The organism is Anabaena sphaerica FACHB-251, from assembly GCF_014696825.1.
GTDB lineage: Bacteria > Cyanobacteriota > Cyanobacteriia > Cyanobacteriales > Nostocaceae > RDYJ01.
Genome location: NZ_JACJQU010000023.1, coordinates 1 through 57,671, shown reverse-complemented (window position 1 = coordinate 57,671; position 57,671 = coordinate 1). Strand labels below are relative to the sequence as shown.

General features: G+C 37.8%; 51 protein-coding genes and 1 pseudogene. 27 read left to right on the top strand and 25 right to left on the bottom strand.

Annotated elements, in window-relative coordinates; translation table 11 throughout:
* Positions 1 to 191 precede the first annotated feature (191 nt).
* Entirely contained in the window at positions 192 to 800 is a 609-nt protein-coding gene (locus H6G06_RS24005) for a hypothetical protein (protein WP_190564575.1), read from the bottom strand.
* A gap of 136 nt (positions 801 to 936) precedes the next feature.
* On the opposite strand from H6G06_RS24005, the gene H6G06_RS24000 reads away from it, so the two are divergent.
* On the top strand, positions 937 to 1,368 hold the full coding sequence (locus H6G06_RS24000) for a biotin carboxylase (RefSeq protein WP_190564574.1): 432 nt from the start codon (positions 937 to 939) through the stop codon (positions 1,366 to 1,368).
* 109 nt (positions 1,369 to 1,477) lie between these two features.
* Here the strand turns inward: H6G06_RS24000 and H6G06_RS23995 are convergent, their stop codons facing one another.
* The 3 genes from H6G06_RS23995 to upp all read right to left on the bottom strand — a co-directional run bounded on the left by H6G06_RS23995 (position 1,478) and on the right by upp (position 2,921).
* A complete protein-coding gene (locus tag H6G06_RS23995; protein WP_190564573.1) occupies positions 1,478 to 1,756 on the bottom strand; it encodes a YggT family protein in 279 nt (92 codons plus the stop codon).
* Between the two features lie 132 nt (positions 1,757 to 1,888).
* Complete coding sequence (locus H6G06_RS23990; RefSeq protein WP_190564572.1) at positions 1,889 to 2,233, bottom strand: ssl2009 family thylakoid membrane protein; 345 nt, start codon at positions 2,231 to 2,233, stop codon at positions 1,889 to 1,891.
* A 37-nt stretch (positions 2,234 to 2,270) separates the two neighbouring features.
* Complete coding sequence (upp, locus tag H6G06_RS23985) at positions 2,271 to 2,921, bottom strand: uracil phosphoribosyltransferase (RefSeq protein WP_190564585.1); 651 nt, start codon at positions 2,919 to 2,921, stop codon at positions 2,271 to 2,273.
* 135 nt (positions 2,922 to 3,056) lie between these two features.
* Between upp and thiD the strand changes: the two genes are divergently transcribed.
* Together thiD and H6G06_RS23975 are read left to right on the top strand one after the other, a co-directional pair.
* Positions 3,057 to 3,875: a bifunctional hydroxymethylpyrimidine kinase/phosphomethylpyrimidine kinase gene (thiD, locus tag H6G06_RS23980; RefSeq protein WP_190564571.1), complete on the top strand. Its 819-nt coding sequence runs from the start codon at positions 3,057 to 3,059 to the stop codon at positions 3,873 to 3,875.
* Between the two features lie 60 nt (positions 3,876 to 3,935).
* A pseudogene (locus H6G06_RS23975) lies at positions 3,936 to 4,429 on the top strand (AAA-like domain-containing protein); the annotation flags it as partial.
* Positions 4,430 to 4,549: 120 nt separating this feature from the next.
* Here the strand turns inward: H6G06_RS23975 and H6G06_RS23970 are convergent.
* From H6G06_RS23970 to H6G06_RS27650, 3 genes are all read right to left on the bottom strand, one after another.
* Positions 4,550 to 4,954 (bottom strand): PIN domain-containing protein, encoded by a 405-nt coding sequence (locus H6G06_RS23970; protein ID WP_190564570.1) that lies wholly within the window; start codon positions 4,952 to 4,954, stop codon positions 4,550 to 4,552.
* 4 nt (positions 4,955 to 4,958) lie between these two features.
* On the bottom strand, positions 4,959 to 5,165 hold the full coding sequence (locus H6G06_RS23965; protein ID WP_190564569.1) for a hypothetical protein: 207 nt from the start codon (positions 5,163 to 5,165) through the stop codon (positions 4,959 to 4,961).
* 129 nt (positions 5,166 to 5,294) lie between these two features.
* Positions 5,295 to 5,513 carry a hypothetical protein gene (locus H6G06_RS27650; RefSeq protein WP_242039838.1) on the bottom strand — a complete coding sequence of 73 codons (219 nt, stop codon included), beginning with the start codon at positions 5,511 to 5,513 and terminating at the stop codon, positions 5,295 to 5,297.
* A 35-nt stretch (positions 5,514 to 5,548) separates the two neighbouring features.
* Between H6G06_RS27650 and H6G06_RS23955 the strand changes: the two genes are divergently transcribed.
* From H6G06_RS23955 to H6G06_RS23935, 5 genes are all read left to right on the top strand, one after another.
* Entirely contained in the window at positions 5,549 to 5,779 is a 231-nt protein-coding gene (locus H6G06_RS23955) for an addiction module protein (RefSeq protein WP_190564568.1), read from the top strand.
* 89 nt (positions 5,780 to 5,868) lie between these two features.
* Positions 5,869 to 6,069, top strand: a complete 201-nt coding sequence (locus tag H6G06_RS27645; protein ID WP_338422983.1) for a type II toxin-antitoxin system RelE/ParE family toxin — start codon at positions 5,869 to 5,871, stop codon at positions 6,067 to 6,069.
* A 73-nt stretch (positions 6,070 to 6,142) separates the two neighbouring features.
* Positions 6,143 to 7,381, top strand: coding sequence for an AAA-like domain-containing protein (locus tag H6G06_RS23945; protein WP_242039837.1), 1,239 nt, complete (start codon positions 6,143 to 6,145; stop codon positions 7,379 to 7,381).
* A 73-nt stretch (positions 7,382 to 7,454) separates the two neighbouring features.
* Positions 7,455 to 7,616: an AAA-like domain-containing protein gene (locus tag H6G06_RS23940; RefSeq protein ID WP_190564567.1), complete on the top strand. Its 162-nt coding sequence runs from the start codon at positions 7,455 to 7,457 to the stop codon at positions 7,614 to 7,616.
* Between the two features lie 323 nt (positions 7,617 to 7,939).
* On the top strand, positions 7,940 to 8,638 hold the full coding sequence (locus H6G06_RS23935; RefSeq protein WP_422387062.1) for a hypothetical protein: 699 nt from the start codon (positions 7,940 to 7,942) through the stop codon (positions 8,636 to 8,638).
* A gap of 86 nt (positions 8,639 to 8,724) precedes the next feature.
* On the opposite strand, the gene H6G06_RS23930 is transcribed toward H6G06_RS23935, so the two are convergent.
* Positions 8,725 to 9,528, bottom strand: a complete 804-nt coding sequence (locus H6G06_RS23930; protein ID WP_190564566.1) for a type 1 glutamine amidotransferase — start codon at positions 9,526 to 9,528, stop codon at positions 8,725 to 8,727.
* A gap of 399 nt (positions 9,529 to 9,927) precedes the next feature.
* Here H6G06_RS23930 and H6G06_RS23925 point away from each other — a divergent pair, with 399 nt between their 5' ends.
* A complete protein-coding gene (locus tag H6G06_RS23925) occupies positions 9,928 to 10,707 on the top strand; it encodes a hypothetical protein (protein WP_190564565.1) in 780 nt (259 codons plus the stop codon).
* 60 nt (positions 10,708 to 10,767) lie between these two features.
* Here H6G06_RS23925 and H6G06_RS23920 read toward each other — a convergent pair whose 3' ends face one another.
* Complete coding sequence (locus H6G06_RS23920; RefSeq protein ID WP_190564564.1) at positions 10,768 to 12,105, bottom strand: MurT ligase domain-containing protein; 1,338 nt, start codon at positions 12,103 to 12,105, stop codon at positions 10,768 to 10,770.
* Positions 12,106 to 12,294: 189 nt separating this feature from the next.
* Between H6G06_RS23920 and H6G06_RS23915 the strand changes: the two genes are divergently transcribed.
* Together H6G06_RS23915 and H6G06_RS23910 are read left to right on the top strand one after the other, a co-directional pair.
* Complete coding sequence (locus H6G06_RS23915; protein ID WP_190564563.1) at positions 12,295 to 12,885, top strand: thylakoid membrane photosystem I accumulation factor; 591 nt, start codon at positions 12,295 to 12,297, stop codon at positions 12,883 to 12,885.
* Positions 12,886 to 13,376: 491 nt separating this feature from the next.
* Positions 13,377 to 13,985 carry a hypothetical protein gene (locus H6G06_RS23910; protein ID WP_190564562.1) on the top strand — a complete coding sequence of 203 codons (609 nt, stop codon included), beginning with the start codon at positions 13,377 to 13,379 and terminating at the stop codon, positions 13,983 to 13,985.
* A gap of 87 nt (positions 13,986 to 14,072) precedes the next feature.
* Here H6G06_RS23910 and H6G06_RS23905 read toward each other — a convergent pair whose 3' ends face one another.
* The gene (locus tag H6G06_RS23905) at positions 14,073 to 14,927 is read right to left on the bottom strand and encodes a lysophospholipid acyltransferase family protein (RefSeq protein WP_190564561.1); all 855 of its coding nucleotides are present in this window, start codon (positions 14,925 to 14,927) and stop codon (positions 14,073 to 14,075) included.
* Between the two features lie 107 nt (positions 14,928 to 15,034).
* A complete protein-coding gene (locus tag H6G06_RS23900; RefSeq protein ID WP_190564560.1) occupies positions 15,035 to 16,471 on the bottom strand; it encodes a carotenoid oxygenase family protein in 1,437 nt (478 codons plus the stop codon).
* Between the two features lie 116 nt (positions 16,472 to 16,587).
* Between H6G06_RS23900 and H6G06_RS23895 the strand changes: the two genes are divergently transcribed.
* A complete protein-coding gene (locus tag H6G06_RS23895) occupies positions 16,588 to 17,928 on the top strand; it encodes an alkaline phosphatase (RefSeq protein ID WP_190564559.1) in 1,341 nt (446 codons plus the stop codon).
* A 137-nt stretch (positions 17,929 to 18,065) separates the two neighbouring features.
* Here H6G06_RS23895 and H6G06_RS23890 read toward each other — a convergent pair whose 3' ends face one another.
* Positions 18,066 to 20,525: an NACHT domain-containing protein gene (locus H6G06_RS23890; RefSeq protein WP_190564558.1), complete on the bottom strand. Its 2,460-nt coding sequence runs from the start codon at positions 20,523 to 20,525 to the stop codon at positions 18,066 to 18,068.
* A complete protein-coding gene (locus H6G06_RS23885) occupies positions 20,515 to 21,861 on the bottom strand; it encodes a S8 family peptidase (protein WP_190564557.1) in 1,347 nt (448 codons plus the stop codon). Before H6G06_RS23885 ends, H6G06_RS23890 begins: the two co-directional genes overlap by 11 nt.
* A 70-nt stretch (positions 21,862 to 21,931) precedes the next feature.
* Between H6G06_RS23885 and H6G06_RS23880 the strand changes: the two genes are divergently transcribed.
* The 5 genes from H6G06_RS23880 (at position 21,932) to H6G06_RS23860 (ending at position 27,454) form a co-directional block, all read left to right on the top strand.
* The gene (locus H6G06_RS23880; RefSeq protein WP_190564556.1) at positions 21,932 to 22,699 is read left to right on the top strand and encodes a thioesterase II family protein; all 768 of its coding nucleotides are present in this window, start codon (positions 21,932 to 21,934) and stop codon (positions 22,697 to 22,699) included.
* A 350-nt stretch (positions 22,700 to 23,049) separates the two neighbouring features.
* Complete coding sequence (locus H6G06_RS23875) at positions 23,050 to 23,544, top strand: Hsp20/alpha crystallin family protein (protein WP_190564555.1); 495 nt, start codon at positions 23,050 to 23,052, stop codon at positions 23,542 to 23,544.
* 199 nt (positions 23,545 to 23,743) lie between these two features.
* Positions 23,744 to 25,630 carry a molecular chaperone DnaK gene (gene dnaK / locus H6G06_RS23870; protein ID WP_190564554.1) on the top strand — a complete coding sequence of 629 codons (1,887 nt, stop codon included), beginning with the start codon at positions 23,744 to 23,746 and terminating at the stop codon, positions 25,628 to 25,630.
* Between the two features lie 572 nt (positions 25,631 to 26,202).
* A complete protein-coding gene (locus tag H6G06_RS23865; protein ID WP_190564553.1) occupies positions 26,203 to 26,448 on the top strand; it encodes a hypothetical protein in 246 nt (81 codons plus the stop codon).
* A 10-nt stretch (positions 26,449 to 26,458) separates the two neighbouring features.
* Positions 26,459 to 27,454 (top strand): hypothetical protein, encoded by a 996-nt coding sequence (locus H6G06_RS23860; protein WP_190564552.1) that lies wholly within the window; start codon positions 26,459 to 26,461, stop codon positions 27,452 to 27,454.
* A gap of 190 nt (positions 27,455 to 27,644) precedes the next feature.
* Here H6G06_RS23860 and H6G06_RS23855 read toward each other — a convergent pair whose 3' ends face one another.
* The 3 genes from H6G06_RS23855 to H6G06_RS23845 all read right to left on the bottom strand — a co-directional run bounded on the left by H6G06_RS23855 (position 27,645) and on the right by H6G06_RS23845 (position 30,488).
* Positions 27,645 to 28,292: a Coq4 family protein gene (locus tag H6G06_RS23855; RefSeq protein WP_190564551.1), complete on the bottom strand. Its 648-nt coding sequence runs from the start codon at positions 28,290 to 28,292 to the stop codon at positions 27,645 to 27,647.
* Between the two features lie 237 nt (positions 28,293 to 28,529).
* Complete coding sequence (locus H6G06_RS23850) at positions 28,530 to 30,038, bottom strand: UbiD family decarboxylase (RefSeq protein WP_190564550.1); 1,509 nt, start codon at positions 30,036 to 30,038, stop codon at positions 28,530 to 28,532.
* Between the two features lie 243 nt (positions 30,039 to 30,281).
* A complete protein-coding gene (locus tag H6G06_RS23845) occupies positions 30,282 to 30,488 on the bottom strand; it encodes a hypothetical protein (protein WP_190564549.1) in 207 nt (68 codons plus the stop codon).
* Between the two features lie 251 nt (positions 30,489 to 30,739).
* Here H6G06_RS23845 and H6G06_RS23840 point away from each other — a divergent pair, with 251 nt between their 5' ends.
* The 4 genes from H6G06_RS23840 to H6G06_RS23825 all read left to right on the top strand — a co-directional run bounded on the left by H6G06_RS23840 (position 30,740) and on the right by H6G06_RS23825 (position 36,195).
* Positions 30,740 to 33,220, top strand: a complete 2,481-nt coding sequence (locus H6G06_RS23840; RefSeq protein ID WP_190564548.1) for a vWA domain-containing protein — start codon at positions 30,740 to 30,742, stop codon at positions 33,218 to 33,220.
* A 117-nt stretch (positions 33,221 to 33,337) separates the two neighbouring features.
* Positions 33,338 to 33,856: a DUF29 family protein gene (locus tag H6G06_RS23835; RefSeq protein WP_190564547.1), complete on the top strand. Its 519-nt coding sequence runs from the start codon at positions 33,338 to 33,340 to the stop codon at positions 33,854 to 33,856.
* A gap of 422 nt (positions 33,857 to 34,278) precedes the next feature.
* Positions 34,279 to 34,530 carry a DUF4212 domain-containing protein gene (locus tag H6G06_RS23830; RefSeq protein WP_190564546.1) on the top strand — a complete coding sequence of 84 codons (252 nt, stop codon included), beginning with the start codon at positions 34,279 to 34,281 and terminating at the stop codon, positions 34,528 to 34,530.
* Positions 34,531 to 34,539: 9 nt separating this feature from the next.
* On the top strand, positions 34,540 to 36,195 hold the full coding sequence (locus tag H6G06_RS23825; protein WP_190564545.1) for a VC_2705 family sodium/solute symporter: 1,656 nt from the start codon (positions 34,540 to 34,542) through the stop codon (positions 36,193 to 36,195).
* Positions 36,196 to 36,285: 90 nt separating this feature from the next.
* Here H6G06_RS23825 and H6G06_RS23820 read toward each other — a convergent pair whose 3' ends face one another.
* On the bottom strand, positions 36,286 to 37,128 hold the full coding sequence (locus H6G06_RS23820; protein ID WP_190564544.1) for a tetratricopeptide repeat protein: 843 nt from the start codon (positions 37,126 to 37,128) through the stop codon (positions 36,286 to 36,288).
* A 321-nt stretch (positions 37,129 to 37,449) separates the two neighbouring features.
* Positions 37,450 to 38,370, bottom strand: coding sequence for a ribonuclease D (locus H6G06_RS23815; protein ID WP_190564543.1), 921 nt, complete (start codon positions 38,368 to 38,370; stop codon positions 37,450 to 37,452).
* A 179-nt stretch (positions 38,371 to 38,549) separates the two neighbouring features.
* On the opposite strand from H6G06_RS23815, the gene H6G06_RS23810 reads away from it, so the two are divergent.
* Positions 38,550 to 39,578, top strand: a complete 1,029-nt coding sequence (locus tag H6G06_RS23810) for an NADP-dependent oxidoreductase (protein ID WP_190564542.1) — start codon at positions 38,550 to 38,552, stop codon at positions 39,576 to 39,578.
* Positions 39,579 to 39,696: 118 nt separating this feature from the next.
* Here H6G06_RS23810 and H6G06_RS23805 read toward each other — a convergent pair whose 3' ends face one another.
* The 3 genes from H6G06_RS23805 to H6G06_RS23795 all read right to left on the bottom strand — a co-directional run bounded on the left by H6G06_RS23805 (position 39,697) and on the right by H6G06_RS23795 (position 44,809).
* Positions 39,697 to 40,005 (bottom strand): RNA recognition motif domain-containing protein, encoded by a 309-nt coding sequence (locus H6G06_RS23805; protein ID WP_190564541.1) that lies wholly within the window; start codon positions 40,003 to 40,005, stop codon positions 39,697 to 39,699.
* Positions 40,006 to 40,341: 336 nt separating this feature from the next.
* Positions 40,342 to 41,958, bottom strand: coding sequence for a hypothetical protein (locus H6G06_RS23800; RefSeq protein ID WP_190564540.1), 1,617 nt, complete (start codon positions 41,956 to 41,958; stop codon positions 40,342 to 40,344).
* 445 nt (positions 41,959 to 42,403) lie between these two features.
* Positions 42,404 to 44,809: a hypothetical protein gene (locus H6G06_RS23795; protein WP_190564539.1), complete on the bottom strand. Its 2,406-nt coding sequence runs from the start codon at positions 44,807 to 44,809 to the stop codon at positions 42,404 to 42,406.
* Between the two features lie 378 nt (positions 44,810 to 45,187).
* Here H6G06_RS23795 and argZ point away from each other — a divergent pair, with 378 nt between their 5' ends.
* From argZ to H6G06_RS23780, 3 genes are all read left to right on the top strand, one after another.
* Entirely contained in the window at positions 45,188 to 47,299 is a 2,112-nt protein-coding gene (argZ, locus tag H6G06_RS23790; protein WP_190564538.1) for a bifunctional arginine dihydrolase/ornithine cyclodeaminase, read from the top strand.
* Between the two features lie 467 nt (positions 47,300 to 47,766).
* Positions 47,767 to 48,123, top strand: a complete 357-nt coding sequence (locus tag H6G06_RS27640) for a Uma2 family endonuclease (RefSeq protein WP_422387064.1) — start codon at positions 47,767 to 47,769, stop codon at positions 48,121 to 48,123.
* 401 nt (positions 48,124 to 48,524) lie between these two features.
* Positions 48,525 to 49,016: a DUF2085 domain-containing protein gene (locus tag H6G06_RS23780; RefSeq protein ID WP_190564537.1), complete on the top strand. Its 492-nt coding sequence runs from the start codon at positions 48,525 to 48,527 to the stop codon at positions 49,014 to 49,016.
* Between the two features lie 221 nt (positions 49,017 to 49,237).
* On the opposite strand, the gene H6G06_RS23775 is transcribed toward H6G06_RS23780, so the two are convergent.
* On the bottom strand, positions 49,238 to 49,549 hold the full coding sequence (locus H6G06_RS23775) for a hypothetical protein (RefSeq protein ID WP_190564536.1): 312 nt from the start codon (positions 49,547 to 49,549) through the stop codon (positions 49,238 to 49,240).
* 254 nt (positions 49,550 to 49,803) lie between these two features.
* Positions 49,804 to 50,496 (bottom strand): response regulator transcription factor, encoded by a 693-nt coding sequence (locus H6G06_RS23770; RefSeq protein ID WP_190564535.1) that lies wholly within the window; start codon positions 50,494 to 50,496, stop codon positions 49,804 to 49,806.
* A 164-nt stretch (positions 50,497 to 50,660) separates the two neighbouring features.
* Between H6G06_RS23770 and H6G06_RS23765 the strand changes: the two genes are divergently transcribed.
* On the top strand, positions 50,661 to 52,028 hold the full coding sequence (locus H6G06_RS23765) for a sensor histidine kinase (protein WP_190564534.1): 1,368 nt from the start codon (positions 50,661 to 50,663) through the stop codon (positions 52,026 to 52,028).
* Positions 52,029 to 52,104: 76 nt separating this feature from the next.
* Here H6G06_RS23765 and H6G06_RS23760 read toward each other — a convergent pair whose 3' ends face one another.
* Both H6G06_RS23760 and H6G06_RS23755 read right to left on the bottom strand, forming a co-directional pair.
* A complete protein-coding gene (locus H6G06_RS23760) occupies positions 52,105 to 53,862 on the bottom strand; it encodes an N-acetylmuramoyl-L-alanine amidase (protein WP_190564533.1) in 1,758 nt (585 codons plus the stop codon).
* A gap of 53 nt (positions 53,863 to 53,915) precedes the next feature.
* Complete coding sequence (locus tag H6G06_RS23755) at positions 53,916 to 55,667, bottom strand: N-acetylmuramoyl-L-alanine amidase (RefSeq protein WP_190564532.1); 1,752 nt, start codon at positions 55,665 to 55,667, stop codon at positions 53,916 to 53,918.
* Between the two features lie 301 nt (positions 55,668 to 55,968).
* On the opposite strand from H6G06_RS23755, the gene H6G06_RS23750 reads away from it, so the two are divergent.
* A complete protein-coding gene (locus H6G06_RS23750) occupies positions 55,969 to 57,606 on the top strand; it encodes a CTP synthase (protein ID WP_190564531.1) in 1,638 nt (545 codons plus the stop codon).
* The last annotated feature ends 65 nt before the right edge of the window (positions 57,607 to 57,671 follow it).

The window sequence follows — 57,671 nt, the reverse complement described above, 5'->3', positions numbered from 1 at the left end:
TCGGTTTTAACCGACTATTTAAGCTTGATTTATTCTATTTTACAGATAAATTGTAATTTGATTCTGATTTAATCAGAGTGCGTTTTAACGCACTTGAGCTATTAGCCCGGAAATTGATTTCCGGGAGGGTGTGGTGGAAGCTAACAGAACTACTGGCTTGAATTATTCTTTTTTCACACCTACCGCCTTATCTACGTCTGCGGCCAACGCCAATTATAACGATTCCATTCATAAACGCCTTGAATCTCATACTCAGTACCATTAAAAAAGCGAATCTGGCAATTGGTAAAAACATCATTACCATCACGAAATTCATCAACTTTAATCACCATACAAGGAAACCATTCCCGCTCATAGGAGTCATCCTCTGGTATCCATTCCCACAGCGCATTAGAAACTTCAATGCGATCGCCTATTCTTAACTTTAGTGCTTCTTCCAAATAAGAATACTTATCAAAATGGTATGTTTCCACCCGATTTAACCACTGCAAACCATAACGTTGGCGGATAAACTGCACCTTTCCCGAATCTTGGCACAAAAGCCAATCATTAAGCAACTGCACCTTCCACGTGCGGTTTTGTTCTTCCTCGGCTTTGACGAACTCTAAAAACGCTTCCAACTCCTCTGGGGTGAGTTCATCCAAAGGATTAGCAGTATCTAATATACTAGTTGAGTTTCTCTGAATTTGCTCGACTATTTGCAGTAATATTTGTTTCTGCATATCAGTGAGAGGACAGCGGGCTGCATCACAACGACTAAAGGCTGTTTGCAAGGCTGCTTCAATCTCATCTGGATTCATAGGCTAATAGCAAGTGAGAGTCTATTTTTACAATTATTGCAAAATTAAATCCAACTCTCTAATCAATTCACAGGGAAATTTCGGTAAGCTGAAGTTAAAAGTTGCTTATACTTTTAATAAAGTTACGGTGTGTTTTATGCGATTGCGCTCACTGAGGCTGATCTTGATTTCTTTTTTTATCGGCTTTCTCTGGTCGGTTTTTACTCCGTCGGCTTTAGCACTAACAAAGATTAAACTCTCTGACCTATCGTACAAAGATTGTCCAGCAGAACTAGCAAAAGGTGCTGTTGTTAGCAATGGTTCAGGATCAGCAAACTGCTATATCGTCACAGGTAAAGCAGAAAATGGCACTTATAAAACAGTCTATGACGCAGATATCTTTGGACGCATCTATGATGCTAACAATAACCCTATCCTACAAAACCGCACCCGTCTAGGTTCTATTGCTGAAGTTCCACCAGGTGTTAGTGATTTTGAGTTAAGAATTTCTGTACCTGCAAATCAGCCAACTCCATTGCAACTGAAGCAATTTAAAGCATCTGGGTTTAGCTCTCAAGTGAGAAGATAGGAGTCAGGAGTCAGGTGTCGGGAGTCAGGATAAAAATCATTAAATTCTGACCTTTGCGTTTTTCCATACATCCCCGGCTTGTAGAAGACCGGGGAATTACAGAAATTAATTAAAATCCCTGTCCTAATGGTAGACGACTCAGACCTGCTAGAAAACTTCCAGCCAAATTGAGTACCAGGAAGGCCAAGATGGGCGAAAAATCCATACCACCCAATGGGGGGATAATAGAACGAAATAGATTGAGATAAGGGTCACTAATCTGGCTCAAGGCTGCAAATGGTTGATTAGACCAGTTGACTTGGGGGAACCAGGTTAATAAAACCCGAAAAAGTAGCAAATAGCTATAAAATTCGACAAATTTTGCCAGTGTTGTAATCAGTAAATACATGGATGGGTTCGTTTTCTACTAAAAGTTAAAAGCAGTCTTATTTATTGATTTTAATGGAGCTAATGACAAAGAATCTGGAAATAGCAGCTATATCGACGAAAATAGGTTTTTCGCCCCCTCAACATCTGCTGTTTAAGAGTCTTGGGACAGAGAACGTTCGGCTGTCTTAGACGAACTACCATTGACATTGCCCAACTGATTTCGCACATCATCAATTGTGGCATTGAGTTGGGCAATTTTATCTTCAAGCGATCGCCGTGCTGTTTCCATTTCCAAACCCTCACTAGCGGCGGATCTCATCTGCCTTCTTTTGGATGCTGCTCTATTTCCTTCAATAGAGCCATTATTGAGTTCTGTCTCTTCCTCTGCAACAGCATCCCGTCGAGATGCCAGGACAGCGCCCAAAACCCCACCAACTACACCGCCAACAATAGTCCCAAGTAAAAAACCACTGGCAAAACCATCTTTCTGACTCATATTTTCACCGCCTTGAACAAATCTGCAACTTTCTTAATTAAGTCCCAAAGATGCGATCGCCTGCATCTCCCAAGCCCGGTACAATGAAACCCTTTTCGTTAACCGTTTCATCAATCGTGGCGCTGTAAACTGTTAAGCCAGGATAGGCTGCACTCAACTTTTGTAAAGCTGGTGGCGCAGCTACCACACAGACAATTCGTGTTAACGCCGGATCAACACCCCTTTGTGTCAATTCTGCCATTGCTGCCATTATAGACCCTCCTGTTGCTAACATTGGATCGGTAATTAACACCCTTGTTTCTGGGTCGAATTTCTCTGGCAGTTTATTCAAATAACAAGAGGGTTCTAAACTTTCTTCATTTCGCACCAAACCCAGATGATAAATTTTTGCTAATGGTAACAGCGTCTGCGATCCTTCCAATAAGCCTAACCCAGCCCGGAGAATCGGCACAACTGCCACAGGTACTTGTGGATCAATGAAAGTTGCTGCACAAGGAGCTAAGGGACTCTGGACTACGGTTTCTTGCGTCGGCAACCAATCTCGCGCTGCTTCATAAGTTAGCCATCGTCCCAACTCCGTGATAGCAGAGCGAAATAATACCGAAGGCGTAGCCGCATCACGAGCTACTGCCAGCCAGTGCTTGATTAAGGGGTGGGGTGGAACATAAACAAGCAATTGTTGTGTCATAGCCAAAAAGGGGCGGACTGTCATTATAAAGGAACTGAAAATCAATCATAATCTTTTCAGGAGTCAGGAGTCAGGATATCAAGAAGTCAGTAGAAAGAATTAAAATTTTCCCCCAGTCCCCAATCTCTATTCCCTATGAAAACGAACAAGACATCGATACCTGTAGCTTTAACTATTGCTGGTTCGGATAGTGGTGGAGGTGCGGGTATTCAAACTGATTTAAGAACTTTTGCTTTTCATTGTGTTCACGGAACCAGTGCTATTACTTGCATTACAGCCCAAAATACTCTGGGTGTGTTCCGGGTTGATGCCATGCCTTCAGAGGCTGTTATAGCCCAAATTCGGGCGGTGGTTGAGGATATTGGGGTGCAAGCTGCGAAAACGGGAATGTTGCTTAATCAGGAAATTATTTTGGCTGTAGCGCAGGAGGTGAGAACTTTACAAATTAATAATTTAGTGGTTGACCCAGTGATGGTATCACGGACGGGGGCGCAATTGATTGATGATGATGCTATACAAACTCTGCGTCATGAACTGATTCCCCAAGCGGCTATTATTACACCAAATCGCTATGAAGCCCAGATTTTAAGCGGATTAGAGATTGTTTCTTTAGAGGATATGCAAAATGCAGCCCAAATTATACATAAAAATTTAGGTACGAAGGCGGTTTTAGTTAAAGGTGGGGGAATGTCTGGAGGGTTGAAAGGGGTGGATGTTTGGTTTGATGGGGAAAGATTGGAAATTTTGAGGACAAAACAGGTAGAAACGAAAAATACTCATGGTACTGGTTGTACTTTATCAGCTGCTATTACTGCTAATTTAGCTTTGGGTAAAGATTTGTGGACAGCAGTACAAGAAGCGAAGGAATATGTAACAACTGCGTTGACTTATTCTTTGGATATTGGGAAGGGACAAGGACCCGTGGGGCATTTTTTCCCGTTGTTGGAGAAATAAAAATTAAAAAATGTCAGAATCAGGATATCCAGGATTAAAGGATTAACAGGATATAAAACTATGAATTCCCATGTTCCTGAAAACTATCAATATCAATTTGGTGGGAGTCTTCCACCTAATGCACCTACATACGTTACACGCAAAGCTGATGATGATTTATATCAAGCTGTGAAAGCTGGGGAGTTTTGTTTTGTGCTGAACTCTCGACAGATGGGAAAATCAAGTTTGCGTGTCCGCACAATGCAAAGATTAAAACTTGAAGAAATTGCTTGTGTGGCTATAAATTTAACCGCAATTGGTACATCAGGATTAACTTCTGAACAATGGTATAATGGTATTATTAATAATACTCTGAAAGTTTAAAATTAGATAATCAATTTTATTTAGAGGCTTTATGGGAAGAAAATAAACGACTTTCTAATGTACAGGTTTTTGGTAAGTTTATTGATAAAGTTTTAAAATTAATTCCTACACAAATTGTTATTTTTATTGATGAGATTGATAGTATTCTCAGTTTAAATTTTCCGGTTGATGATTTCTTTGCTTTAATTCGTGCCTTTTTGACTGTAGCAGATAAATGATAATCATAATCTCAAGTCAGACGAATCTTATAAGAATGAAATATAACTTTCATCCTGCGGCATTAACAGAATATTCAGCAGAATTCCAATAAACTAACGAATAAAATTAATCTGACAAATATTAAGAGGAACAACCGGTTCAAACTCTTTCCGATCTGAAGTAACTAGAATACCACTTTCTCGATTAGCCAGAGTTAATGCAAAACAATCTGCTAGAGAAATTCTTCTAATACTTGCCTTATAACCTCCTACCTGTCGCCAAAAACTGACATTCAAATCATCTCGAATAACCAGCCCTAAAGATTGTATATCTTCAACAAGAGCATCTGCAATTGTATTTCCTCCCGTTCGCAGAAAATTATAATAAACTTCACATAAATTAATGGCATGAATCATGCAAATATATTGATTATCAGATAAATAATGTTCTACAATTTCTGCACCTTGTTCATTTCTAAAAAAAGCAATTAAAGCACAAGCATCTAAAATAATATTCATCTTGCTAATTTTCTAAAGCAATCTCTGACTGTTTCTTACCTGCAAAGTCATCGCTACTTGTCGCCAGATGAGAATACTTTCCTCGTAAGGAATGAATTATAACTTGCTTAGTTTCTTCTTCTCTTCTTTTGCAAAGTGTTTCAAATAGAAAATCTTGATCTTCTTTTGACAAACTTGCTAATGAATTGATAATTTCTTGCAATGTTATCATAAAATCTCTAACCATTTAATCATTGTCCAATTATAGCATAATCTACCAATTTCCAGCTTTCCGTTACTCCACTTTATCGCTTCATTGATTCTGTTGGTTTTCACTGCATTAAACCCAACCTACTCATCACTAATGTAAAACATACCAAAATAGTATATAATTCATCACTGGTACACTACTTGTCCCTACACTATGCTTTTTAACATTCTTAATAAACTTTGAGGTAAAACCCCAAAAAAGGAACACCTGACGGCATTCGTGACGAGTTAATTTAAATTCACGGTTATTACAGCGAGTGGTGACATGATAGCTGTATCCTAGTATTAAGTCTCGTTTTGGTCGTGGCATCAGATAACTGCTAACTTTTACTGGAAGAAATCATTATGCTATCAGTCGAGGAATTGATTCAAGAAGCCTTATCTTTACCTAATACTACCAGAGTATTGTTAGTAGAAAAACTCATTGAAAGTCTAGAATATGATATTGATGAAAACACACAAAATCTATGGAATATAGAAGCTAAAAAACGCCGTGATGAAATTCGTAATCATACAGTTGAGTCAATACCTGGAGAAGAAGCTTTATCTCAAGTTAGACGAATTTTAGAAAAATGAAATATAATTTTCATCCTGCGGCATTAACAGAATACTCAGAAGCTGTTCAATTTTATGCGGAAAAGAATATTTAACTAGCACAAAATTTTATCAATTCTGTTGAAGATGCCATTTTTAGAATTATTAAATCACCTAAACGCTATCCTGTCACTGATGAAGATATTCGTCGGTGTTTAGTTCGTAAATTTCCCTATGCAATACTCTATACCATAGAAGATGAATACATTTTAATTATTGCAGTTATGCACTGTAGCCGAAAACCTGAATATTGGCAAGAACGTATTAAATAATAGCTGGAAATAATAGCTATCAGATGTCGTGTATGATATAGTCTTGATAAACTAATTATACCTAATACTATCTATGCTCTTTAAAAAATTATTTGGTTTATTTCCTAAAACCCCAAAAACCGAACCCATCACAGCACCCACACCCACAGAAAAAACAGGTTTAATCAAAATCTCAGGATTTGACAACCCCAAACGCAAGGGAGACATAATTTTTGTTCATGGTTTAGGTGGTGATGCACGGAAAACATGGCATCCTGAAGAAAGAGATAATGATGATAACTTCTGGTTAATGTGGCTTGCAAAAGAACGACCAGATTTAGGAATTTGGTCTTTTGGTTATAATGCTGCACCCTTTGAGTGGAAAGGTGCAACAATGCCACTTTTTGATCGTGCGAGTAATTTATTAGAATATTTAACAATTAATGATATTGGTGAACGTCCAATTATATTTATCACTCATAGCATGGGTGGTTTGTTAGTAAAAGAAATGCTGCGAAATGCTCAAACTTTTAATAAAAAAGCAGTTATTGAAAAAACTAAAGGTATAGTCTTCTTATCTACTCCTCACACTGGCGCTCATTTAGCTAATTTAGTCACAAACATTGGTATTTTTACACGAAAAACTATCAGCGTTGATGAACTAAAATCCCATATTCCCCAATTGCGTCAATTGAATGAATGGTATCGTCAAAATGTTGATGCAATGGCAATTACAACAAAAGTTTATTATGAAACAAAACCAATTCTAACAATTTTAGTTGTAGACCCTGATAGTGCTAACCCAGGTATTAAAGATGTCCAACCTACTGCTACAGATGATGATCATATTTCTATCACTAAGCCAAAATCACCAGATAATTTAGTTTACAAAGGTGTGAGTCGGTTTATTAAAGAACAGTTATCAATTATTCCTAAACAAGCAGAAAATAATTTACAAAATATTTCTTCCTTTTATATTGAACGTCCAGAAATTGAATATAACTGTTTTCAATCTATTCTTCAACCAGGGGCATTAATCCGCATCAAAGCCCCCCGCAAGATGGGGAAAACTCATTTAATCAGTCGCATTTTCGACCATTATAAAAAACAAGGGTATCGGACAGTTTCTATTAATTTATGGAGTCAAGAAAATCTCACTAATCTCAATAATTTTTTACAGAGTTTCTGTACAGTTCTGAGTTTAGAATTAGGTCTAGAAAAACAAATAGATCAATATTGGAGTCCCCGTTTAAGTAGTCAAAGCAACTGCACTAATTATTTAAAAAAATATATTTTACCAGCTATTGAAACTCCTCTAGTATTAGGTTTTTAACAGTGATGTTCCTATTAAAATAGGACTTACGCAAAATTGAACTCAAAACCTGATTCTTGCGTAGGGGTAATTCATGAATTACCCCTACTTCCGTTCTGTTTTGCGTAAGTCCTGTAAAATAGATTCTGCACAAGCCTTTAAATTACGGAGTTTGGGATTAATTGAATTTCAAGGAAATGAAGTTAAATGTCTTTGTAATTTATATCGCCTTTATTTTCAAGACCGTTTATCATAGTTGGAAACCGTGTAATTAGAAAAAATCAAAGGTTGTGATTTAATCATGGGGTTCCCCACACCCTACCCCCCACACCCCGTTCATTGCTATTTTATTTTAATACTTGTCGGTTAATATCCCCCTGCCTGTGGCTACCCCTGAAAAAGGGGGTAAAATAGGGCTAAAGCGGGGATATTCGCGATTTTGAAACCTTAACCGAACAGTATTGTATTTTATTTTTATCCGATTAGGTGATTTTTATATTATTCTATAGCCTAGTCTCCGGGATCACTTTATTCTGATAGTATATTTTGTTAATCTAAAGACCTAATTTTGATACCAATATGCAGATGAGATCAACTACACAGAATGTTCACAGTAAACCACCTACTCCCAGCTATTCTCCGTCTGTACCTGTTTATGTTTACCGGGAATTAGTTGCAGAGTTACAAGCAGTACAAGCCAAGTTGGATGTAGTCACCAGCCACAATCAGAAATTGTCTCAGGAAAATCAGCACCTGCGTCAAGAAATAAACAAAGTTGTTCAGTCGTGTTTAGAACTGCAAAAGTTAGTGGACTCCTCTGCACCAAGTTCTCAACCAGCACCACCAAATAACGCTAACGTAAAAAATACAACTAGTAACCAATCCATGCCCAGGGCTAATAGTGAGGCAAAAAATACGCCTGCGTCCCCACGAACGCCCCGTACTAATGCTGAGGCTAAATCTACAAATAAACCTGCAAATAAACCTCCAGTGAAAACAGCACCTCCTCCACGTCAACCAACTCCCAAACCAGCTAAAAAAATCCGCCGTGAGGTTGTTTCTGTACCTATGATGGATATGAATTTTCCGGTATCAGAAGCAGTGTTTATAGAAGGGCAAGAAGTACGCTATTATCTATCCCCGGAGTCTGAGTCAAAGGGACTGAGTGGTTGGTGGTTATTGCTTACTATTGTGTTAATTATGATTACTGGTTTTGGTGCTGGGTATTTAGTTGTGCGTCCTTTGTTGCAAAACCAAAGTCAGAACAGCATTCAGTAGAGTCGTTCCGGTGGAACGACTCTACAACAGTCAGTCATACCGATAAATAGATAATTTTTGGATAATTTTTGAATTTTGAATTGGGATTAAACTTTAACTTTAGCAACACTTGTTAAATTTACTTTCAATCGGTTAAACATTGCTTCCCTGCCTTGCATTGCTAAGGTATCATCTAAAGGTGTAAGCTTAATTTCTTGTTGATATTTCAACTTTAACGCTGTTTGAATTAACCAATCTGCCACAAAGGGATTTTTTGGTAACAATGGACCATGTGAATATGTGGCGATCGCATTTTGATAAAATGCACCTTCTGTACCATCTTCACCATTATTACCTAAGCCGTAAACCACACGCCCCAAGGCTTCTACTTTACCTAATTTAGTGCGTCCACCATGATTTTCAAACCCGACTAAATAAGGTTTTTTCCCTATCATTGCTTCTAGTTCTTGCGCGAGACGTGAAGCTGTAACTTCTATAACTAAATTACCAATACAACGTTTTGTATTTTCCCCTGGATGGATAGAAACTAAATCTAATATTCCTAAACCTTCTATTCTTTGTCCGAATGCAGGTTCGTAATAATGTCCTAAAAGTTGGGGAGAACCACAGGTAAAAACTCCTGGTGTGCCATTTTCGATTTTATCCCGCATCGCGTCAGCTTTTGCACCTTGTAAGTCGCGCATAACTATTTCTTGCTGACGGTCTTGTGCGCCTCCACCGACAATCACATCTACTGATTTTATATGATCTGCGGTGGAATTTTGGTCTAAGGGTAATATTGTGACATTGTAACCCCTCCATTGTGCGCGACGTTGAATAGTGATAACATTACCTCTATCTCCGTAGGTACTCATTAACTGCGGATATAACCAACCAATAATAATTTCCATAGGTTCAAAATTTCCCAAAAATTCCTATTAATTTGCGTTCAATATTAACTCATTTTTTATATTTTTCCATACCTCATGGATTTTTTTTATTTTACAGCGATTTTCATGTAAATGAACCACATTTTTATATCTCACGCAATCTCCGTCAGGAGATCCCGCAGGGTAGATGCAAAAGCACAAAGTAAGAAAGGAAGAGAAAAACAAGAGTGTGGTACTCTTTATATTTGATGCGATCGCTAACATTAATTAGGATTACTATATCTTATTTTTGGGTATTCCGTATTTTATGTAACAGTTTTTTTTACAAAATTGTCACGATAATCACAAATAATCTGGATAATACTCAGATCCTCTAATTCTCAAAGAAGTAGGGAATCTATAAATAAAAGGAAATTGTTTATGCAACTAATCGAAAATCCGAATTTTACCATCATTGCTGGTGAAAATGCAGTTCCCATTTCTCAACTACCTCCTATTTGGCAAAATATCGCCGCAGGATTAGCAAATGTAGGATTTAAAAATACAGAAGTTTATGTGAAAATGGCGCAGCTATTTCAATATAAACTAGCAAAAGGTGATGTAGATTTATTTAATGAACGTCCAGAGTTAGCTAAGTTTAAAGCTGCATTTTCTCAGTTATTTGGACAATTAGCTTATGAAACTTTAGAATTTTACGGACATGATTTTTTAATTGATCAATATCCCAACTTTGAACAGATTTTAACAGATGTGAAATCTAAAGGATTAGAATATGCCAATGAGGTAAAAGTAGCATTAATTGGAATAGACCTTTTTAATGAGTTTGGATATGATTTACCTGCAAGTTTTTATCATGTACATTTAGCACCAATTTACCGAGATCATGTATTTGAAGAACGAGCTTTAAGATTTGATAAACGCGATATTGAACATAAACGTTCTTGGGATGCAATTTTACATAGTGGTAAAGTTTTCGCAGTGCAAATGAAGGTGCAAAGCATCGCTTCAAAATACGGTTTTACCTATCATCACGGTTGCGGTTGTAATTCTCATCTCTCTTCTATTGATGCTGCTGAGGGAGCATTTAATTATGAATTAAGTCCCAAAAAGTATCAACGTTGGATTAGAAGTTTTATTTGGACTGCTTGGTATGAATATGCTTTCTTTCAGATTGTTCCTAATACTAGTTATTTAGTGTAAATTTCTCAACCCAAGATCCCCGACTTCTTTAAGAAGTCGGGGATCTATTTCCTGCGAGGGTTAAAGAATTTTCCTCCCCGTTAAAACCTCTCGCACTTCTAACATAGCTGAATAAGTAGGAAGAATATGCAAAGTTTCATTTGCTGGTGTATGTTCCAAAGCTGTTGTAATAGCTTGCTTTAAATCTTCCTCTACAATTAAGTTAATGTTACTTTCAACAGACTTCTCGCTATAACGTAATCTTAACGCCATATCATACACGCGATCGCCACTTACAACCAACGTTCCACCCCGTTCAACCAACTTCTCTGTATCTACATCCCAAATCCAAGATACATCAGTACCATCAGGAGTGCGGTCATTCAAAACTAACAAGGTAGTTTTATCTGTACTTTGAGTAACTACGCGAATAGTTTCATTCGTTCCTACAGGATTTTTAGATAACAAAATCCTTACTTTTTTACCATCTATCACCAAATCTTCCGCACGTCCAAAAGCAGCTTGGAAATTATTAATTGTTTCCCTAATTGTTGTTTCATCAACTCCCAATTCTTTAGCTGCGGTTGCTGCGGCTAAAGTATTATATTTATTGTACAAACCAACAAGAATTTGTGACCATTCACCACTTTCTAAACTTGGTTTACTCTTACTAAACCCGCAACTAGGACAAGTGAAATCTCCTAAATGAGATAAATAAACACCTTGATAATCTAAAGAATGTCCACATTTAGGACAATAGATAGAATCTACAGCGTGAGGAATTGCTTCTAAATAATGTTTTGGTTCATTCAAACCGAAAAATAACACCTTTTGATTTAACTGCTGACCTAAATATGATAAAGTTGGATCATCAGCATTGGGAATAACTACCGTTTCTGTTGGTAAAGTGGAAATAACCTTTGTCCATTTTTTGCTAATAGTGTCAACTTCTCCATATCTATCAAGTTGGTCACGGAACAAATTTAAACAGAGAATAATTCTTGGTTGCAGAGGTTTTAAAATCTTGGGAACAATATTTTCATCAACTTCCAAAATCGCGTAGTCAACATTTAAAGAACCTAATAAACTGGTATTCTCTATTAAAGCCGTCGCTAAACCATTTTCCAGATTTGCACCAGTAGAATTATGGGCGATTTTGTAACCTTTGTGTTCTAAAATAGTGCATAATAACAGGGCTGTTGTGGTTTTCCCATTTGTTCCCGCAATCAAAATTACCCCGTTTTTGACTTGCTGACTCAATAATTGTAAAAGTCTGGGTTCAATGCGTCGCGCAAGAGAACCTGGTAACACACTAGCAGCACCAAGACGGAGAGAGCGTACTAAAAATGTGACACTTTTAGCAATTGATACCGCAAAACCCAGTCGGACTCTATCTATAAGTTGTATTTTCTTTCCCACAGCAGTTGTTAAGTAATATTCATTAATTACAAAATTAATCTTGCCAGTGTAGCTAATCTTGGCAAAAAATACCAGCCATCAAGAATTTAAAATTGATGCGAAAGAGAAGACCACTGCAAGTTATGGTAAAAAAATAGCGCCCAGATGTAATTATATATCTAGGCAAAGTGTTGAATAAGGTTCCTGTTGATGAATAGCATAAAGTGGCTTTTTTTACAAACTAAAATAATTGCTAACTGGCGACAGTTGGTGTCAAAATGCCTATTATTGCTGCTTTGCCTATTCATTATAGGTATACAGCCAGCTTTTGCAGGTATGAAGGATGATCGATACGAAGGTAATATTTTTGTGGTTTTTGCTGGTAATGGTTCCCTAGTTCCTTCCAAACTAACTCTAGCTAAAACTTTAGCAGAACATAAACCCGCAATGCTGGCATTTTATGTGGATGATAGCAGCGATTGTAAACAGTATGCGGTCTTTATTTCCCAAACTCAAGCATTCTATGGACGGGCTGCGGAGATTATCCCTATCAGTGTTGATACTATTCCCGTAAAGGAAAGCTACGAACCCACAGAACCAGGATACTACTATTCAGGAGTTGTACCGCAAGTTGTTCTCTTTGACCAGTCTGGTAAAGTCATTTTGAATAAAAAAGGTCAAGTACCTTTTGAAGAGATAGACGACAAATTTAGAGAAGTGTTTAATTTGTTACCTCGTGACCAGTCAATTGAGTTTAAGCAGCGTTCATTTAATGAATATAGCAGTGAGTTAAGCCAGTAGAGGTCAGGACTTACGCAAAACAGAACGGAAGTAGGGGTAATTCATGAATTACCCCTACGCAAGAATCAGGTTTTGAGTTCAATCTTGCGTAAGTCCTAGAGGTTGATTATCAAGTGTCAACGAATCTGTTTTTACAGATTATTTCGCATTTAGGAATTTTTTGATTAAGTGATGGTGGGCATTGCCCACCCTACTTTTTTAAGTATATTAAGTTATAGGTTTAGGTTTTAATAATTAGACCTCTCCGGAAATATGGTAGAGACGTTCCGCCGGAACGTCTCTACAAGGGTTTCAAACCACGCACATTTAATTACCGGAGATGTCTATTATCAAACGCAGATAAACGCAGATAAACGCAGATTAGGTTATGGATTTTTCGTTTGTTCTGATACTGCATTTCTATTGCTGTCAGGAGATAATATTTAAATTACAGATGACTAATGACTAATGACTAATGACCACTAACTAATCAATAATTAGGTTGTTCCGCGATGTACAAAGTTTATACTACCCAGGAACTCATCGAAATTTTAGCAGCAGAACGTCTAGCTTGCTTGAAAGGAGAACGCCTAAAGTTAGAGGTGAAAGTTTCAGGCAATCCCGTTATAGACCAGTTTATCACAACAGAAGGTCTACAAAAGTTCACAGCCTATCAAGATTTTAAAGCTTCTATTCATGAATATCAACGGGAAAATCAAGTTTCTGGGATTGTCTGGAAAGATTTGACTGTCAAAGGTAAAACTTTGCATTATCCAGAAGTTGACGCGCAGTTAATAGCGTTAAACAGTGATTTGGAAATATTGAAAGCGGCAAAAAATTCCATCCTAGAATTTTGGGATGAAATTACAGCGGAAATGGAATTATATTTAAGTGTTAGTAATGGCAAATTACACGAAAAAATCAATACTTTAGATGTAGAAAGAATTGCCCAAAGAACAGAATGGGCAAGTTTGTTAAAGTGGGAAAACTCGAATTTTTTAGAAGTAATTTTGCAGATGGGTTGGGGAAAACCGGAAGAAGCTGCTTATAAACGGGGAAGGCCACATTCTGGTAGTGAGTTTATTCATGCAGTCAACCCTGGTAATTATCCCATTGGGTAATTGGTAATTAGTAATTGGGTTATTAACCTCCCCTGCTCCCCTGCTCCCCTGCTCCCCTGCTCCCCTGCTCCCCTGCTTTCTTCCCTGTCACCTGTCACCTGACTTACTAGCTATTTTGATCAAGTTATCTAACTCTTGCTGCATCTGGCTTCTAACTAATTCATAGCATTGATTAACATAATTGCGATCGCTTGCGGCTTCTTTTCCATAGCGTTCAAAAACAATAGGTGGACAAACCCTAGTATAAATACGCGCTGGTAAAGGAATATTCGGCAATGGTCCTACAGCTAAACCCCAAGGTAAACCCAGGTAAACAGGAAAGACTAGCGGATCAACATCAAACAGCCAAGGCATCCCCCATTGGTGGAATTGCTGCATAATTTTATACAAATCAGCCAATACAATCAGGGTATCATGCGCCCCCCAGGAAATAGCGGGAACAATGGGGACATTTTCCCGCAGTGCTAACTTAATAAAACCCCGACGTTCAGCAAAATAAATCTGATCCCGCATTTGATGAGGTCGAAACACATCCTCCGCACCACCAGGATAAACTAAGACACTAGCGCCAGCACGGAAAGCCGTATAAGCCATTTTGGGATGAGCCATAATAGCGCCACCTTTCATGGCCATTTCTGCCGCTGGGGGAAAAACTTCCCAGACTTTCGGGTGCATCAAACCGTAAATTGGTCTTTGCGTACCAAACCGACGTAACCAGTCGTACATCATCATAGATGTATCCGGGGATGCCAAACCGCCATTGTGAGAACCAACAATAAGGACTTTTCCCTCTGGGATATTTTCCCAGCCACTGGTTTGGACTCGAAAATAGTAGTTGTATAAAATGCCCAATACAGGCATGAGACTTTCCATGAACTTTGGATCTCGCTCGTCCAAAGACCACCCTGGTTTTGTTTTCTGGGGATGTTGTAATGTTAACATCGAGGCATTGTATAAAGATATATGAAGAATCCTAAATCATTTTAGGAGTCAGTAGAGACGTTCCGCCGGAACGTCTCTACAGGAGTCAGGAGAAAGAAAAATATTCCCTATTCCCCAGTTTTCCAAGTTCCGTGGAAGCTATGGGGAATAACACTGGGTAGTCCGAGTTTACAAACTGGTTCTTCATTCAAGTGTTGGCTATTAAATATCCAAACTTCGCTACTATTGGTATTACCATCATAAACCACTGTTAACACCCAACCTTGGTCAGAGTTTTGGATATCTTGAGTGTGAATAGGTTCAGAAGGATAAAGATTTTCACCTAAGTTTGCTTCTGTCAAAGTTCCGGTTTGATGGTCAAAACCAGCAATATTATTTAATATCTCTCCTTCAGTATCTGTTCCTTCTCGAAAAATAGACATATAGCTATAACGAGAGAATTTACCCACATTTTTTGCAGGAACAGATGGAAATTCACAAGTTCTATTTAACAAAGTTTCAATTCCACTTACTTTGCCAGTTTGCGGATTAATTTGTACCCGCGTCAAGGTGGTTTTAGTAACTGTTTGAGTTTCTCCTGTCGCTACTTGGCGCAAATATTCATTAGTTTGAAAATCTGCATATTTAGCCAAATCAACAATTACCGTTCCTCTATCATCAACATAACCATTTCCAAAATGCCACTGAAACCAAGGTTCTGTTTCTCCACGACTCACCACAGACAAGGTTTCTCTATCAATAACTATAATCTGAGTTCCCTGTTCTGGTTGCCAGGTTAAAGAATCACTATAGGTACTCGTTCCAAATAAAACAGGCCAAATATTTAACCGTACCGCCGGAGCAAAAAATACTAAATATTGTCCTGCTAAAACAAAATCATGTATAACGGGAAAACCTGCTAAGGTAAATTTTGCCTGTTGGAGAATTTTTCCAGTAAAATCACTTTTGTAAATATGCAGTATGGCATTAGGTCCAGGAGTCATGCCAAAATTAAAGATTTCTCCCGTTTTATAGTCAACTTTAGGATGAGCAGAATAGGGTTGTCCTTTAGCCAAACCACCTAAATTATTTAAACCTTTAGTTTCTAAAGTTGCTAAATCTAACGCATAAGGATTATCACCTTCCCATAGTGCCAGCAATTTATCAGGTAATGCCAAAACCGAAGTATTTGCTGCGTGTTTAACTGGTTTTCGCCATTGATTCCAAATGGAACCTGGTGCAGTCATGCCATAATTACCATACAGTAATTTACCTGCCGCAGTTTCCTCTTGATAACCAGCAGTCTGCACATAGCGATAAACCCCGGTAGCACCTGCATCGGTAAAATGGACAGCTAAAATAGCCCCATCCCCATCAAACCAATGTCCTACTGACACACCACCCCGTTCTAGTCTTCCTGGTCCATTGCGGTAAAGTGTACCTCGTAACCCATCAGGAATTTTACCAGCAATAACTGGTAATTGAGTGGCAGGAAATTCCGTTGCTGGTTGGGATATGGCTTTTGCCCAAGTTTTTTTAGTTGACTTTTTATCAATTGTCTGCATAATAATTCTGCTGCTATAGCATTTTTCTTGTGATGACGATTTCTTGATCATCACCCATTAGAGTATGAATTGTGAAACGAGCTTTTTGATTGTACTAATACTTTAAATGTAAAGCAATGTTACGACGATTGAATAAAAAAGTTATCGGTTTCTTACTTTTGGCTTTGCTATCTGTCCTGAGTTATACACCACAAATCTTAGCCAGTAATACTTCTAATTCCGGTAATGTGATATTTATACATCCAGATGGTACAAGTGCGGCTCACTGGGGCGCTACTAGAATACTTTTTCAAGGACCAGATGGCAGATTAAACTGGGATAAAATGTCAAATTTGGCTGTTTACCTGGGACACATGAAAAACCAACTCTCCGCAACTTCCAACGGTGGCGCGGTGACTCATGCTACAGGGGTAAAGGTAAATGCTGACTCTTTCGGGTTAGATGAAAATGGTAAACCCGTAGTGGCGCTTTCTGGTAAACCGCAAACAATTATGGAAGAAGCCATGAGCGCGGGGAAAGCAACTGCTATTATTAATTCTGGCATGATTCATGAACCAGGAACAGCTGCATTTTTAGCGAAATCTCCCAGTCGTCGTAATTTTGCAGACATCACCAAACAAATAGTAGAATCTGGTGCAGATGTGATTTTAGGTGGTGGGGAAATGTGGTATCTTCCCAAAGGAACAGCCGGAAGACACACCACTGCTGAAAAAAGTCAAAGAACCGATAGTTTAAATTTAGTAGAAATTGCCAAAAAGAAAGGTTACACCGTTGTTTACACCCGTGATGAATTATTGAAGTTACCAACAAATACCAAAAAGGTTTTAGGGATTTTTGCGGCTGATGACACCTACAATGACGACACAGAAGAAAACTTGAAAAAACAGAATTTACCGTTATATGTTTCTGCTGCACCGACGGTAGCGGAACAGTTGGATGTAACGTTAAATATTTTCTCACAAAAACGCAAAAATTTCTTGATTGTTTTGGAAGAAGAAGGCAGCGATAACTTCTGTAATTTTAATAATGCTATTGGTTGTCTTACGGCTTTAAAACGTGCTGATGATGCGGTTGGGGTAGCAATGAAATTTATTGAGAAAAACCCGAATACTTTATTAGTAACTGCGGCTGATAGTGACGCTGGTGGTTTAGAATTGGTGGGGGCAACAGAGAAAGATTTTCCTTTTGATAAACCGTTACCAGAAAAAGGTAAAAATGGCGCACCTTGGGATGGAAAAGAGGGAACAGGAAGTTTACCTTTTATTTCTGCACCCGATAAACAGGGTAGGCGTTTTCCCTTTGCTATATCTTGGTCAGGTTTTGGGGATAATGCTGGGGGAATAATAGCGAAAGCGCATGGTTTTAATGCTGGGTTGTTAAATGGAACGGTGGATAATACAGATATTTATCGGTTGATGTATCGGACTTTGTTTGGTAAGGAATTAAGGAATTTATGAAAATTATTCGTGTGGTATCGAAAACTTTTTGATCCCCCTAAATCCCCCTTAAAAAGGGTGACTTTGATTCCAGTTCCTCTTAGAAAGAGGGGTAAGGGGGGATCTAGATACGACTTGATACTTTACAGAATTGTGACTCAATTACCAGGAGGTAACAACATCCTCCCCTCTATTGCTTCCCAGGTTTCACGGGACACCCGCACCGCAGCATCTTTACATTGAATAATTAGGAAATTAGCATAGAGATAATATTCTAGTGCTTGGGCTTCATCCTGGGATAAATTGATCATTTCTGGAGTAAGATGAAAAGTCTTTAATAAGATTTTTCGGAGGCGATTAACAAATACACTATACTCTTTTCTAGATGTTTGATTAGGATAAATTTGAGCTTTTAGTGTTTCCAATTGAGTAATCAAAAAAGTAAAGTTGACTTTATTGAATATTTTTAATTCTTCAAGTCTATTACTATACTCAATGGCATCGTTAATAGCATAGTGATTAATAGCTTCTGCAACGGCAATAGCGTAGGCGTAAATGTTATCAATAGATTTAGCAATGGCAATAGCAATAGCTTCGGCGTAAACTATGATATTACCCTCGATGTAGTTGATAGACTCAGCATAGGCAAAAGAATTAGCATAAGCGATGACATTGGCATTGACGATCGCTACTGCACGTTTACCCACTGGTTTATAATTACCCTCAGATCCTACTATGACTTGTTCTGCCCAGTTCAATAAAGCCTGTAACTTGGGAGTATTAATATATTTTTGTGCTGCCTTTTCCATCAATAACAATAAATGATCAGCACCACCCCGCATTACTCCAGCAACTAATAGAAATACCTCTTTCCACCTGTTATCTGTCAGGTGTTCAGTAACTAATTTTTCAACTAAACCGTGATCATAAATATACTGTGCTGTTAAATATTCCTGTAAAGTCAGATGAGAAAAAGAATAAACATCTCTAGCACGTTCTACTAAAATTCCTTGTTCAGTAGTAATAGCATCTAATACTTTACCAGAATCTAAATTCTTCGGTGCATTATCATTGCTAGATAGAAATCTTTTAATTTTATTTGAAACTTCTTGCTGAGAAAAGAAAAGTTTATCTGCTACAAAATTATGATAAGCAATATCAGCTAACATTATTTTTTCTAAATCAATCCCCAGTTGACGATAAACTGGCTCATTTGGTAATCTCTTTTCTGCTGCCCATCTTCTCAATAAAATATCGAGAGCATTACCATATAATGTAGCTCTTTTTTCTGGTAAATCTTGAGATTCATCATACTCTAAACATAGAAAAGTTAATAATAATGGAGTTCTGCCTAATTCCTTAGTAGATTCTTCACTCTTGATTTTATTCCAGCACTTTTCCGCAGTACCTAATTTTTTATCTACTTCTGAATAAAACCAGTTATTAATAAACTGCTGAATTTGTTTATCATCAAAATCGGCTATTGCAAATTCTTTAAAATCCTTAAATTTATTTCTATAGGCAGCAGTGCGACAGGAAATTATAAAATAGTTGTGATTATATCTATTCACAAATTTTTTTATTTTCTGAATCGCTAAATCCAAATTTTTATTTGGTACTTCGTCTAATCCATCGAGCAAAATTAATAATTTACCGTTTTCTAATGCTTCATTCAGAAAATCCTCGCTGAATGGTAAATAAATATATGCAAATTCTCTCTGAAGAAATTGATATATATTAATATTTATATCCGTTAATTGTTTTAGTTCTATTAAAATAGGAATACATTCACGCTGAATTTGTCCAGATTTACCTTTTATTGCTTCTAATCCTATTTTTCTTAAGAAAGTAGACTTACCCGCACCTGGTTGTCCCAATATCATTAAATGTTGATATTCATTAGCAATTATTATTCCATCTTGTCTTGCATATTTTTCATTAGTCAATCTGCGACTACCATTTTTACGATAATTTTTTTCTAAAGCAGTTATTGATTCAAATTTCCCAATCTCATCAGGTTGTAAACATTGGACTTCTGTATAAATATCATCTAAATTAACAGGTTGCTGCATTCCCAAAACTCGCAACCGATTATATCGCTTTTGATAAGTTAGTATATATTGTTTCGATGCTTGATAAATTAAGTTTTTGGTTTTCTCATCTAACTCAATTCCTAAAATTTTAATATACAATTCTGCAAAATGATTAACTGCTTCATCAGGTGCAATTTCTGGCAATCCTATTAATTGATCTAAACTAACATAATTAACACCAGATAATTCTAACGCTCTAAATATATCCGTTGCTGAACCTTCAACAACTATAACACGGCTCATTGTGCCGCCCTGCGTTGTTAAAGACAGTTGTTGTAATTCTTGAACTGTGTCACCTATAAGTTCAGAAAGTTGAATTTTACGCTGTTCAATTAACGCTTGTCTGTACGCTGTAGGTGATGAAAAATCATCAGGTTTAAGATTTAAAATATTTTGATTATTCCTGAGTTGATTTTCATCACCCAAAGTCATAATTACCCGCATCTTCTCTTCACCCCTTGCTTGCATTAAAGCTTCTTCTAGCAAAGGGTCAATTTTAGCAATGTAATTTTCTTTAAGGTTCATATAGGGCTTTTGGTACTTGAACTAAACCTTTACCTTGGCGTTCTTTATCCAGTCCTAAATCTTGACAGTTCGTCAGAATTTCATCTAATAAATTTAGCACAGAGATATTTTTATTATACTTCTCTAATATTAAAGCCGCTACACCAGAAACTATAGGTGTGGCCATAGATGTACCATTCCACGCTTCATAACCTCCACCTAAGATAGATGAATAAACGCTTTCTCCCGGTGCAACTACATAAGGAACATTATAAGATTGATAGTCATTTGTGATAGTAGTGTTACCGCTAAAGGATGCAACTTTATTTTTATTATTGATAGCACCTACCGAAAGTGAACCTTTACAGTTACCCGGAGTACGAGAACGATTAAATCCTTCATTACCTACAGCACAAATGGGAATTAAACCTACAGCTATTAAATCATCAATTAAAGAATTAAATAGCTCAAAATAACCTGCTGGTAAAGAAAGTTCACCCGCAGAAATATTAACTATATTTATTTCTGGTTGTAATGCTAACCAATCAAACCAAGATATCCAATCTGAGAGATTACATACACCATTAGGAAACATAATAATGTTGATGATTTGTGCTTCTGGTGCAACACCAACTTGATTTCCACAAATTAAACCTGCAACATGAGTACCATGTCCAACTGTATCTTCAAATGGTACGGTTTGAATCTCCTGTGTCCTGGGATTTAAACGATAAGATTCAATTATTTTATCTTTTATTTCTGGATGGTTTGCATCTATACCAGAATCGAGAACTGCAACACTTATTCCTTTGCCTGTTCCTGTAAATCCTTGCCGACGTGCGGTAATCAGAGATATAGCTTCTAAATGCCAAAGATCATCTTTATTTATTGTATCTTTTTTACCTGTTAAATTTCGTTCTGGCTGAATTAACTCTATTGGCAAATCACGTAAAATTAGAGCATTAGGTAAATCTTGACGTACTTGCTCAATTTCTTCGTCAGGTATATCAACAACTTTAGTACCTGTAATACTGATGCTGTTTTGATGCTCAGGGAGTTTATCTGCATCTTTTGAAGAGGATATTATTTCTCTAATTAGACCGCCACTACCACAGAAGGGATCTAAGTACAAGGTATCTAAGTAAGAGTTTATTTCTTTATATACAGTGTCTTGTTGCCAAAAATTCACCACTTCTGCGACTTGTGAAGGACGACTTTCACGGGTAAATTTTCTCGATGCTAATTTAAGAGAACGCGCTACCGATGTTGTCTTAGGACGAATAATGTAAACACCCATCAAATACTCCTCACACCAACCTGAATGATAAACACTGGTCTTAGCCCATATTCTAGTCATTTTATGGGATTATCAGTGAATATATCTAAAAAATCTAGTTAAATATTATTATCCACAATTATACCCAATTATGACAACCAAAACCACCTTCAACTCCTCGGTAACTTGTCCTAAACCCAACCCCCAAGCCAAATTACGCTTATTTTGCTTACCCTACGCAGGAGGTAGCGCCATGATATTTCGTACATGGCCTAATTCTTTACCCCAAACCATTGAAGTGTGTCCTCTAGAAATTCCGGGAAGGGGAAGACAAATGAACTTACCTCCCTATACAAAAATGCAACCTTTGGTGAGGGAAATAGCCCAAAATATCATTCCCTATTTAGATAAACCCTTTGCTATTTTTGGTCATAGTATGGGTGGATTGGTCAGTTTTGAATTAACTCGTTTACTACGCTCAGATTATAATTTAACTCCATTGCATCTATTTATATCTGCTCGCAATGCACCACAAGTTTCTCCTACAAAACGACCGATTTACAACTTACCAGATGCAGAGTTTTGGCAAGAAATTCGTAATTTTAATGGTACTCCTGATGATGTCATAGAAAATCAAGACATTATCCAACTTTTTCTCCCTATTCTCCGGGCTGATTTTACGGTTTTAGATACTTACAGTTACACAAATGAACCACCTTTTGATTTTCCGATTAGTGTTTTTGGTGGTTTGCAAGATCCAGCATTTACTGATTTTGAACTAAAAGCATGGCAAGAACATACGACGGCGGCTTTTCATTTACAAATGCTTGATGGTAATCACTTTTTTCTTCGTTCTCATGAAAAGCTTTTACTAAAATCTATATCTCAAAAGTTAGAGTTTAATTATTTCTCTTATTAATTTCAGAATCACACCTAAGATAGATTTTTATTTTATGTGTTTTGGATAAATAAATTCTTTTAATTTAAATAAATATTGAGATATTTATAACTAAGATTAAGGTGTATTTATTATAGCAAGATTTGTAACAAATTGTAAATCAATTAAACAGGTACGGCTATTGCGATTCCCATAGCTATAAAACCGAACCAACTGAATTTTAAAGTTGGTGTTATTGTTTAACTAGGAAGCAAAAGATGAAGCTTCACGCAGCGAAAGATTTAAAAAATTATTACTAGTATTGTTTGCCATCTGTGAAGCTTGAAATTAAGCCTCCGCCAGCTAAATACAGCATTGTATAGGAGATAGTTATGGCACTAGTTCGTTGGGACCCAATCCGGGATATTGAACGCTTAGAACCATTTCGCGAACTTGAACGCTGGGACCCTTTCCGCGAAATTGATACCCTCCAACGGCGGATGAATCGCTTGTTTGAAAGAATGATACCAGGTGATGGAGGTGAAAGAGCAGGATTAACTTTTATTCCTGCGGCTGAACTGGAAGAAACTGATGATGCTTTTAAATTGAAAGTAGAACTACCTGGTTTAGAAGCCAAAGATGTAAATGTGGAAGTAACTCCTGAAGCTGTTTCTATTACTGGTGAAAGAAAATCGGAAACTACAACCGAAAGAGAAGGTTACACTCGTTCAGAATTTCGTTATGGCAAATTCCAACGGGTAATACCATTGCCTTCTAATGTGCAGCATGAACAAGTTCAGGCTGAATATAAAGATGGTATTTTGCGGTTGAATTTGCCGAAAGCAGAACCGGAAAAACAAAAAGCTTTCAAAGTTAATCTCGGTTAATTTATCAGCCAGTTCTGATTTGTAAAAACCCAGATTCTCGTTTTTTCTCGTTTTCTCGTTCCCATACAGAGTACGGGATGACTTCTAGAAGGCTCTGCCTTTAATGATAGCAGAGGCAGAGCCTCTGTGATGGCATTCCCAGTCTCTGACTGGGAACGAGATAAAAAAGTACACTTCTACTGAAGCCCAGGGGGAAGATATGGCAAAAGTAGTAGGAATTGATTTAGGAACTACAAACTCTTGTGTTGCCGTGATGGAAGGAGGGCAACCATTAGTAATTGCTAATTCTGAAGGACAACGCATCACTCCTTCAGTTGTCGCTTACACTAAAAGCGGGGAACGCTTGGTAGGTCAAATTGCTCGTCGTCAAGCGGTAATGAACCCAGAAAATACTTTTTATTCTGTGAAACGTTTCATTGGGCGTAAATATGAAGAAATCACCCATGAAGCTACGGAAGTTTCTTATAGAACTCTGCGAGATAGTAATGGCAATGTGAAACTCAATTGTCCCGCTGCGGGTAAACAATTTGCACCAGAAGAAATTTCTGCCCAAGTGCTGAGAAAGTTGGTTGATGATGCTAGTAAATATTTAGGAGAAAAAGTTACTCAAGCAGTGATTACTGTTCCTGCTTATTTTAACGATTCTCAACGGCAAGCTACTAAAGATGCAGGTAAAATTGCTGGTTTAGATGTTCTCCGCATTATCAATGAACCAACAGCAGCAGCCTTAGCTTATGGTTTGGATAAAAAGGAAAATGAAACTATCTTAGTATTTGACCTTGGTGGCGGTACTTTTGATGTTTCTATTTTGGAAGTTGGAGATGGTGTTTTTGAAGTTAAATCTACGAGTGGGGATACTCATTTAGGTGGTGATGACTTCGATAAAAAGATTGTTGATTGGTTAGCTAATGAGTTTCAAAGTAATGAAGGCATTGATTTACGCAAAGATAAACAAGCCTTACAAAGATTGACTGAAGCTGCGGAAAAGGCAAAGATTGAGCTTTCTAGTGCGACTCAAACTAATATTAATTTGCCCTTTATTACCGCTACTCAAGCTGGTCCAAAACACTTGGATGTAACTTTGACAAGGGGTAAATTTGAAGAGATGGCAGCGGATCTTTTCGACCGTTGTCGTAAACCAGTTCAACAAGCATTGCAAGATGCAAAACTTACAAATGCTCAACTTGATGAAATTGTCTTAGTTGGTGGTTCGACTCGCATTCCTGCTGTGCAAGAATTGGTCAGAAGAATGACGGGTAAAGAACCTTGTCAAGGTGTGAATCCTGATGAAGTTGTAGCGGTGGGTGCGGCTATTCAAGCGGGTGTTTTGTCTGGTGAAGTCAAAGATATTCTACTGCTTGATGTTACTCCTTTGTCTTTGGGTGTGGAAACTCTTGGTGGTGTGATGACTAAAATCATTCCCCGCAATACGACTATCCCAGTGAAGAAATCAGAAATCTTTTCTACTGCGGCTGATGGTCAAAGTAATGTGGAAGTTCATGTTCTGCAAGGTGAGAGGGAATTAGCTAAAGATAATAAGAGTTTAGGTACTTTCCGCCTTGATGGTATTCCTCCAGCGCCAAGAGGTGTACCACAAATAGATGTGACTTTTGACATTGATGCTAATGGTATTCTGTCAGTTACAGCTAAAGATAAAGCCACTAGTAAACAGCAGTCAATTTCTATTACTGGTGCTTCTACTCTCGATAAGCGGGATGTTGAAAAGATGGTGCGGGATGCGGAATCTCATGCTGAGGAAGATAAAAGACGACGTGAACAAATCGACACCAAAAATTTGGCAGATTCTTTAGCTTATCAAGCTGAGAAACAAATTAGAGACTTGGGTGATAAGGTGAGTGATGGTGATAAAAGCCGAGTTGAAGAGTTAGTCAAGGATTTGCGGGAAGCCATTAATCAAGATAATTTTGACCGCATTAAATCTCTTAGCAGTGAATTACAGCAAGTCTTGATGCAAATTGGTAGTGCGGTTTATGCCCAAGCGGGAAGCCCAAATGGAAGCAGTCGGGAAGCACAAACTGGTCGTGGTGAAGATGTGATTGATGCTGATTTTGTGGAGTCCCAATAAGTAGCTTACAGCAGTTTTCACGGATTTGAACCGTAATTATGAGACCTAACCTCCAGCCCCTTCCCTACAAGGGAAGGGGAGGAAATCAAAGCCTCTCTCCGACGAGGAGAGAGGTATGTTTGTGGTCTATTTACCTAAAAATAGCTGTAACTAAAAAAAACTCATACTTAGCTCCCCAACTTCTCATAGAATCGGGGATTTATCTCTAACACAAAAATCAAGGATGAATCATAAATTACGAAGGATGAACAACTTTATCTAGCGATTTCATCCATGAGGAGGATGGTTTAAATATCTAAGTTATGCAAACTTATCCAGATTATCAGTAGACTCAGATGAACAAGTAGAAAGACTTAAATTAAAGATGAAATGTCATTATCAGGAAAGCTAGTGCAGCGCAACAATCCTATGGGTTGAGATTGCTTCGCTGTTCATTCTTGACTATTCAAATTTCTATCCTGATTGGCTCTATTGTAAGGATTTGAATAAAACTTGCACTAAAACACACACTGAAATAGTTTTGTTTGCTTGAATAGCTATATTAAGAGTACTGAAATCCTCAATTCTTAATTATGGCTACTAAAACTATTGATGTTAGAGAATATACTGTCAGAGCGCATAAAAGACAGATTCACACTCGAATTTTTCATTTTGTCTGTAAAGAGTGTAATCAGGCGACAAAACGGGAAACTTTTGGACCTAGACCTTTATATTGTGAAAGCTGTCGTCCTCCTCAAGCACCTAAAAAATCTGTCCAGGAATCTAGAAAGCTCAAACCTCATGCGATGACTTACAAAAGTGACATTGATTTAGATTGATTGAAGTAATATGAATCCCCAAGAACAATTACAACCTCCTTCAGAGGTATTCATTACGCCATTGTTGGAATTACGAGACTACTATGCTGGTCTTGCACAAGAGTACCAACGGCTATTTATCGAAGCGCGATCGCAATTAGACCATGTGGAAGCTTTGTTGTCTCCCTGGTCTTATCCTGATGAACAGGAACCACTTTCACAACTAGAAGCAAGTGATAAAAAAGGTTCACGCTTGTTTTTGTCATCAGAACATAAGTCTGATTTAGACTTGTTGGAGTCTCTAGAGTCAGAACCTTCTCACTCAGATCAATGGCAAACAAATGGCTCAAGTTCTGCTGCTACAGAGTCAGAAACTTCTCATCCCAGAAATACACCTTCAGATAGTTATGATCATTTCACCAAGGGGGCAGAAATTCCCATGCTCCCCCAATATCAATCTCTGACTCGGATGGAAGCTTTGAAAATGCTACTGCACGAATATGCTGGGACTGTATGCCATATAGATTTTATTGTGCGATCGCTTTACGGTGATTTAGAGTCAACTATCTTCAAAATCGTCAAAGGTAGAGTTCAATCCTCTCTTACCCAAGGTAGAGAAAGGGGTTATTGGTCAGCTATTCCCAATGAACCTGGTTGTTATACTCTGGCTTTAAGTCTGTTAGATCCAAATCATCACAACGGCTCTTCTTCTCGTGCTAAAAATCAAAAAAAGAAGCCTTTTGTTACACGACAAACAACAGAAGTGCCGATGCTCGAAGAATTTGAAGGTCAATTTTTAATTGACGCTCTTACCTCTTTCTTAGATCAACATCGGGGACGGGTTTTCGCTGTAAATGAAATCGTCACGGGTATTTATGGAGAACTTGATGATCAGGAAATTAGAGAGGTGAAAAACAAAGTTCTCAATGAGTTATCTAGAGGTCATCGTACAGGTAGATTTTCTAGAGTTCCTAACCAAATTGGTTTCTATACTTGGGATGCGAGGATGATATCCAGAAGGGTGTAGGGCATGGAGCATGGGGTGTAGGGTAAGAATTATTTTTTTGATACCCTATTTCCCCATATCCCTTCTCCTGTTTCTATGAGTTGACAATTCCTCTTTGCTTGATAGTTTTTTCTGTTGTTTGTTTACTTTTCGTTACAGACTACTCTCCGAGAAGCCGCTGCGCGTCTACGGTTATTTTGTGCCTTTCTACTTAGCTAATGTTCAAAGATGTCTGCAAGTCTTTTAAGGGTGTTTCCCATAATCTGTTCCATTCTATGCCAAACAGGGGTTTTGCCCGTTTTCCCATAATCCAACCTTGCGACAACCCATCCATAATCTGCTCACAGAGTTCGACTTCGTACATTGCGGTTTTGAGCAGATTCTTAGCAAGCAGGGCTATAAATAAACGGTCTGACGCAAGCTGTGCGATATAAAAAGCTTCTAGTTTAACCTCACCTGGTTTATCAGTATTACACCCTGTAACGACGTGCCAGATATCATGAGTTTCAGTAATGTGAGTACCCAAAAATGTAAACTGATCGTTTGCAATTTCATTAACAGGTGGTGGAGTTAATCCATTTCTGATCATGTGTTCGGCATACATATAGCCCAGTGTATGCTTAGGTAATTGATGCAGTTGCTGTAAATCAATTTTTCCCAACAAGGGGCGGTCTACAAAAGCTTGCTTACCTTGGGAGGTCAAACTGAGAAAGTCCACAATTTTTTGGAGCGTAGCTGGATTGTTCAGAAAATGGGAAAGCTTCCCAATGGCAGCAAAATCTCCATAAGGAGATTTAACCAATTCTATAAAGCTCTCCAGAATTGCTGTTTCTTGAGACTGATTGATGGTTTCTATCACGTGTTAATAATTAATTCTTTAAAAATTAATAATACCAGATTTTGGATGCCAAAATATTTCTAAATTTTTCTATAAGAAACATCTTCTGCTATTTCTTTTGACCCTAGAGGGGTTTTGATAAATGCCCTGTTCATAGTATAATTCTAAGTTTTGCAACTAAAAAGGATTGTTGGCTTGACTGAATATTATCAGCCAAGCTGATTTTTTAGATGTTGTTACCAGTTGGAGCTTATGATGTTACCTCATATCATAACCAAACAAATTGGGGTCAACTTCTCCTAACTTTAAATCTCCTAAACCGTATTCTTGCCAGCGTCTTTCTACCATTGCTGCAATATCGGGATCTGACTCTAAAGGTTCACCCCATTCATGTTCTGTTTCTGGGGGAATTTTGGTAGTTGCATCTATGCCCATTCTCCCACCTAAACCTAATTTCTCACTAGCAAAATCTAAGGTGTCAAAGGGGGTATTTGGTAATATAAAGACATCCCGTGAAGGGTCAACTTTAGAACTAATTGCCCAAACTACTTGACGCGGATCACGAATGTTGATATCTTTATCCACAACTATCACGAATTTAGTATAGGTGAATTGGGGTAAGGCACTCCAAAAAGCTAAGGCTGCTCTTCTTGCTTGTCCAGGGTAAGCTTTATCAATAGAAATAATCGCTGCTTTGTAACTTAATGCTTCCATTGGTAGGAAGAAATCGACTATTTCTGATACTTGTTGTCGTAAAATAGGGGTATAGATGCGGTTGAGTGCGATCGCCATCATTGCTTCTTCTTTGGGTGGACGACCGCTAAAGGTGGTGAGATAAATCGGATCTTTGCGATGTGTCATACACTGAAACCGCACCAAAGGCGAATCTTCCACACCGCCATAATATCCCATGTGATCCCCAAAGGGTCCATCGGGTAAAACTTCCCCTGGTGTGATGGTTCCTTCTAAGACAAATTCTGAATCTGCGGGAACTTCTAAATCTACTGTTTTACACTTGGCTAATTGTACCCCAGAACCGCCATAAAGCCCTGCAAATAACCATTCTGATAAATCTACAGGAATGGGTGTGGCAGCTGCCATAATGATTAAAGGATCGACACCAAGAGCGATCGCCACTTCTAATTTTTTACCACGTTCGGCCGCTTTGCGTAAATGTCTTGCACCACCCCGCACCGATAACCAGTGTACGGTCATCGTATTATTAGATTGTAGTTGCAACCTATACACACCTACGTTAGGCGTACCTGTCTCACAATCCTTAGTAATTACCAATCCTAGCGTAATAATCTTTCCGGCATCTCCCGGATAAGGACGTATTAAAGGTAACTTATTTAAATCTAAATCATTACCTTCCACAACCACCTGCTGACAAGCGGGGAAAAAGTCCCTTCCCGGTTTCGCTTTGACAACATCAAACAGCACCTTACCAAAGTCTATCGCTTGGGAAATCTTTTTCGGGGGTTTGGGTTGCTGAAGCATACTCAGCTTCTTTCCCAGAGTTTCCAACTCCTCTGGTTTTTCCATATTCATAGCCCAGCATATCCTTTCCACAGTCCCCATTAAATTTACCGCAACGGGGAAAGACGCACCTTTGACGTTTTCAAAGATTAATCCTGGACCACCTTTTTGCAGCATTCGGTTGGAAATCTCCGCAATTTCCATATCTGGGTCAACTAAAGCCGAAATTCGCTTTAATTGTCCTCTTTCTTCTAGAATTTTAATAAATCCCCGTAAATCTCGCGCCATGTTCCCTAAGAGTTAAGAAGTGTAAAGTCTTCTTGATCTTAACTTGATCTTTGCATAGTATATTTGTACTTAAAAATTCATAAGTACCATATCCCCGACTTCTAAATACAATATTGCGTAAATAATTAAGATTAATCAAAGAAGTCGGGGATCTAAATTCGAGGGATCTAAATTCGATAAAATTTAACAGTTTTTATGTATGACAACATCTGTAAATTCCTTATTACCCTTTGCAGTTTTAAGTCAAACAAAAGATCCTAAAATGGTGATAAGCGAAGTAGGAGAAGCGGTAGCAGCAATTACAGATAGAAGGATACAAAGTAATATCGCCTTATGAGGTGCAAAGGTAATATTAGCAGGATCATGAGAAGTAAAATATCCATCTTGGGGTATTGTTTTCACAGCAATTGCAGAATCAATTAAAACAGCTTTGCGATTTTTTTGTACCATAATATTACCTGGATGTGCATCCAGATGTGATGATGCACAAAAATTAAAGCCTCTCCAATTTGTTGTACATATCCCACCGCTTCTAATTCTGGTAATGCTCCCCTTTTTTGCTTACCTTGACATTTTTATAGTATTTATGTACTATATATTTATCATCATAGTTTTTACAACATATTACAACATCACCTCATCCCAGTATAAATTGATTTATCCTGGACAATATTCCGTGTAAAATTACCATTCGCAAAATTATGGCAAGTCAAAAAACCAAGTTTGCTGTTTATAATCTCGCAGGTAAGGAAAAAGCTTTCTATTTAACTGAAAAAGTCAAACTGGAAATTCAGCCAGATGCTATTCCTAAAAAAATGATAGCTCATAGTATCATGATCATTGATCGTTCTGGTTCTATGTATCATGATATTGAGGCATTAAAAGAAACTTTAATCAAGCTTTTGACGTTGGATGAATACAGTAATTCAGAATTGGTAATAACGCTGATTTCCTATTCTTCTAAAGGTGATGTTACTTGTCATTTTCAGCGTGTACCTATTCAGGAGGTAATGCAGCCAGATTCATCTTACATAGCTGAAATTAAATCAATTCACGCTGGTTGTGCAACTTGTATTTCTCAATCTTTGAAATTAGCTAATGAATTGATTCGTGCTAATGAATTAACAGCAATTACTTTACACAGTGATGGCTATGCTAATGATAGCAGTTTTAATTCTGAATCCAAGGCAATAGAGGAAATTTGTAATGATTTAAAAAACAAGGAAGTTTTTGTTAACACTATTGCCTATTCTCCCTCTTCTGATTTTAAGTTTCTGGCAAAAATCGCTAATTCTGTTTCTGGTGTTTGTCTACAAGCTGGGAATATTAAGGAAGTCTATGATGCTCTTTATCACACGGGAAATGTGTTAAAAGAAGCAACGGGAATAGTCATAGAAGAACCTTTAGCTAGTGACTACAGTTATCAAGTATTTTTCTCTCCCACTGCTAAAAAAATTAATGGTACAAATCAAACTTTAAAAGTTTTTGGTTTGAAACTTGAAGATGAGGCATATATCTATAAATATAAGCAAATTACGCAAGAGGCTTATAATCAATTAATAGATGTGTCTGTCGCTCAAAATGATGAATCTGTCTATATGTTTGCTAAGGCTAATTTAGCAGATGGAAATTTAAATACTGCTAAATATGCGCTTGCTAGTACCTTTAACGCAACTTTAACAGCAAGACACGCCAAGGCTTTAACAAATGAAGACATTGCTAATTTTACTCAAGATTTAGAAATTGCGCTCTTTTATCCTCATGTTTTAGCTGAACATGAAATTTTAGATCATGTGAAAGTTAATGATAAAATCTCGATTTTGGCATTGATTGATATTTTATCACAACATCGCCAACATATCATTATTAACCTCAAACATCTGCAAGCAACTTACCAGAGAAAAGGTGTGAAGCGTGTTAACGGTGTGCGAGGAGAAAATGGGGAATTAATCAAACCTTGGTTAGAAATAGAATATATTGAACCAGGTGATTATGTGCAGATGGGTAGTTTTGATATTAACCGGAATACGGCTACTATTAATATGCTGATTCAGCAGAAAGTCAAGTTGGTAAACTCAGAAGATAAAACCCCAATTACAGAAGTTGCAGGTGTGTTATTAAATGATTTGACGACATTCAATAATTATACTGTTGTCAGTGATGGAGATATTAATATTAAGGCTTTAAAGGTGAAGATAAGCAGCAAAAAAGCCTTTGATGAATTAAAAGTGGTGGGAGTTATTGATGGGGAAGAATTTGATTTTCAAAAAGAATATACTCTTCAGTTAGAAGATTTGCCGTTGGTTAGTTTTGAGGGGAATTACAGCAGTATTGAAGGTTTATTTACTCAACTTGCAGAAATCAAAGCTTTATCAAGTATTCTTGCTGCTCATTTACGGGAAGAGTCGGATGTATTTATTCCCGCACAAATTGAAGAATTGAAAAAACATTATCTGTCTAAAAGTCTGTATCTGAATTTTCCCACAACCAACGAATATACAGACTTGAAAGCAGCTTTATCTGATGGTACAGTTGACTCAAGGGTGAGTTATAAAATTGATATTGGTAGTACAGAAATTCTCAACTTGAGTAAATTGTCTTCTGCTAACCAGTTTTTGGATAAAAGATATGAAGTTTATGATTCGGAAACTGGGGAAATTTTTGCTAAACCTACTTTTGCACTGGGGTTAAATGAAAATATTGCTTTTCGTCCTAAAGCAGTGTCTTCGAGAACCAAAATTACAAAAGTCGATGATTTGATGAAAGCGATTTTTGATGATTTTGTGGGAATAGAACAAAATGGCAAAGTTGCAGAAATTTTAAACTTAGTTGGTGCTGGAAGTTTGGCTTTATTATTACAAGCAAAACACGCTGGTACACCTGTAAATAAACAGGAAATTATCAACGCGATGACAGCAGCACAAAGTAAGTTAGAGGAGTACACAGAAAAAGTTTATCGAGAGAAGATTTCACCTTTGGTATTTTACATCGGTGCGACTGGTTTGTTACCTGATGAAATGAATGCTCAAGCGATGACTGCTGATGAAATAGGTAGTAAATATCCTCATTTGCAGTTTTCTAAGAATGAGCAGGAAGGAACATTTTTTGTAGTTGGTGATACTGTAATTAGTGTTTATGCTCAAACTGAATATTACAGTAAGAAGTTAGTTGGTGTTAATTAGCTAATTTCTTAGGTGTTTGTAGGGGTTTAGCAGTGCTGAACCCTTACTAATATAGACGGTTGTAAATTTATGTTATACTAAGAGAGTCTTTTGAGTAATTTTGAGGTTAATAAACAAATGACCCAGGAATTAATCGACCTCAGAAATAGTATTTTAGAAGAGCGTTATACGGATGCTTTAGCTATTGTTGATGAGTTGGAGGGAATGAGTAGACAAGCAATTTTGCGAAATATTCAAGCATTTGTAAAGGTTTTGTTAATTCATTTGATTAAGAATCAAATAGAAAAGCGATTAACTAATTCATGGGCTGCTTCTATTCGTAATTCTATTAGCGAAACTAAAAAACTCAATCTCAAGGAAAATAAGAAATCATATTACATCAATCTAAATGAATGGGATAGCTATATTCAAGATGAAATAGAGGGTGCTATTCGAGATGCAAGTGTGGAAGTTTTGAATGGTGCTTACAGTCCTTTTCGACTTGCAGAAATGGTAGATAAGGAACAGATAATTAATCAAGCTCAGGTTTTATTAGAATTGAGTTATAATTTTTCTATTAAGGAGTTACCATCTGTAATTGATAATTATTTAACTCAGTTACCCGGTGGTGAAGATTGGAAGTTAGGAAGAAGATAATAAAGTCAATAAATATCCCCCACTTCGGGATTAAATCTTTGATAAATAATTAAGATTATTCAAAGAAGTCGAGGATGTCAACAGATCGCTTTTTATACAATAAATCTTTATATATAGCGGTCCTATTTGAGTTGAGAACTTATCGGTGACGGAAGGGAACAGGGAACAGGGAACAGGGAACAGGGAACAGGGAACAGGGAACAGAAAGTGTTCATGAATCATTTAGGATTGCTATAGATACCCTAGTTACTAAAAAAATACGTATCTGGTGATTTGTGTTAAATAACCAACTGTGCTATAGTTAGAAGTTTTATTTAATAAAAAATGAAACCGTTTAAAAAAACTTAACATAAAAAAACCGAAGTCAGGCTAGATAATAACGGCTGATTGATATTATCTATGATTCAGCCAGGATAACAAAAATGGATGAAGAACAACGCCGTGCTTATTGGCGTGCTAACACTGCTTTAATCAGAAATCTTTTAATTATTTGGGCTTTAGCTTCGATTGTTTTTAGTATTTTGCTGGTTCAACCATTAAATACAATTAGGTTTTTTGGTTTACCTTTTGGCTTTTGGATGGCACAACAAGGGTCAATTTTGATTTTTGTGGGTTTGATTTTTACCTATGCTTTCCAAATGGATAAATTAGACCGCAAGTATAATAAAAAGTGAGGATAAACGGTGTCAGTTGAACTTTGGACGATTATCTTAGTTGGACTTTCTTTTGCACTCTATATATACATTGGTTGGCAGTCACGGGTAAAGGATACAAAAGATTTCTTTATTGCTGGCCAGGGTATTCCTTCTATTGCTAACGGTGCAGCAACAGCAGCAGATTGGATGTCTGCGGCTTCGTTTATTTCGATGGCTGGGTTAATTTCTACCTTGGGTTATGATGGTTCAATTTATTTGATGGGTTGGACTGGTGGCTATGTGTTATTAGCTTTATTATTAGCCCCATATTTGCGGAAGTTTGGTAAATATACTGTACCAGATTTTGTGGGCGATCGCTATGAATCTAATCTTGCTCGTTTAGTCGCAGTAGTTGCAGCTATTTTCGTTTCTCTTACCTACGTTGCTGGACAGATGCGTGGTGTAGGTATTGTATTCAGCCGCTTTTTACAAGTTGATATTAATACTGGTGTAATGATCGGTATAGTTATCGTCGGCTTTTTTGCAGTATTGGGAGGGATGAAAGGGATTACTTGGACACAAGTTGCCCAATATTGTATCTTGATTTTAGCTTACCTCATTCCTGCCATTGCGATCGCTTTTAAACTCACAGGTAATCCTTTTCCCCAGTTAGCATTTACCTTTAGTGATGTTGCTGATAAACTTAACCTCATTCAACTTGACTTAGGCTTTAAAGAATATACCCAACCTTTTGCTAACAAAACCATGTTAGATGTTCTATTCATCACTATTGCTTTGATGGTAGGAACAGCCGGTTTACCTCATATTATCGTCCGATTTTACACAGTTCCTAATGTGCGGGCTGCGAGATTTTCCGCAGGTTGGGCATTATTATTTATTGCCATTCTCTACACAACTGCCCCGGCTTTATCAATGTTTGCTCGTTATAATTTAATTGAATCTCTTCACAACCATACTGTTGAAGAAGTCAGACAATTAGACTGGGCAAATAAATGGGAAAAAACCAAATTACTAGCTTTTGAAGATAAAAATAAAGATGGTAAATTACAGTTAACTCCTAACAAAGAAACTAACGAAATTACCATCGACAACGATATTATTGTTCTCTCAACTCCAGAAGTTGCTGCACTCCCAGCTTGGGTAATAGCTTTAGTCGCAGCCGGAGGTTTAGCCGCAGCATTATCAACAGCTTCCGGTTTATTACTGGTGATTTCTAGTTCCATTGCCCATGACGTTTATTACCGCATCTTCGATTCTACAGCTTCGGAAGAAAAACGGGTATTTGTGGGGCGGGTTGTTGTTGGTTTTGCCTTAGTTTTAGCTGGTTATTTTGGCGTAAATCCCCCCGGTTTTGTGTCTCAGGTGGTAGCTTTTGCTTTTGGTTTAGCTGCTGCTAGTTTCTTCCCGGTGATAGTATTAGGAATTTTTGATAAACGCACAAATGCCGCAGGTGCTATTGCAGGAATGTTGACGGGTTTAATTTTCACCATCATCTATATTATCGGTGTGAAATTTGGCGGTATGACACCTTGGTTTTTTGGCGTTTCTGCTGAAGGTATCGGCACTTTAGGGATGGTAATTAATTTTATTGTCACCATCACAGTTTCCCGTTTGACTCCTCCCCCATCGGCAGAAATTCAAGCTTTGGTGGAAGATTTACGCACTCCTAGTTTTGAAGAATAAGTAATTGGTGATTGGTGATTGGTGATTGGGAAAAATAAAATTAATTACCCATTACCCATTACCCATTACCCATTACCCATTACCCATTAGCTATCTTCCCAATTCCTCAATATTTTTCATTACTTGTTGATACAAATCCTTATTTCCTTCTTTATCAAAGATAGATGCTGCCCGTTGTAAATCTTGTAAGGCACTGCGTTTGTCTCCAGTAGCAGCAAAGGCATTTCCGCGATTATTAAAGGCAGGTCCAAAGTTGGGGTTGAGTCGGATAGCTTCATTGTAATCTGCGATCGCTTTCTGTTGATCTCCCTGAGACGCGTAAGCATTTCCCCGGTTATTGTAGGCAACAGCATAACTTTGATCGATACGAATAGCTTGGGTGTAATCTTCCAGCGCCCCGTTTTTATCTCCTTGGGTAGCGCGGGCATTGCCTCGATTATTGTGTGCTTCGGCATAGTTGGGCGCTAGGCGGATAGCCTCATTATAATCTTCTATGGCACCTTGTTGATCACCCAAAGATGCACGAGCATTTCCCCGATTATTATAGGTTTCTGCATCATTGGGATTGAGACGTAAAGCTTGATTATAATCAGCGATCGCACCTTCTTTATTACCAACATCAAAATATGCTAACCCTCGACTTTTAAACGCTGGTGCATATTGAGAATTAAGACTAATTGATCTACTATAAGCAGCAATAGCAGCTTGGGAATTACCTTTAGCGTGCTGATTTTGTCCTTGAATATAGAATTCTCCAGCTTTTGATGTTTTTGCTGTCAACCGATTGGGAGGACTGACCCCTATTTCTGTCACCAAAACATCCTTACTTTGATTGCAAGAAACGCATAAAATTCCAGTTAAACCAGTAACTATTGCTATTTTGAATATTCTGCCTAGCACTTGCCATTTGTGTGTCAATAACTGCCATTTCATAAGTTCTTATAAACCGCTTTTATACCCGGAGAAAATGATTACAAAATCTAATTTACTTATTTCATTCCCCAACAATTCTCACTGGTGCTACTAGTTTTATCCTAAGTTAACAAGCTTTCCTTATATCCTCTAGATTACATTCATAACTTTTTCAAAATTTAACCATTTACTCTAGAATTTAATGTATACATCGTTTCATTTTTAAATTATTAAATTGTTTAATTTCATACATTTTTTATAACCATTCACAGGAATTCAGATCCCCAACTTCTTTAATAAATTGGGGATTGGGTTATTCAGGAATGATTCAGGATGGCTATATTACTCATCATTGACATCAACTTCTTGAGATTTAGCAGTTAGTCGCCAAACAGAAGTTGTTTCAATACTTACATCTAATTGTTCCAAATTTCTGCCTAAATCTTTTTGCAGTTTCTCAGTTAGAGTAATGGGAAAATCCAAATCAACATCTTGACTTTCCACCAATCGTACCAATTCTGTAAACTTGACTTTTACAGATTTACGTTCATAACCACTGATCTGACAATATTCAGTTTCGGATACATTTTGAATTTGCATAGCTTTTTTTAATCGTTCTTGTAAATAATCAAATTCCGAATTGATGAGTTTTCGCTGCTGTTCAACTTCTGTATATCTTGCAGAAAGTAGATTTAAATCTTCTGTTTCCGGATTTGTGAGATTTTGGGACTGTACTGCCAATAACTGTAAGTGTACTTGAGCAAGATAAATGCAATCGAAATAAGCATATTCTAATTGGTCATCAGTCAAAGGTCTTTTACCCCAATCACTGCTTTGTTCTTGTTTATCAACATCGTGAAAATTACAAAGTACAGTAGCCAGGGTTTTAAGTTGATAATTAGGCAATGGTAAGATATGATAAGGTATTGACTTCGCCATTTCTAAAGTGCAAGTGATATTTTTGGCTTTTTTATTGCCTAAAAATCTCACATCATAACTAGCGTTATGAAAAACTTTTTCTATATTCGGATTTATCATGATTTGCTCAATAAAATCAGCAATCACATCAGGCTGATCTAGAACATCCAAAATATAAACACTGTCACCAGTCATATCTTGAGGATTATCCAATATCTGAATCAGCGATAATCGAGGATTACGACTTTTATAATCAGCAACTTCTGTATCTATCCACAGAGTTGGCGATTTGGTATATTTAGTAATCAGGGAACAGATTTCCCTAGCAGCAGTAAGATAAGGCATTGGTAGATGTAGGGCAGTTAAACTTAGTCATAGTTTCCCAAATTAACATTTTGTGACTAATTTTGCTCTGACCTGCTGCCCCATCATTATGATAAGTTTTAGGCAAAATTTCTGCCAATCTGCCAAAAGCCTGCCAATCAGAGATACTTTTATTGTGAAAAACTCGCGAACCCAAATTTATGCAAAAATATCTAAATCGTCAGTGGCGTTTGGCTTCTCGTCCTATCGGTGATATCAAAGAAAGTGATTTTGAGTATCGGGAAGAAGTAATTCCTCACCCTGAAGATGGTGAAATCCTGGTACGTAGTATATATCTTTCTTTAGATCCTACCAATCGCATTTGGATGAGCGATCGCCCCCAGTATATGCCACCTGTGGAACTTGGGGAAGTGATGCGTGGTTTGGTTGTGGGTGTAGTGGAAGAATCCAAAAATCCCAAATTTCAACCAGGGGATTTGGTTTCTGGAGCATTAGGATGGCAAGATTACGCCCTAATTTCTCCTCAAAACCTCCTTTACCTCACAAAACTACCCCAACCTTTAACAGTCCCCCTCACTGCTTTTTTGCATCCGCTGAGTTTTATTGGTTGCACCGCTTATTTTGGTTTACTGGATATAGGAAAACCCCAACCCGGAGAAACTGTAGTTGTTTCAGCTGCATCTGGTGCAGTCGGTTCTCTAGTGGGACAAATAGCCAAAATTAAAGGTTGTCGTGTGGTGGGGATCACCGGTTCTGATGAAAAATGCCAATTGTTGGTAGATGAACTCGGTTTTGATGCAGCAATTAACTATAAAACCGCTGATTTAATTCCAGCCTTAGCTGCATCATGTCCCAATGGGATTGATATCTATTTCGAGAATGTTGGTGGGGAAATTCTTGACGCTGTTTTGACACAAGTTAATTTAAATGCACGCATTCCTCTGTGTGGTTTGATTTCCACTTATAATGCTCAGGAACTTGTACCGGGTCCCTATAATTTCGGTCAGATTTTAATGCAGCGTGTGTTAGTACAAGGTTTTATTATCACCGATTATCTTCAGCAATGGGATGTTGCTTTTAGGGACATTGGAGAGTGGTTACAAGAAGAAAAAATTAAATATACTCAAGAAATTGTTGCAGGTTTGGAAAATGCACCAAAGGCAATTCTCAAACTTTTTGATGGTGACAAAATGGGTAAATTAATTGTCAAAATTTCCGAGGAACCCTAATCATCAAATAATCAATTAAAAAGGCTCAAGTATTGCTATTTTTTCATACTTGAGCCGTTCCTAAATTCAATTAAATTGCTAGATCTGTTAGATTAGCAAAAATGCTTGAGTACAAAGCTTAGTAGCGGTTACGAGAACCACCACCACCACTGCGATTACCACCACCAAAGGAACCACCTCTGTCTTCTCTGGGTTTAGCCTTATTTACTTTCAGGTCACGTCCCATCCACTCAGCACCATCAAGGGCATCAATAGCAGATGTTTCTTCATCATCTGTACCCATTTCTACAAAACCAAAACCGCGCAGTCTTCCTGTTTCACGGTCTGTTGGTAGTTGAACACGCTTTACAGAACCATATTCTGCAAAAACCGCAGTTAGAGTATCTTGGGTAACTTCATAAGAGAGGTTGCCTACATAAATTGACATAGCTTTTCTCCAAAATCATAAGAGTGTAGAGATTTAGGTTTCGGAGAAAAGTCTGTAAATACCAAAAGGAAAAAAACCATCAATGTTAAAAACAAACGCCGTCGCCGAATTACTTCTCAACTCCCATCATGGCATGGAAATTAATTTTCAGGGAGGAAGTTACAAAAACCGTTACATAAATTCATGTTAACAATGAATCAACTGAGTATCTTTAATTAGTTATAGCTGTAGCCAGGATAATTAGGACATGATTAGTCCTTGAAACCAAAGAATAACAAGGGTTTTACTCTTGCATGAGAGCAAGATTGCCTCTTGCCTTCTGCTATATCAACAGCTTTAACTTGAAAATTTGATCATATTAACATCTAAACCGTGAACACTATTGAGAATTGCGAGAGTTTTATCACCAAAACTAATCTCTGTGTTGCCACCAATTTCATGCAAAACTAAAGTCGCAGCAGAAATACCAAGAGTAGCAGCACCACGAATACTAATCACATCAATACCAATCTCAAAGTCAAGAATTGTGTTAGCTGCTTCTGGTAGTTCAGCAGTAACAATCTGGAACTCGTCAGCACCAGCACCACCTGCTAATAGATTATCACCACCGGACTGAACAACAAATAGATCAGCACCAGCACCTCCCAAAGCCCTATCGCCACTACCAAGGTAAAAGGTATCATTACCAGCACCACCTGACATCCGACTACCACCTTTACCATCGGTAGCATCAAAAACGTCATCACCTGAACCACCAAAGGCGCGATCGCTGTTCCTCACATATATAATGTCATTACCACTACCTAAGAAAATGCGGTTATTACTAGCATAGCTTTTAATAGCCAGGTCAACTTTATCATCACCAGCACCAGTAAATACGATGTCTGATATAGCTTCTAAATCCACACCTGCTGTTAAATCATCATTTCCTGGAGTTCCAAACACCAACTTGCTCTCCGTCGGGAAAAAAGTTATACCAATAGGACGCTCAAGAACTGGGTTTGTGGGAACTAAAATTTCATAAAGATTAACAGGTGAACCACCTTGAGTATCATACTGGAGAATCGCACCCTGTTCCGTAGTCCGATTAAAACCAACAGTCAGTAAATCACCATTAGGAGCAAAAGCCAGACCACCAATAAAATTATTACTGGGTGGAGTTTCAGTTGTATAATTTGTAGAAACAGTTTTTACTAAATTGCCAGTTTCTAAGTCATAGCGTTGAATACCATTAGCAAAATCACTTACATATAAATCACCATCTTTAGCAACAGCTAAACCAAGCAAACTGACAAAACCCAAGCTTTCTGGTGAAGGTGAAGGTGTAGCAAAAACTGTAGGTGTTGTTCCCGCTGCTAGTGAGTCATAACGTAAAACTTGACTGGGTAAACCTGCACTAAAATCAGCGGAAACCTCTCCAGTATCGAGATTAACTTTGGCTACACTGCCTTGAGTGGTAACATAGAGACTGTTATTAATAAAAAGAAGCCCGTTGGGTCCATTTAAACCACCGGCTTGAGCATTTCCTTGGGCAAAAACATCAATAAATTCTCCAGTTGTACCGTTGTAGCGCAATATCTGGTCACTGAAGAAACTAGAAACGTAAAAATTCCCATCTAGTCCGTAAGCTACACCGTAGGGACGAATCAAACCCCCGGTTTCATCTTCGTCTGTATCTGGATTATCGCCGATAAATACATCAATGAAATTACCAGTTTGTCCGTCAAACCTTAAAATAGAGGAACTTCCTAGTTCTGAACCACTGGCCACATAAAGGTCACTTTTACCGTCACCGTTTCCATCGGGTCCAAAAAGCAAGGTGTCAGGATTTTTAAGTCCACCCAGAGCAGCAGTGATAAACTCTCCTAAATAGTTACCTGTCGCAGCATCGAAGCGGAGAACATTGTCACCTCTGGTGTTACCAACTAAAAAGCTGCTATTTCTGTTTTGCATATTTTTATAAGACTATCATGGCTTATCCCTGTACCAATTTACCATGATAGCGATCGCCAATTATTTAGTTTGAGTGTTTTTTAGATTATACTCTAGTAGAGTTATCTATTCGTTGTTGAAGAGAAGCGATAATTTCAGGAGTTAATTCTGCTTCTGGTTGTACTACTTCACGTTCAGCTAAAACTGATTTAATTTGACTTTCGGAGGCTTTTCCTAAACCTTGTAACAGTGTTTGCTAAATTTCTCCAGAGGCTAATTTAATTACTAGCTGTGTGGGTGTCATAACTGATAAACCTAAAGATTGTTTTGCATTTTGAAAGTCACAAATGTTAGATGTAAACAGCGTTTAAAAACCTTAAATGCATGCTTTATATTTTCTATTTTGTGTCAATCGGTAAGTCTTTATTTAGATAAATTGAACACTCAGGAAATCAGAAATCTCAAGTCATTTCCATTTTGATAGTTCATCTATTATTACTTGCTGACTTCTATATAGATTATCCTTTGGTAGTCTAACAAATATTTTATCTTCTTCTAAACAGTATTCAATAAATGTTGATATAACTCCGTTCCAGTATTCCCTAGCATTTAGTCCCTGTTGACCAAGTTTTCTAATCTTTTCAACAACACTAATATCTCTAATTTCTGTTACTAAGGCCATTTGTGAAATATAAATCTCATCATTCATGATCATTTCAATGTGAATTTTACCGCATGAAGTTATGGACAGCCTTTGTCCAGAGTAAACCTTATCATCGCTTGGATCATACGTTTGTAATAATCTATATGAAATGAGTTCTTTGATATAATTTACTATTATATCTTCATTTACACACATAGGCTCAAAATAATTTTCTATTTCTTGAAGAGTCAGATAAGATTCATGAACATCATTTGATGATGCCTCTTTATCACGTAATAGTCTCAAAATTCTTATTTTTGTTAAAGGACTTGAGACAAGATTATTTTTTAATGTAAAGAGATTTAATATAAATTGACTATGTTCCTGAGCAAATCCTTTATATTCTCCAAGAATTAAACTTTTGGTGATTTTTTGCGGGTTGATATTTTCCATATTACCCAGGATATAACTCTTCACAAGTTCATCAATTCCAAGACAAGGAGAGGTAACTACTCCCTGAAAAACTTTTAAACTACGTCTAATTTCATGATTAGCAATCCATCCAATGCGACGAGAAGTAAAGTCTTCATTAACGAAAATTTCCTCAATACATGATACAAAAGCTCCTATATCATCAATTTTAACTCTTATTCCTCTGTTAAGGAAATAAGACTTACCATTTTTTTCAGTTTCAATTTTTTTCTTAAGAAATTTTATCCTTTTATCAAGAATATCTTTAATTGATGGTACTGGCAAATAAAATGATTTAGAATCATATGATTGAAATGGACCAGATTTGGATAACTGCCAAATTGTTTTATCTGTGATTGGCACTATAATAAAAGAAAAAACTGCTCTGTGTATTGATTCTGCGACTTGAAAAACTGCTTCTTGGAATTTTTGCGAAAAATTATCTGTATTATCAAAAACAATACATGGCATTAATTTTCTTGAGCGTACTACATGATATAATAAATTTATTACATATTCCTCTAAATTGTTTTCTTTTTTATTAAAAATATATTCTCCAAATTTTATTTTAAATTCTTGACGATCTTTTTCATATAAATATTTAAATTCTCCATTTTTCCATCTTTGATATTCTTTATAAAAGATACCTTGTAGTTCTTCATACTCTGGAGAGTTACCTTTATATAATTCTTTTTCTATACAATCTTTAAGATTTTTATAAATCCATTTAGTAACATAATTTATATCTCCACTTGAATTAGCCATATCTATTTTTAGTGCTAGGCATAAACTACGCACATTTTTATCAAGAATAATTGTAAAAAACCGCTCAATAAATGTAGATTTACCCGAACCTTTTTCACCTACTATCAATACAATATCTGATGTTTTTTCTGTTTCTATAGAAAATTCTATTTCTTTCTCTAATTCCCGACCAGTACCAGAATTAAGTGATTGAATAGAGTTTAATATATTTTCAGAAATTTTCTGCATTGCTCGTTCAGCATTAATGCTGTCTTGAGTTTCTACGAAGCATTCAATGAGCATCTCTGGATCATTATCACCAGCTAAAGTAGTAAAAAATTCATTGAAAAATTTATCTAAATCTATTTGAAAATCCGATTTAGGGATCATACGATTATTGTTCATTTCGTGAACAGAATAAAGTTTTTCATAATATCCGGTTACGGAAGTTGAAAATTTCTGTATCTGTGTAAGATATCGTTTTTCTAGTACACCTTCTTTAGAAAACAAATCATAGAACATTGCAAATTTATCAGAAATTGATTCTAGAGAAGGAAAAGTAATTGAATTAGAATCAAAAAGAGGTTTTCCATCTCTAGGGAAAGGATTAAAACCTATCCAACATATTCCATTTGTAAGACCAGCAAATGTAGCACCAGTTGTTAGACAATAGTTACTAGCTTGAATAATTCCATCCTTTGCTGGCTTGATTGCAGCACCACCAAGCTTATAGGAAGATACCTTTTGGTTTGTTGTTTCTATTAATTCAAACCCTATTTTTTTTGCTTCAATAACTAGGAAATTTTTGTCGCCATATTTTAATAGATAATCAACAAATCCGCTAGCAGTGTGCGGTTCTCGTTCTATTTCTTCTTTTTCCCATCCTAAAACTTCTATTAAAATTCGATCTATAATATTTACTCGCGTATCTGTTTCTGACTTTATCTTGTCAATATAAGAGCTAACCTCATTTCTAATATAGTCAAATTTGATTTTTGCTTCGTCAATATTCATAATCTTTTTATTCCTTTTCAGAACTATTATAAAAATTACAAGTTTTTTACCGAATGAATGTGCTGTTACTATAGACCTTTCTTAGATAATGGGACATAGAAGTAGCTCCCATACTGCAAAGGCAAGAAGATTATATATGTCATTTAAATGTAATCATGCTTTTCTATAAACGGTTATTAGCCACACTATAACATCCCTCATAACACATTTTTTGCTTTATTTTCTCACATTGTCCCTAGCAGTAATAGAATAGGTAACGATCGCCTTATAAAGCCTACCAAGAACAAAAGGTAGCAATTAAGTAGCAGATTTGACAGAAGTAGAACACCAAAACTCTGTATCCAGAAGAGATTACTGAAAAGCGAAGTAAAAATTTTTATGGTTTCCCAAATTCGGTTTTTAATGTGCGCTCCCGACCACTATGATGTGGATTATGTGATTAATCCGTGGATGGAAGGGAATATTCATAAGTCCTCACGCGATCGCGCTGTGGAACAATGGAATAAATTATACAATGTTATCAAAAATCACGCCATTGTTGATTTAGTTGCACCTGAAAAAGGCTGGCCTGACATGGTATTCAGTGCCAATGCAGGTTTAGTCCTCGGTGAAAACGTTGTTCTCAGCCGCTTTTTACATAAAGAACGTCAAGGTGAAGAACCGTATTTTCAACAGTGGTTTGAAAATAATGGTTTTAATGTTTACACACTTCCCAAAGACCTGCCCTTTGAAGGTGCTGGTGACGCACTCCTAGACCGGGAAGGGCGTTGGTTATGGGCTGGATACGGTTTCCGGTCAGAATTAGATTCTCACCCCTACCTGGCTAAATGGCTGGACATTGAGGTGATTTCCCTGCGGTTGATGGATGAGCGTTTTTATCACCTTGATACCTGCTTCTGTCCTTTAGCAAATGGTTATTTGCTGTATTACCCTGGTGCTTTTGATTCCTACTCCAACCGCGTCATTGAAATGCGCGTTGCACCGGAAAAGCGTATCGCTATTGAAGAAGCCGATGCTGTTAATTTCGCTTGTAATGCAGTGAATATCGAAAGCATCGTGATTATGAATAAAGCCAGTGATAATTTAAAATCACGGTTAGCAGAAGTAGGTTTTCAAGTTATTGAAACCCCTTTGACGGAATTTCTCAAAGCTGGTGGTGCGGCTAAATGCTTGACTTTGCGGGTAACAGAACCTATTGGCGAGGAAATTCACGCTAATGTATCTGTAGAAAGTCGTGTCATTCGCATGGAAGGACACTTACTAGATGCAGGTTTAATTAACCGCGCTTTAGATTTGATTGTGGAAATGGGGGGAAGTTTCCAAGTTCTCAAATTCAACTTGGGAGAACAACGTCAAAGTACATCTGCGGCTGAGGTGAGGGTATCTGCACCATCTCACGACGTGATGGAAGAAATTATATCTCAGTTGATTGATTTGGGTGCGGTTGATTTACCCCAAGATGAACGAGATTCTAAATTAGAACCTGTGGTACAAGCGGGTGTTGCTCCTGATGATTTCTATGTTAGCACGATTTATCCGACTGAAATCCGGGTAAATGGGGAATGGCTGAAAGTCCAAAATCAACGCATGGATGGGGCGATCGCCATTTCTCAAACTCCCAATGGTATAGTAGCTAAGTGTAAACTATTGCGTGATTTGGAAATAGGCGATCGCGTCGTAGTTGATGTTTTAGGTATTCGCACTGTCCGCAAAGCTGAATCACGAGAACAACGCAACTCCCAAGAATTCAGCTTTATGTCTTCCGGTGTTTCCAGCGAAAGACGGGTGGAATTAGTCGTTGAACAAGTGGCTTGGGAATTACGTAAAATAAAGGATAGCGGTGGTAAAGTCGTGGTCACGGCTGGGCCTGTGGTGATTCATACAGGTGGCGGTGAACATCTTTCTAGATTGATTCGAGAAGGTTACGTACAGGGACTTTTAGGCGGAAATGCGATCGCTGTCCATGACATGGAACAAAATCTACTGGGAACATCCCTGGGTGTGGATATGAAGCGGGGTGTAGCTGTGCGTGGTGGACACCGACATCATTTGAAGATCATTAATACTATCCGCCGTTTTGGTAGCATTGCTAAAGCTGTAGAAGCGGGAGTGGTCAAAAGTGGAGTGATGTATGAATGTGTGAAAAATAACATTCCCTTTTCCCTCGCTGGTTCCATTCGGGATGATGGCCCTTTACCAGATACGCAAATGAACCTGATTTTAGCACAACAGGAATATTCTCAAATCATCCAAGGTGCGGATATGATTTTGATGTTATCTTCTATGCTGCATTCTATTGGGGTGGGAAATATGACTCCCGCAGGTGTGAGGATGGTTTGTGTGGATATTAACCCAGCGGTAGTGACGAAATTGAGCGATCGCGGTTCAATAGAATCTGTTGGTGTGGTGACTGATGTAGGTTTATTCCTCAGTCTGTTAATTCAACAGTTGGATAAGTTGACGAGTCCTTATGTTGCTAATGTAGGTTAAGAATTTTCTCACGCAAAGACACAAAGACGCTAAGGGTTTTTGTGTCTTTGTTTTTTTCACGCTCCAGGCGCAGAGAACGCAGAGAGTTATAATATAAAAAATATGAAGAAAAGGAGATGATTAGTGATGTTACAAACTGTGAAAGGAAGCTATAAAAATGGAAAAATTGAGTTAGCTGAGATTCCGAAAAATATATTAGACCTCTCCGGAAATATGGTAGAGACGTTCCGCCGGAACGTCTCTACAAGGGTTTCAAACCACGCACATTTAATTACCGGAGATGTCTATTAGAAAGTGAAGTTTTAATTACTTTTATAGAAACTATAAAACCAGAAAATATTGCTGTCAAAAGTTCAACAACAGAATTATTTAGTCCCCTCCGTGGTAAGATTCAATATTTTGAAGATATCACCACACCCACAACTGAAGAATGGGGCGAAATATGACTTCCCGATGGACAATTTTGTATAGGTCAAGATTGTGGTATTTATTGGCACGAAACTGAACCACCAGAAAAAGGTACAGTTGCACCAGATTGGTTTTATGTCCCTGATGTAGCACCAAGATTAGCAGGTAAAATTCGCCGTTCTTATGTATTATGGCGGGAATATATACCCCCATTAATTGCGATAGAATTAGCCAGTGGTAATGGTAACGAAGAACGAGATACAACTCCTCTATCTGGTTTACAGGAAGGTGAAAAACCTGGTAAATTTTGGGTATATGAAAGAGTTATTCGCATTCCCTATTATGCTATTTATGAAATTAATAATGATAAATTAGAAGTTTATCATTTGGTAGATTTTTCTTACCAAAAAATGTAGCCTAACGAACGCGGACATTATCCCATTCCCCCTTTAGGTGTAGAATTAGGATTATGGCTAGGAAGTTACTTAAATATAGGACTTACGCAAGATTGAACTCAAAACCTGATTCTTGCGTAGGGGTAATTCATGAATTACCCCTACTTCCGTTCTGTTTTGCGTAAGTCCTGAAATAATCCTGAACAACTTTGGCTGCGCTGGTGGGATTTAGATGGTAATTTATTATTATTGGGTAAAGAAGAAGCCCAATTACAAAGATTAAGGGCTGAACAAGCAGAACTTAAAGCTGCAAAATTAGCAGCACGTTTACGGGAAATGGGTATAAATACAGATGATGATTTATAATCGTTTTGGGCATTGAAGAAAACGAACCACAGAGGCACAGAGGACACAGAGAGAATATGGAAAGGGTAGTTTTGTTAAGAGGGTTACGGGTTAATTGGGTGAGTTTTTTTGCTGATTTCCTGTTAGTAGGAATGGTTTTTGGTCCACCTATTGCGCCTTTTCTCGCTGCTTCTGGCGTGTTTTTACTTCCAGGAATTGCGGATATTATTTACTTTATGGGTAATCATGTATGTCCGCAGCCTACTATGGGTTTGGAGTTATCGTCACCTTTCATTATGGCAGTTTGTATGCGCTGTTATGGGACGGTGACGGGATTATTAATTACTCGGATTTTGTATGCTTTAACTAATGGAAAAGGCGTTTTTTGGTTAAGTCAATATGGTTGGATTGGTGCGGCTTTTGCTAGTGTATTAATGATGGCTTATCCGTTGGAATTAGCAGCGCAAGTTTTCGGTTTATGGGATTTTAATAATTATATTGTCACCCCTTTTGGTTTAATTACTGGTTTGGCTTGGGGTTTATTTACTATGCCAATTCTGCACAAGTAGAAAGAGGTGCGAACCAGTTAGATTCAATCTACCACTGCCACGACCATATATAATATTCGTTAGCATTTTTTACTCCCTTTGATGAAAATAACGTGATTTAAGTCACGCACCCTGCATAACTACTAAAGAATTTTAATAACTAATTTTTGAAGATAGAGGAAAAGCGTTGTATTGGTTCCCTTTTTAATCCATAGCTCTCTGATTCATCTCCTGAGTTTAGTTTAATAGTCTTGTATTTCCAGTTGACTAGCAACAGTAGTAAAGTCAAAAACCGATTTTTTTAGATCCATATATTCTTGAGTAGTAAGGCTGTATTTTTCGTAATATTGATTTAAAAAACTGAACAGTGATAACTTAACTGACTCGATTTTTGCCCTTGTCCTAGCCGCCATCATAGCTTGAGATAAACTAGGATAAATGTGGTTATTGCTAATCCCTATTTCTTCATTAGGCATCCAACACTTAAATACATAGCCTTTTGATAAAGGTATTAATTCAATTAACCAGCCATAATATGAATCTTTCCACTTCATTGACAAACTCTTTATTGGCTTAACAATCATCTACACTATCAGCATATAACCTATATATGCAATTACCGTGCAGGATTTGTGCAGAATTTGTGTAGATCAAATCTTATCAAGGGTTGTATGATGTTGGTGAGCCTATTTTTCTCTAACAATACACTTAATAAATGAAGCTTCTGAGATATGAAAATCCGGTAGAGACAGTTCATAAATCGTCTCTACATTTAATACATTACCCATAAATTCTTGATGAATTTGTATCAGTTGAGACGATATCCCAAACCATGAACAGTTTCAATCAATGTTTCTGGCGCACCTAAAGCTCTTAACTTTTGCCGAAGACACTTAATATGCGATCGCACTGTTTCCTCTACAGGAGAGTCATCAACAGACCAAACTTGCTCAATAATGCTAGAACGGCTCAATACTCTTCTACCGTTTGCAACCAGCAATTCTAAAATTGCATACTCTTTAGGAGTCAATGAGATAATATGACCATCATAAGTTGTTTCGTAAGTACTTGGATTTAAATATAACTTATCCCAAGACAAACTAACTGTTGTCGATGAACTACCACGTCTGAGTAAAGCACGTATCCGAGCCATTAATTCTTCTAAGTCAAATGGCTTTGCTACATAATCATCTGCTCCTGCATCTAAACCAGCAATCTTATCAGCTACAGTATCACGGGCTGTTAACATTAGTACTGGTGCTGTCGAATTGCGATGTGCTGGACTGTTGGTGCTAGTGGTACGTAAGCGTTGACAAAACCTGATTCCATCTAGCTTTGGCAAAGTTACATCCAGCACTACTAAGTCGTACTTCATCAACTCTGTTGAGTGCCAAGCTGCTTCTCCATCTTTAGCAACATCTACTACATACTGTCTTCTGGTTAAAGCTTCTGTAAGTGCTTCTGCCAGTTGAATATCATCTTCAACTATCAGAATTCGCATAATTTGTCCCTTATTCAACAGGCGATTTTCAGTTAGACTCTAACTTTATCATTTTTATCACCAGAGGATATTTCCAAAAGTGTTAATAGTGTGGTTCAAAAGATCAAAACATCACTTTTTAACGCAGAAAATAATATTCTTACGAGTTTATAAATGGATATTTTATGAAATGGTATTTCCCTAGAAAATGGATTGTGGCTGGTTTTTCTTTAACTATATTACTGATGAGTCTAGTTGCCTTGGCTTCATTTAATAACACCAATGAAATTAAGCAAAATGCTAACAAGGTTCAGTATACTTATGAAACTCTCAATACTTTAGCTGACTTTTATGCAGCTATGACAGTGGCAGAATCTGCACGGCGAGGTTATATATTCTTGAGCAGTAAGCAGGATTTAAATCGTTATCAAAATGCAGTCCAAAATATCCGCTCTAACCTCAATTTATTAGAGGGTAAAATACATCCTAGTCTCAGCCAAAGACAAAATTTTGAAAAATTTAAATTATTAGTGAATCAAAGATTATCCCTATTAGATGAATCCATAGAACTTTATCAAAAAGATAAAAATGCTTTGGAGAGACAAAATAATATTACAATACAAAGTATTGATATTAGAGAAAAAATAGTTCCCATAAGTTCAGAGATTCAATCTGAAGAAAAACGTTACCTGCAAACCTCTCTCAATGGGTCGGAACAGACGATTCACTTACGGATATTCATAGAAATACTAGGGACTATTTTAAGTCTTGGGGTGATTTATAGTTTGTGTTGTATTCTTGAACGTCAATGGGTAAAACGTGAACAACTGAAATCTTTGGCATCTTCTCTCGCTCAAGAAAAGAAGATTGGGGAATTAAAGGTTCAGCTATTTTCTATGATTTCTCATGAATTTCGTACACCTTTAAGTGTAATATTGCTTTCATCTCAATTATTACGTGAGATTCTTGTAGACTTGGTGGATAAACAGGAATTAAAGAATCTTGATCGCATTCAGTCTTCAGCGAAGTTAATCAATCATTTGTTAACGGATATACTAACTTTAACTAGGGCCGAAGCAGGTGAACTAGATTATAAACCTCAATTAATAAATGTAGAAAACTTTTGTTTGAATCTGCTGGAAGAAGTGCAGATGTTTAGTCGTACAAATCATATTATAAATTTTATCAAGAAGGGTCAATCTTTTCCTGCTATTCTAGATGAAAAATTGTTGTACTCCATTCTTAGCAATTTACTTTTAAATGCCATCAAATATTCGACATCTGGGGGTAGCATATCCTTGGTTTTAAATTCTCAAGCAGATGCTACTATCTTTCAGGTGATAGATGAGGGTATAGGCATTTCCCCAGCGGAACAGGATAAGATTTATGAGCCTTTTTATCGTTGCCAAAATGCCGAAAGCATTGTCGGAACTGGGTTAGGATTGCCAGTTGTTAAGAAATGCGTAGAAAGACACCAGGGAGAAATTTCTGTAGAAAGTAAAGTGGGAGTAGGAACAACATTTACTGTGAAAATTCCTCTGGCTAATAATTAACCGCAGATAAACACAGATGAAAACAGGTCTCATCTACTCTTGTATTACTCTCTGCGCCTCTGCGGGAAATAAAATACTATTTCGCCATTTTAAACCACTCTGTCACCCCATCAGCTAAAGTCTTCGCCATTTTCTTTTGTTCCTCTGGGTTCACCACCTCTTCAAACTCATAGGGATTACTCATAAAACCTAATTCCAGTAATACCGCAGGTGCGACAGAGGGACGAGTTAGAGCTAAATTATTCCAAAACACACCATAGGAAGGTTTACGGAGTTTATTCACCACGTAATTTTGTAAAAATACTGCGGGGTTATGTGATTGAGGGTGATACCAAAAACTACCGAAGCCTTTGGTTTTTTCCGCATCACCATTATCTGGTAAGGAATTATAATGGATAGAAAGAGCGATCGCAGGTTGTTCTTTACTAATTATCTCCTGACGTTCCACTAAAGACACATCTCGATCATCTTCTCTTGTCATCACCACTTTTGCACCACGCTGTACTAACTCATCCCGCAGTAATTTAGAAACCACCAAATTCACATCTTTTTCTGGATACCCCGTTGGACCAATTGCACCAGATTCTTTACCACCATGACCCGGATCAAGTAAAATCTTGATACCAGATAAGGGTTTTCTACTCTGAATATTCGGTGCATGACGCAAACTCAAGACCAGGGTTGTGTTGTCGTATTTCAGGTTATATCCCCACTGTTGGAGCTTTTTGAGGTTAAATGTGTATTTCACCTGTTGAGGATTCACCTGTTGCCAATCCAGGCGAGAAATTAGAGGGTCATCATCCAGACGAATGGTATCAGTTTGAGCAGTGGTATTGTAAAGTGTGAGAGTAAAATTGCGATCGCTTTGTTCCACACTCACAGGTACAGGCATTTGCAAGGGGAAACGTATCTCCGTCGTTCCAGCTAGTTGACGATATCCCACACTGCGAATGACTGTTTGTGGGGCAACTGCACCTGGTATAATTTTGGTTTCTTTACTATTGATCCAAGCCCCATAATCTAAGCGTAACCAATCACCATCTCTACCTGTAACGCTTGCCCTTGTCCCTTTTGGTAATGGTGTCAGTCGGGAATGATCGGTACTAGAACCCGTGCGTGCAACCCCTGATGCGGCTGTTACCTCTACAACTGGTAATTGTGCAGGTGCAATAATTTCAACTTTGCCCTTACCAGCTTCCGTCATAGTCTGACCATTTAATGTCAAACTAAATTGAGGTTGTCCCAAATCAGCAGCATTGGTGATAGTTGTACAACCTTGGTAGTTGCGAATATTAGTATTAGAGATAGTAGCCTGATTTCGCCCGGTTAAAATGCTGGAATTAGCAGGTAATTGTGCTTCTGGTGATTGTGGTGACAAGGGAATAGTTTGATTAGCTAACTTCACTGAGACATTAGCTTGAGGAGGTGCAACTGCACCAAAACAAATCAGTTCTCCGGGCAGTCTAGCAATATCAACAGCGGGAGTTAGAGAATCTTTAGCAAAACCTAACCCATCTGGTAACTGAGGTTGAGTAGAAAGCCTTGTTACCTTAATCTCTCGTTCCTGATTTTGGTAACGTACCTTAAATACATTCTCGCCTAATTTTAAGGGGAAACTAGGCGCAAAATGACCAGCCTGACTGCGGTTGATTTGTCTATCATTAATTAGAACTGGTGCATCTGGTGGTGCTGTACCGATAAAAAATATTTTTTCTGTACTGGTTTGGTGGTTTGCTGGAGGATAAACCACTAAAAATGATGGTTGTGGTTGTGCCAAAGCAAGGGAGGAGGTGAAAATAAAGCTAAATATTGCTAATCCTAAAAGTTTTTTCACGGTAAAAATACAAAATATTTAATTAAAGTGAATGTTGTAAAATAACCAATATTCTATTTTGTCATTTTAAACCACTCTGTCACCCCATCAGCTAACGTCTTCGCAATTTTCCTCTGTTGTTGAGAGTTGACTATCTCTTCAAACTCATCAGCATTACTCATCAAACGAAACTCTAATAAAACCGCAGGTGCAGATGAGGGACGAGTCAGGGCTAAATTATTCCAAAACACGCCATAGGAAGGTTCAAGGCGTTTGTTAACTAGGTAATTATGTAAAAATACTGCGAGGCTATGTGCCTGTGGATGATACCAAAAACTCACCAACCCCCTAGTTTTTTCTACTTTACTATCATCAGCTAAAAAGTTGTAATGGATAGAAAGAGAAATGGCAGGTTGTTCTTTACTAATTATCTCCTGACGTTCCACTAAAGACACAACCCGATCATCTTCTCTTGTCATCACCACTGTTGCACCACGCTGCACCAACTCATCCCGCAGTAACTTCGATAACACCAAATTTACATCTTTTGCTAAATACCCGTTCGGTCCACTTGAACCAGATTCTTTACCACCGTGTCCTGGATCAAGTAAAATCTTGATACCAGATAAAGGCAGGAGTTTTCTGGTGTGAATATTCGGTGCATGACGCAAACTCAAGACCAGGGTTGTATAGTCGTATTTCAGTTTATACCCCCACTGTTGGAGATTTTTGAGGTTGAAGATGTACTTGACCTGTGTAGGAGTCACCTGTTGCCAATCTAGGCGAGAAATTAGGGAGTTATCATCTATGCGAATTGTATCGGTTTGGGCAGTGGTATTGTAGAGAGTGAGAGTCAAAGTACCCTCACTTTGTTCGACACTCACAGGTACAGCCGCTTGTAACGGGAAAAGTATTTCTGTTTCACCTGCACGCTGACGATATCCCACACTACGAATTACTGTTTGTGGTGGTACGGCATCTGGTATAATTTTGGTTTCCTTGCTATTGATCCAAGCCCCATAGTCTAAGCGTAACCAATCACCTTTTCTACCTGTAACTGTTGCCCTTGTTCCTTTTGGTAGTGGTGTCAGTCGAGAATAATCTGTACTTGGGCCAGTACGAGTCACACCTGATGCGGCAATTACCTCAGTAACTGGCAGTTGTGTAGGTGTCAGAATTGAGATTTTGCCTGGACTTAGTTGAGTAGCAGTATTACCATTCAATGTCAAACTAAATAGAGGTTGTCCTAAATCGGCAACTTTGGCCACTGTTGTACAGCCTTGATATTTGTTAGGACTAGAAGTAGTAGGCTGATTTTTTCCCGTTAGTACACTTGAATTAATAGGTAATTGCGCCTGTGGTGGTTGTAGTGACAAGGGAATGGTTTGATTAGCCAGCTTGACAGAGACACTCGCTTGAGGAGGTGCAATTGCGCCAAAACAAATCAGTTCTCCCGGTAGTCTAGCAATATCGACAGCAGGAGTTAGAGAATCTTTGGTAAAGCCTAAACCTTGTAGTAATTCTGGTTGAGTAGAAAGCCTTGTTACCTTAATCTCTCGTTCCTGATTTTGGTAACGTATCTTAAACACATTCTCTCCTAACTGTAAGGGCAAACTGAGAGAAAAATGACCAGTCTGGCTGCGAGTAATTGGTCTACCATTGATGAGGACTTGTCCATCGGGTGCTGCTGTACCGATAAAAAATATTTTTTCTGTACTGGTTTGGTAGTTTGTTGGGGGAAAAACTACTAGGAGTGATGTTTGTGCGAAAGCAATGGAGGAGGTAAACAGACAGTTAAATACTACTAATCCTAAGACTTTTTTCACGATAAAACACAGAAGATTTCAGGATAGTGACTGTGAGACAATAGGCAATATCAGGATCAACAATGAAGTATGAAAAATCAGGAGTCAGGAGTCAGGAGGAGGCAGTGCGGTGGACGACTTGTAGCAACTGCCGTCAACTACCGTTCAGAATGTTTGATAAATCGGTAGATGATTGAATAGTGAGTGATATTTGGTGTAACCGTTAAAAAGCTGACTGCTGAACGCTGACAGCTGAATGCTTACGCTTTATCCTTCAAGAGACGGGATGTATTTTTAGAAGTTACTAGAAATTGAAAATACTATGACTAAGTTTATCTTTGTAACTGGAGGCGTTGTTTCCAGTATTGGTAAAGGCATTGTAGCAGCAAGTTTGGGGAGGTTGCTTAAATCGCGGGATTATTCGGTATCAATTCTCAAACTCGATCCTTATATTAATGTTGATCCAGGTACAATGAGTCCCTTTCAACATGGAGAAGTTTTTGTTACTCAAGATGGTGCAGAAACTGATTTAGATTTGGGACATTATGAACGTTTTACTGATACTTCCATGTCCCGATTAAACAGCGTTACTACTGGCTTAATTTATCAGTCAGTAATTAATAAGGAACGCCGTGGGGACTATAATGGTGGAACGGTGCAAGTAATTCCTCATATTACTAATGAAATTAAAGATCGAATTCTTAGAGTTGCTAAAGAAACTAATCCTTCAGCCGTAATTACCGAAATTGGTGGAACTGTAGGTGATATTGAATCACTGCCATTTTTAGAAGCAATTCGTCAGTTACGTAAAGAGGTAGGACGGCAAAATGTTTTGTATCTGCACGTCACGCTTTTGCCTTGGATAGCCTCAGCGGGTGAGATGAAAACCAAGCCCACGCAACATTCTGTTAAGGAACTAAGATCAATTGGCATTCAACCAGATATTTTAGTATGTCGGAGCGATCGCCCCATCCCTGTAGGTTTGAAACAAAAATTATCAGAATTTTGCGATGTACCAGTAGAATGTGTCATCAATTGTCAAGATGCTAGTAGTATCTATGAAGTCCCCTTGATTTTAGAACGGGAAGGTTTGGCAGAGCAAACTTTAGACCTACTGCAAATGGAACAACGTCAACCCAACTTGACGCAGTGGGAAACAATGGTAGAACGGATGTATAGTCCCAAATACAGCGTCGAAATTGCCATTGTTGGTAAATATGTCCGTTTAAGTGATGCTTATCTATCTGTAGTCGAGTCCTTACGCCATGCTGCTATTGCTACTCATGGCGATTTGCGTTTGCGGTGGGTAAACTCAGAAGTCTTAGAAAATGAACCACCAGAAAACTATCTTGCAGGTGTTGATGGTATCATTGTTCCCGGTGGTTTTGGTAGTCGGGGTATAGATGGAAAAATTGCCGCCATTAAATACGCACGCGATCGCCAAATTCCCTTTTTAGGTTTATGCTTAGGAATGCAATGTTCTGTAATTGAATGGGCTAGAAATGTTGAAGGCTTAATTGATGCTAACAGTGCTGAATTTGACCCCTACACCAAAGACCCAGTTATTAACCTCTTGCCAGAACAACAAGATGTGGTTGATTTAGGCGGAACCATGCGTTTAGGACTTTATCCCTGTCGCGTTCAACCGGGTACATTAGCCTTTGAACTATATCAAGAAGAAGTAATTTATGAACGCCATCGTCATCGTTATGAGTTTAACAACCTTTATCGCACTGCTTTGTTAGACTCTGGCTATGTTGTGAGTGGGACCTCCCCCGATGGGCGTTTAGTGGAAATTGTCGAATATTCCCAGCATCCATTCTTTATAGCTTGCCAATTTCACCCAGAATTTCAATCTCGTCCCAGTACCCCCCATCCTTTATTTAAAGGATTCATGGAAGCTTCCATTTCCCGTACTCATCACACCGCCACTACTCCTAAACCAGTTCAGGTTTCTTAATTTGGGGACTGGGGACTGGGGACTGGGGACTGGGGACTGGGGACTGGGGACTGGGGACTGGGGAC

What these genes read in the sequence shown, in the direction of transcription:
- H6G06_RS24005 (WP_190564575.1), bottom strand. Translation starts at nt 800, where the DNA reads ATGAATCCAGATGAGATTGAAGCAGCCTTGCAAACAGCCTTTAGTCGT.
- H6G06_RS24000 (WP_190564574.1), top strand. Translation starts at nt 937, where the DNA reads ATGCGATTGCGCTCACTGAGGCTGATCTTGATTTCTTTTTTTATCGGC.
- H6G06_RS23995 (WP_190564573.1), bottom strand. Translation starts at nt 1,756, where the DNA reads ATGTATTTACTGATTACAACACTGGCAAAATTTGTCGAATTTTATAGC.
- H6G06_RS23990 (WP_190564572.1), bottom strand. Translation starts at nt 2,233, where the DNA reads ATGAGTCAGAAAGATGGTTTTGCCAGTGGTTTTTTACTTGGGACTATT.
- upp (WP_190564585.1), bottom strand. Translation starts at nt 2,921, where the DNA reads ATGACACAACAATTGCTTGTTTATGTTCCACCCCACCCCTTAATCAAG.
- thiD (WP_190564571.1), top strand. Translation starts at nt 3,057, where the DNA reads ATGAAAACGAACAAGACATCGATACCTGTAGCTTTAACTATTGCTGGT.
- H6G06_RS23970 (WP_190564570.1), bottom strand. Translation starts at nt 4,954, where the DNA reads ATGAATATTATTTTAGATGCTTGTGCTTTAATTGCTTTTTTTAGAAAT.
- H6G06_RS23965 (WP_190564569.1), bottom strand. Translation starts at nt 5,165, where the DNA reads ATGATAACATTGCAAGAAATTATCAATTCATTAGCAAGTTTGTCAAAA.
- H6G06_RS27650 (WP_242039838.1), bottom strand. Translation starts at nt 5,513, where the DNA reads ATGCCACGACCAAAACGAGACTTAATACTAGGATACAGCTATCATGTC.
- H6G06_RS23955 (WP_190564568.1), top strand. Translation starts at nt 5,549, where the DNA reads ATGCTATCAGTCGAGGAATTGATTCAAGAAGCCTTATCTTTACCTAAT.
- H6G06_RS23945 (WP_242039837.1), top strand. Translation starts at nt 6,143, where the DNA reads ATGCTCTTTAAAAAATTATTTGGTTTATTTCCTAAAACCCCAAAAACC.
- H6G06_RS23940 (WP_190564567.1), top strand. Translation starts at nt 7,455, where the DNA reads ATGAATTACCCCTACTTCCGTTCTGTTTTGCGTAAGTCCTGTAAAATA.
- H6G06_RS23935 (WP_422387062.1), top strand. Translation starts at nt 7,940, where the DNA reads ATGCAGATGAGATCAACTACACAGAATGTTCACAGTAAACCACCTACT.
- H6G06_RS23930 (WP_190564566.1), bottom strand. Translation starts at nt 9,528, where the DNA reads ATGGAAATTATTATTGGTTGGTTATATCCGCAGTTAATGAGTACCTAC.
- H6G06_RS23925 (WP_190564565.1), top strand. Translation starts at nt 9,928, where the DNA reads ATGCAACTAATCGAAAATCCGAATTTTACCATCATTGCTGGTGAAAAT.
- H6G06_RS23915 (WP_190564563.1), top strand. Translation starts at nt 12,295, where the DNA reads ATGAATAGCATAAAGTGGCTTTTTTTACAAACTAAAATAATTGCTAAC.
- H6G06_RS23910 (WP_190564562.1), top strand. Translation starts at nt 13,377, where the DNA reads ATGTACAAAGTTTATACTACCCAGGAACTCATCGAAATTTTAGCAGCA.
- H6G06_RS23905 (WP_190564561.1), bottom strand. Translation starts at nt 14,927, where the DNA reads ATGTTAACATTACAACATCCCCAGAAAACAAAACCAGGGTGGTCTTTG.
- H6G06_RS23900 (WP_190564560.1), bottom strand. Translation starts at nt 16,471, where the DNA reads ATGCAGACAATTGATAAAAAGTCAACTAAAAAAACTTGGGCAAAAGCC.
- H6G06_RS23895 (WP_190564559.1), top strand. Translation starts at nt 16,588, where the DNA reads ATGTTACGACGATTGAATAAAAAAGTTATCGGTTTCTTACTTTTGGCT.
- H6G06_RS23890 (WP_190564558.1), bottom strand. Translation starts at nt 20,525, where the DNA reads ATGAACCTTAAAGAAAATTACATTGCTAAAATTGACCCTTTGCTAGAA.
- H6G06_RS23885 (WP_190564557.1), bottom strand. Translation starts at nt 21,861, where the DNA reads ATGACTAGAATATGGGCTAAGACCAGTGTTTATCATTCAGGTTGGTGT.
- H6G06_RS23880 (WP_190564556.1), top strand. Translation starts at nt 21,932, where the DNA reads ATGACAACCAAAACCACCTTCAACTCCTCGGTAACTTGTCCTAAACCC.
- H6G06_RS23875 (WP_190564555.1), top strand. Translation starts at nt 23,050, where the DNA reads ATGGCACTAGTTCGTTGGGACCCAATCCGGGATATTGAACGCTTAGAA.
- dnaK (WP_190564554.1), top strand. Translation starts at nt 23,744, where the DNA reads ATGGCAAAAGTAGTAGGAATTGATTTAGGAACTACAAACTCTTGTGTT.
- H6G06_RS23865 (WP_190564553.1), top strand. Translation starts at nt 26,203, where the DNA reads ATGGCTACTAAAACTATTGATGTTAGAGAATATACTGTCAGAGCGCAT.
- H6G06_RS23860 (WP_190564552.1), top strand. Translation starts at nt 26,459, where the DNA reads ATGAATCCCCAAGAACAATTACAACCTCCTTCAGAGGTATTCATTACG.
- H6G06_RS23850 (WP_190564550.1), bottom strand. Translation starts at nt 30,038, where the DNA reads ATGGCGCGAGATTTACGGGGATTTATTAAAATTCTAGAAGAAAGAGGA.
- H6G06_RS23845 (WP_190564549.1), bottom strand. Translation starts at nt 30,488, where the DNA reads ATGGTACAAAAAAATCGCAAAGCTGTTTTAATTGATTCTGCAATTGCT.
- H6G06_RS23840 (WP_190564548.1), top strand. Translation starts at nt 30,740, where the DNA reads ATGGCAAGTCAAAAAACCAAGTTTGCTGTTTATAATCTCGCAGGTAAG.
- H6G06_RS23835 (WP_190564547.1), top strand. Translation starts at nt 33,338, where the DNA reads ATGACCCAGGAATTAATCGACCTCAGAAATAGTATTTTAGAAGAGCGT.
- H6G06_RS23830 (WP_190564546.1), top strand. Translation starts at nt 34,279, where the DNA reads ATGGATGAAGAACAACGCCGTGCTTATTGGCGTGCTAACACTGCTTTA.
- H6G06_RS23820 (WP_190564544.1), bottom strand. Translation starts at nt 37,128, where the DNA reads ATGAAATGGCAGTTATTGACACACAAATGGCAAGTGCTAGGCAGAATA.
- H6G06_RS23815 (WP_190564543.1), bottom strand. Translation starts at nt 38,370, where the DNA reads ATGCCTTATCTTACTGCTGCTAGGGAAATCTGTTCCCTGATTACTAAA.
- H6G06_RS23810 (WP_190564542.1), top strand. Translation starts at nt 38,550, where the DNA reads ATGCAAAAATATCTAAATCGTCAGTGGCGTTTGGCTTCTCGTCCTATC.
- H6G06_RS23805 (WP_190564541.1), bottom strand. Translation starts at nt 40,005, where the DNA reads ATGTCAATTTATGTAGGCAACCTCTCTTATGAAGTTACCCAAGATACT.
- H6G06_RS23800 (WP_190564540.1), bottom strand. Translation starts at nt 41,958, where the DNA reads ATGCAAAACAGAAATAGCAGCTTTTTAGTTGGTAACACCAGAGGTGAC.
- H6G06_RS23795 (WP_190564539.1), bottom strand. Translation starts at nt 44,809, where the DNA reads ATGAATATTGACGAAGCAAAAATCAAATTTGACTATATTAGAAATGAG.
- argZ (WP_190564538.1), top strand. Translation starts at nt 45,188, where the DNA reads ATGGTTTCCCAAATTCGGTTTTTAATGTGCGCTCCCGACCACTATGAT.
- H6G06_RS23780 (WP_190564537.1), top strand. Translation starts at nt 48,525, where the DNA reads ATGGAAAGGGTAGTTTTGTTAAGAGGGTTACGGGTTAATTGGGTGAGT.
- H6G06_RS23775 (WP_190564536.1), bottom strand. Translation starts at nt 49,549, where the DNA reads ATGAAGTGGAAAGATTCATATTATGGCTGGTTAATTGAATTAATACCT.
- H6G06_RS23770 (WP_190564535.1), bottom strand. Translation starts at nt 50,496, where the DNA reads ATGCGAATTCTGATAGTTGAAGATGATATTCAACTGGCAGAAGCACTT.
- H6G06_RS23765 (WP_190564534.1), top strand. Translation starts at nt 50,661, where the DNA reads ATGAAATGGTATTTCCCTAGAAAATGGATTGTGGCTGGTTTTTCTTTA.
- H6G06_RS23750 (WP_190564531.1), top strand. Translation starts at nt 55,969, where the DNA reads ATGACTAAGTTTATCTTTGTAACTGGAGGCGTTGTTTCCAGTATTGGT.